General features: G+C 39.7%; 42 protein-coding genes and 3 pseudogenes. 27 read left to right on the top strand and 18 right to left on the bottom strand.

Features of this window, described 5'->3' with window-relative positions; translation table 11 throughout:
• The 3 genes and pseudogenes from DSM106972_RS05735 to DSM106972_RS51215 form a co-directional block, all read left to right on the top strand.
• Positions 1–472: pseudogene (locus DSM106972_RS05735) on the top strand (hypothetical protein); the annotation flags it as partial.
• Positions 473–529: 57 nt separating this feature from the next.
• On the top strand, positions 530–1,051 hold the full coding sequence (locus DSM106972_RS05730) for a XisI protein (RefSeq protein ID WP_127079658.1): 522 nt from the start codon (positions 530–532) through the stop codon (positions 1,049–1,051).
• Between the two features lie 69 nt (positions 1,052–1,120).
• Positions 1,121–1,267 (top strand): hypothetical protein, encoded by a 147-nt coding sequence (locus tag DSM106972_RS51215; RefSeq protein ID WP_158632772.1) that lies wholly within the window; start codon positions 1,121–1,123, stop codon positions 1,265–1,267.
• A gap of 96 nt (positions 1,268–1,363) precedes the next feature.
• On the opposite strand, the gene DSM106972_RS05725 is transcribed toward DSM106972_RS51215, so the two are convergent.
• Entirely contained in the window at positions 1,364–1,984 is a 621-nt protein-coding gene (locus tag DSM106972_RS05725) for a Uma2 family endonuclease (RefSeq protein WP_127079656.1), read from the bottom strand.
• A gap of 38 nt (positions 1,985–2,022) precedes the next feature.
• Complete coding sequence (locus DSM106972_RS51210; RefSeq protein ID WP_158632771.1) at positions 2,023–2,199, bottom strand: hypothetical protein; 177 nt, start codon at positions 2,197–2,199, stop codon at positions 2,023–2,025.
• A 218-nt stretch (positions 2,200–2,417) separates the two neighbouring features.
• Here DSM106972_RS51210 and DSM106972_RS05720 point away from each other — a divergent pair, with 218 nt between their 5' ends.
• The 11 genes from DSM106972_RS05720 (at position 2,418) to DSM106972_RS05670 (ending at position 13,347) form a co-directional block, all read left to right on the top strand.
• Positions 2,418–2,798 carry a hypothetical protein gene (locus DSM106972_RS05720; RefSeq protein ID WP_201800684.1) on the top strand — a complete coding sequence of 127 codons (381 nt, stop codon included), beginning with the start codon at positions 2,418–2,420 and terminating at the stop codon, positions 2,796–2,798.
• Positions 2,776–2,961, top strand: coding sequence for a DUF433 domain-containing protein (locus DSM106972_RS52480; RefSeq protein WP_201800683.1), 186 nt, complete (start codon positions 2,776–2,778; stop codon positions 2,959–2,961). The genes DSM106972_RS05720 and DSM106972_RS52480 overlap by 23 nt, the downstream gene beginning before the upstream one ends.
• A 617-nt stretch (positions 2,962–3,578) precedes the next feature.
• Positions 3,579–4,109, top strand: a complete 531-nt coding sequence (locus DSM106972_RS05710; RefSeq protein WP_127079654.1) for a pilus assembly FimT family protein — start codon at positions 3,579–3,581, stop codon at positions 4,107–4,109.
• 79 nt (positions 4,110–4,188) lie between these two features.
• The gene (locus DSM106972_RS05705) at positions 4,189–4,788 is read left to right on the top strand and encodes a TIGR04282 family arsenosugar biosynthesis glycosyltransferase (protein WP_127079652.1); all 600 of its coding nucleotides are present in this window, start codon (positions 4,189–4,191) and stop codon (positions 4,786–4,788) included.
• A gap of 299 nt (positions 4,789–5,087) precedes the next feature.
• Entirely contained in the window at positions 5,088–5,927 is an 840-nt protein-coding gene (hpsJ-B, locus tag DSM106972_RS05700) for a hormogonium polysaccharide biosynthesis protein HpsJ (protein WP_127079650.1), read from the top strand.
• Between the two features lie 410 nt (positions 5,928–6,337).
• Positions 6,338–7,201 carry a glycosyltransferase family 2 protein gene (locus tag DSM106972_RS05695; RefSeq protein WP_127079648.1) on the top strand — a complete coding sequence of 288 codons (864 nt, stop codon included), beginning with the start codon at positions 6,338–6,340 and terminating at the stop codon, positions 7,199–7,201.
• A 17-nt stretch (positions 7,202–7,218) separates the two neighbouring features.
• Positions 7,219–7,611: a hypothetical protein gene (locus DSM106972_RS05690; RefSeq protein WP_233787869.1), complete on the top strand. Its 393-nt coding sequence runs from the start codon at positions 7,219–7,221 to the stop codon at positions 7,609–7,611.
• Between the two features lie 367 nt (positions 7,612–7,978).
• Complete coding sequence (locus tag DSM106972_RS05685) at positions 7,979–8,734, top strand: DUF502 domain-containing protein (protein ID WP_127079646.1); 756 nt, start codon at positions 7,979–7,981, stop codon at positions 8,732–8,734.
• 43 nt (positions 8,735–8,777) lie between these two features.
• Positions 8,778–9,431 carry a transcription antitermination factor NusB gene (nusB, locus tag DSM106972_RS05680; protein ID WP_019492727.1) on the top strand — a complete coding sequence of 218 codons (654 nt, stop codon included), beginning with the start codon at positions 8,778–8,780 and terminating at the stop codon, positions 9,429–9,431.
• A 146-nt stretch (positions 9,432–9,577) separates the two neighbouring features.
• The gene (gene ftsY / locus DSM106972_RS05675; RefSeq protein ID WP_127079644.1) at positions 9,578–11,191 is read left to right on the top strand and encodes a signal recognition particle-docking protein FtsY; all 1,614 of its coding nucleotides are present in this window, start codon (positions 9,578–9,580) and stop codon (positions 11,189–11,191) included.
• Positions 11,192–11,853: 662 nt separating this feature from the next.
• Positions 11,854–13,347 (top strand): PP2C family protein-serine/threonine phosphatase, encoded by a 1,494-nt coding sequence (locus DSM106972_RS05670; protein WP_127079642.1) that lies wholly within the window; start codon positions 11,854–11,856, stop codon positions 13,345–13,347.
• 467 nt (positions 13,348–13,814) lie between these two features.
• Here the strand turns inward: DSM106972_RS05670 and DSM106972_RS05665 are convergent, their stop codons facing one another.
• Positions 13,815–14,804, bottom strand: coding sequence for a DUF2278 family protein (locus DSM106972_RS05665; protein ID WP_127079640.1), 990 nt, complete (start codon positions 14,802–14,804; stop codon positions 13,815–13,817).
• A 477-nt stretch (positions 14,805–15,281) separates the two neighbouring features.
• A complete protein-coding gene (locus DSM106972_RS05660) occupies positions 15,282–15,896 on the bottom strand; it encodes a hypothetical protein (RefSeq protein WP_127079638.1) in 615 nt (204 codons plus the stop codon).
• 104 nt (positions 15,897–16,000) lie between these two features.
• Between DSM106972_RS05660 and psbP the strand changes: the two genes are divergently transcribed.
• Positions 16,001–16,546 (top strand): photosystem II reaction center PsbP, encoded by a 546-nt coding sequence (gene psbP / locus DSM106972_RS05655; protein WP_127079636.1) that lies wholly within the window; start codon positions 16,001–16,003, stop codon positions 16,544–16,546.
• A 2-nt stretch (positions 16,547–16,548) separates the two neighbouring features.
• Positions 16,549–17,157, top strand: a complete 609-nt coding sequence (locus DSM106972_RS05650) for a Maf family protein (protein ID WP_127079965.1) — start codon at positions 16,549–16,551, stop codon at positions 17,155–17,157.
• Positions 17,158–17,234: 77 nt separating this feature from the next.
• On the opposite strand, the gene DSM106972_RS05645 is transcribed toward DSM106972_RS05650, so the two are convergent.
• Positions 17,235–17,540, bottom strand: a complete 306-nt coding sequence (locus tag DSM106972_RS05645) for a small RNA NsiR4-regulated ssr1528 family protein (RefSeq protein WP_127079634.1) — start codon at positions 17,538–17,540, stop codon at positions 17,235–17,237.
• Positions 17,541–17,711: 171 nt separating this feature from the next.
• On the opposite strand from DSM106972_RS05645, the gene DSM106972_RS05640 reads away from it, so the two are divergent.
• Entirely contained in the window at positions 17,712–18,083 is a 372-nt protein-coding gene (locus DSM106972_RS05640) for a transcription antitermination NusB family protein (protein WP_073622447.1), read from the top strand.
• Here the strand turns inward: DSM106972_RS05640 and DSM106972_RS05635 are convergent.
• From DSM106972_RS05635 to DSM106972_RS05625, 3 genes are all read right to left on the bottom strand, one after another.
• Entirely contained in the window at positions 18,070–18,318 is a 249-nt protein-coding gene (locus tag DSM106972_RS05635) for a hypothetical protein (RefSeq protein WP_127079632.1), read from the bottom strand. The genes DSM106972_RS05640 and DSM106972_RS05635 overlap by 14 nt on opposite strands.
• 68 nt (positions 18,319–18,386) lie before the next feature.
• Complete coding sequence (locus tag DSM106972_RS05630; RefSeq protein WP_127079630.1) at positions 18,387–21,476, bottom strand: phosphoenolpyruvate carboxylase; 3,090 nt, start codon at positions 21,474–21,476, stop codon at positions 18,387–18,389.
• Positions 21,477–21,603: 127 nt separating this feature from the next.
• Positions 21,604–21,831 carry a hypothetical protein gene (locus tag DSM106972_RS05625; RefSeq protein WP_127079628.1) on the bottom strand — a complete coding sequence of 76 codons (228 nt, stop codon included), beginning with the start codon at positions 21,829–21,831 and terminating at the stop codon, positions 21,604–21,606.
• Positions 21,832–21,994: 163 nt separating this feature from the next.
• Here DSM106972_RS05625 and DSM106972_RS05620 point away from each other — a divergent pair, with 163 nt between their 5' ends.
• The 3 genes from DSM106972_RS05620 to psbA all read left to right on the top strand — a co-directional run bounded on the left by DSM106972_RS05620 (position 21,995) and on the right by psbA (position 27,882).
• The gene (locus tag DSM106972_RS05620) at positions 21,995–24,910 is read left to right on the top strand and encodes a DUF1574 domain-containing protein (RefSeq protein ID WP_127079626.1); all 2,916 of its coding nucleotides are present in this window, start codon (positions 21,995–21,997) and stop codon (positions 24,908–24,910) included.
• A complete protein-coding gene (locus DSM106972_RS05615) occupies positions 24,907–26,409 on the top strand; it encodes an MBOAT family O-acyltransferase (protein ID WP_127079624.1) in 1,503 nt (500 codons plus the stop codon). Before DSM106972_RS05620 ends, DSM106972_RS05615 begins: the two co-directional genes overlap by 4 nt.
• A 390-nt stretch (positions 26,410–26,799) precedes the next feature.
• A complete protein-coding gene (psbA, locus tag DSM106972_RS05610) occupies positions 26,800–27,882 on the top strand; it encodes a photosystem II reaction center subunit D1 (RefSeq protein WP_127079622.1) in 1,083 nt (360 codons plus the stop codon).
• A 286-nt stretch (positions 27,883–28,168) separates the two neighbouring features.
• On the opposite strand, the gene DSM106972_RS05605 is transcribed toward psbA, so the two are convergent.
• Positions 28,169–28,522, bottom strand: a complete 354-nt coding sequence (locus DSM106972_RS05605) for a winged helix-turn-helix transcriptional regulator (protein WP_127079620.1) — start codon at positions 28,520–28,522, stop codon at positions 28,169–28,171.
• A gap of 285 nt (positions 28,523–28,807) precedes the next feature.
• Here DSM106972_RS05605 and scyF point away from each other — a divergent pair, with 285 nt between their 5' ends.
• A complete protein-coding gene (gene scyF / locus DSM106972_RS05600) occupies positions 28,808–29,986 on the top strand; it encodes a scytonemin biosynthesis PEP-CTERM protein ScyF (RefSeq protein ID WP_127079618.1) in 1,179 nt (392 codons plus the stop codon).
• A 204-nt stretch (positions 29,987–30,190) separates the two neighbouring features.
• Entirely contained in the window at positions 30,191–30,769 is a 579-nt protein-coding gene (locus DSM106972_RS05595; protein WP_127079616.1) for an REP-associated tyrosine transposase, read from the top strand.
• 10 nt (positions 30,770–30,779) lie between these two features.
• Here the strand turns inward: DSM106972_RS05595 and DSM106972_RS05590 are convergent, their stop codons facing one another.
• Complete coding sequence (locus DSM106972_RS05590; RefSeq protein ID WP_127079614.1) at positions 30,780–31,094, bottom strand: element excision factor XisI family protein; 315 nt, start codon at positions 31,092–31,094, stop codon at positions 30,780–30,782.
• Positions 31,095–31,787: 693 nt separating this feature from the next.
• Here DSM106972_RS05590 and DSM106972_RS05585 point away from each other — a divergent pair.
• Positions 31,788–34,916 (top strand): plasmid replication protein, CyRepA1 family, encoded by a 3,129-nt coding sequence (locus DSM106972_RS05585; RefSeq protein ID WP_127079612.1) that lies wholly within the window; start codon positions 31,788–31,790, stop codon positions 34,914–34,916.
• Between the two features lie 134 nt (positions 34,917–35,050).
• On the opposite strand, the gene DSM106972_RS05575 is transcribed toward DSM106972_RS05585, so the two are convergent.
• The 8 genes and pseudogenes from DSM106972_RS05575 to DSM106972_RS05545 all read right to left on the bottom strand — a co-directional run bounded on the left by DSM106972_RS05575 (position 35,051) and on the right by DSM106972_RS05545 (position 41,199).
• Positions 35,051–35,215 carry a hypothetical protein gene (locus tag DSM106972_RS05575; RefSeq protein WP_186538494.1) on the bottom strand — a complete coding sequence of 55 codons (165 nt, stop codon included), beginning with the start codon at positions 35,213–35,215 and terminating at the stop codon, positions 35,051–35,053.
• Positions 35,216–35,648: 433 nt separating this feature from the next.
• Positions 35,649–36,761: a threonine aldolase family protein gene (locus DSM106972_RS05570; protein ID WP_127079610.1), complete on the bottom strand. Its 1,113-nt coding sequence runs from the start codon at positions 36,759–36,761 to the stop codon at positions 35,649–35,651.
• A 76-nt stretch (positions 36,762–36,837) separates the two neighbouring features.
• Positions 36,838–37,410 (bottom strand): annotated as a pseudogene (gene cysE / locus DSM106972_RS05565) (serine O-acetyltransferase); the annotation flags it as partial.
• 111 nt (positions 37,411–37,521) lie between these two features.
• Positions 37,522–38,259 carry an AraC family ligand binding domain-containing protein gene (locus DSM106972_RS05560; RefSeq protein ID WP_127079606.1) on the bottom strand — a complete coding sequence of 246 codons (738 nt, stop codon included), beginning with the start codon at positions 38,257–38,259 and terminating at the stop codon, positions 37,522–37,524.
• A gap of 558 nt (positions 38,260–38,817) precedes the next feature.
• Entirely contained in the window at positions 38,818–39,114 is a 297-nt protein-coding gene (locus DSM106972_RS53135; RefSeq protein WP_233787228.1) for a hypothetical protein, read from the bottom strand.
• A pseudogene (locus DSM106972_RS05555) lies at positions 39,095–39,940 on the bottom strand (HsdM family class I SAM-dependent methyltransferase). Before DSM106972_RS05555 ends, DSM106972_RS53135 begins: the two are co-directional and overlap by 20 nt.
• A 61-nt stretch (positions 39,941–40,001) precedes the next feature.
• Positions 40,002–40,562, bottom strand: a complete 561-nt coding sequence (locus DSM106972_RS05550) for a DUF3854 domain-containing protein (protein ID WP_158632770.1) — start codon at positions 40,560–40,562, stop codon at positions 40,002–40,004.
• Complete coding sequence (locus DSM106972_RS05545) at positions 40,519–41,199, bottom strand: DUF3854 domain-containing protein (RefSeq protein ID WP_127079602.1); 681 nt, start codon at positions 41,197–41,199, stop codon at positions 40,519–40,521. The genes DSM106972_RS05550 and DSM106972_RS05545 overlap by 44 nt, the downstream gene beginning before the upstream one ends.
• Positions 41,200–41,575: 376 nt before the next feature.
• On the opposite strand from DSM106972_RS05545, the gene DSM106972_RS05540 reads away from it, so the two are divergent.
• From DSM106972_RS05540 to DSM106972_RS05525, 4 genes are read left to right on the top strand one after another with little or no spacing between them, the layout of a single operon-like run.
• A complete protein-coding gene (locus DSM106972_RS05540) occupies positions 41,576–41,809 on the top strand; it encodes a hypothetical protein (protein WP_127079600.1) in 234 nt (77 codons plus the stop codon).
• The gene (locus DSM106972_RS05535; RefSeq protein WP_127079598.1) at positions 41,806–42,261 is read left to right on the top strand and encodes an HNH endonuclease; all 456 of its coding nucleotides are present in this window, start codon (positions 41,806–41,808) and stop codon (positions 42,259–42,261) included. Before DSM106972_RS05540 ends, DSM106972_RS05535 begins: the two co-directional genes overlap by 4 nt.
• Positions 42,262–42,287: 26 nt before the next feature.
• Complete coding sequence (locus DSM106972_RS05530; protein WP_127079596.1) at positions 42,288–42,488, top strand: hypothetical protein; 201 nt, start codon at positions 42,288–42,290, stop codon at positions 42,486–42,488.
• Between the two features lie 18 nt (positions 42,489–42,506).
• On the top strand, positions 42,507–43,331 hold the full coding sequence (locus tag DSM106972_RS05525) for a HEAT repeat domain-containing protein (RefSeq protein WP_127079594.1): 825 nt from the start codon (positions 42,507–42,509) through the stop codon (positions 43,329–43,331).
• The last annotated feature ends 171 nt before the right edge of the window (positions 43,332–43,502 follow it).

Here is a 43,502-nt window from a genome sequence, read left to right as displayed (position 1 = left end):
ATCTAGGGTTTCAAACTATATACTGAGATGCTTCGTGCCTCAGCATGACATTCACAGATACTTTTCAAACATCCTCTTAGCGCCGAATCGCCGGGAGAAAAATGATATAATAAGTACATGTGTTAAATACTGTGTTTACCTACGAGACATACCTACCGATAACTTAACTCCAGAGGACGAAGATTTTATGAGAACGATGGCAGAAATCGATGCTTGGTATGAAGCTGAAATGAACAAGGCTGAGTTAAAAGGCGAACTAAAAGGCGAACTAAAAGGCAAACTAGAAGGCAAGATTGAGTCTGCAATGACTCTCATTAGAGTAAAATTTGGTTCAGATATTCTGACTCCACAGATAGTTAGTCAACTCCAAAAGTTAAACACCAAGCAACTTGATGATTTTCTAGTAGGAATAATTAATTGGCAACAACAAGAAGAGATGTCCGAATGGCTGTTTGGGAACGAAAAAGTTTAAACACTTACGTTGTCGTCCTTGCGCGCTTGTGAATGATACAACACAGGAGATAGAGCAATGGATACCGAATCTAGAACAGTAACAAATCAAACCGTTGAGGATTCTCGTAATCAAGTTGAGGCGCCTATAAAAGAAATATACCGTAAGCTAATTATGGAAGTTCTTTCCGCCCATGCTGATACCCCAGAAGATAATCAGCCAATTCCAATTGTAACTGTTTTTGATACTCATAACGACCGTTACCAACTATTGCGAACAGGCTGGAACGGGTCGGAACACATTTTTAATCCTCTTCTTCATCTTGATATTATTGAAGATAAAGTTTGGATTCAACAAAATAAAACAGATATTGAAATTGGTGAAGAGTTAGCAAAAGTAGGTATTCCAAAATCGAACATTGTTTTAGGACTAGTACCACCTCATCTTAGAAGCTCGCAACCCAGAATATTGTATTCTTTAATAAACACGCTTACACAGAATCAATCTGTAGGTGCCTCATTAAAGAGGCGCGTCACAACTACTAGCTCTAAGTTAGTTATTTCTGCTTTTCTTTCTCCAACAGCTATACCACGCAATTGATACATTACAGAAAGTGGTACACAAGTTCCTTTAGGTTGGTATTGGGAAAGGAAAGAAATAGAAAATTATTTGATTGACCCTAAAGTAGTTAAAAAATCACTCTTGTGTGATGCACCACCAATGGAGCAGTATCGCGCAGCACTAAAAGCTTCTGCTGAAAAAATAGGCGCCTATACCGCAGCTAGAATTACACTATGGACATGGCTAAGAGAGTAGCAACAATTACGAAATTTGATGGCACAGTAAAATTGCACACGAGATTTTTGATTAGTAAAGACGGGCAAGGATGCCCATTCCACAAGAATATATTATTTAGTCTTCTGTAAGAGCGGCATCAAAAACCTGTTGCGCGGTAAAGTTAAGGTTAGGAAAAGAAGGTGAGACAATTAAATCATTACCTTGAAACGCCCTCTTTACATATTCCCCATCGACTAAATCGCAAACAAAAATAGTAGGCTGTTTGGGGTTGCCTATAAATTCCCGTCCCCCTAACGCAGCATAATCAACAATCCAGTACTCAGGAATACCGATAATTTCATAGTCAGCAAACTTTTTATGGTAATCGTCTCGCCAGTTTGTGCTTACAATCTCAATCGCTAAGGGTACGGATGCACCATCCATAACCGTTGACTCTTTTTTCCATAGCGGTTCATTAACAAGGTTTTTACGATTTAGCAGCAAAATATCAGGCGAGTAACCTGATTCGTTTCCGGGTGGTTTGACTAATGCGGTTTTGGGCAGGAAGTACGGTAATTTTAACCGCTTATATTCAGGTACAATCTCTTCAACCAAAAAACCTACAACTCCCTCGTGACCACCTACAGGTTGTGCCATTTCAACAATCACTCCATCATGTAACTCGTAACGTCCTCCCTCTGGGCGCCATGCGGCAAATTCTTCAAAGGTTACTAGTTTGGGTAAAGCTTGGGTCATAAGGTTTTACCAATTAAAATTTATACATCAACACCAAGTTATTGACTTTTTCCTACAGTGTGTTGTAATTTACCAGCTTTAATCAATTTCTCTTCAATCATTTGTGCTACTTCTTTACTCATATCTGTACCTATCTCTGTACAGTATGCCTTAAAAAGTCTTCTGTAACTTTCAGGCAATATTAGTCTTACTTGAACCATATTTTTATCAGCCATTTAACATTACTCCTTAAATATAGCCACTATAGCCACTACATACAATAGTGGTTGTATAGTCATATTTTATTATACTGGCTATTTAAATAATAAATGGATATGCAGCCATTGTAGACACTATAGCCACTTAATGGTATAACAAGAGCGAAAGTTAATAGGTGAAAAAGCTATCCGGTTTCGGATAAATGCATTAAAATTATCGAAAAATAGGGAAACTTATGGCAACAAATCAACCAGAGTCTGTAAATGACCGCTTAGAGGGTTTAGAAAATCGTTTTACCAATACCGAGAAAGCGGTTGCTGCACAAAGCAATACGATTGATGTATTAGTAGCCAATATTATCCAGCTAACTGAAAACGTCAATAACCTAACTGTAAAAATGGATGACCTAACTGTAAAAATGAATGACCTAACTGTAAAGGTTGATAACGTAACTGAAAACGTCAATAACTTGGCTCTTCAAGCAGCACAAGATAGAGAACAAGCAGCGCAAGATAGGCAGCAAGCAGCTATCGACCGTCAAGAGTTCAGAACTCAAATACAGCATATCTGGGAGTATTTGCGAGACCGTAACGGTGGCAGCAGTCCACCAAATTAAGGTTGGTGATGCTTGTATTAAAGAAACTCGTATCCCTGTTTGGTTATTAGTAAGTTACCATAGCTCAGGTTTAAGTGAAGCCAAAATTTTAGATAATTATCCGACTTTATCAGATGTTGACGCACGCAAATGCTTGGTCTTACGCTCAAGCATATGCAAATGACATTGAAGCGGCAATTGTAAAATATAATTAAATATTGGGGCGGGCAAGGATGCCCGCTCCACAAGAGTATGCTCATCCCTACAAGATTTTAATTTGATTTGATTATCATTCTTAGCCCCCCTTATTAAGGGGGGTTGGGGGGATTAAATTCATATGAGTAATCATACTTAAAAAATATCTGATCCCCAGCAAATTCTGATTCTTAGCCTATAAAATGCAGTTTTAATTCCGTTTTTTTGCGGTTTCGGTTTAATTTGGTGCGTGATTAGAATAATTTTGTACAAGCCACAGTTATGACCTTTGCTTGTTTAGTTTGCATGACCCGTAATTTGCAGAAAAATTATCGGCTCATCTAATTACTTTTAACGAGCTTATACGGAATTAGTAGTAGCTTCTAAGATTTTACTGTTGTTAAGTTTTTGAGTTTATTTGGCTCGCGCGAGTTGGTGCGTCTACTTGTAAATTTTGTTATTCGGGTTTTTTCGCTGCGTTGAGAAACCCGGTTTCTTTTCGTTTACTTGAAGATTGTAATTTTTAGTGTCGAAGAAACCGGGTTTCTTGGGTTATAGGGTGCATTTACCGCTTGTAAATTCTCTGAATGCATTTACCACCCTATAATGCGGAATAAATATAGCTTTTCTACCAGTAGTGGTTTTACTTTACTGGAAACATTGGTTGTGGTTTTTATTATTGGTATATTAGCCGCAATTGCTGTTCCTAGTTGGCTGGGCTTTATTGAGGCTCGGCGCCTTGGTGCTGCTAGTGACCAAGTTTACCTAGCTTTACGTAATGCCCAAAGTCAAGCGATGAAGGATAAGGTTAAGTATCAGGCGAGTTTTAAGGTTGAGGATGAAGTTGTTAAATGGGCTGTTCATCCTGTTAGTGTTAGTCCTGCACTCGCTCAATGGTATGAACTGGAGCCTAATATTGTGCTAGACACGGAAACTACAATGCAACGCCATAATGGTGTTCGTAGAACTGTTTTTGATTTTCGAGGTACTGTAAATCCTCCACTTGGAAGGTTAACGCTATCAAGTAAATTTGGCGGTAAGATGAAACGTTGTGTTTTTGTGTCTACTATTTTGGGTGCCATGCGTTCGGGGACTGAACATGATGAACCTGATGAAAATGGTCGATATTGTTATTGATTGATGGCACGGGTTTTGGGGGCGGGTTTGGCTATATTTTAATGAATATTAAGGATTTGGGTTAACCCGCCCCTACGATATGCATCATTTAATACTCTTTACTCGTTACCCTGAACCGAACCGGACTAAAACTCGTTTAATTCCTAAACTTGGCGCCGATGGTGCGGCTAATCTTCATCGTGAAATGACTGAGCATACTTTGTCTCAAGTTTTACCATTGAATGTTTCTATGGAGGTGCGTTTTTCTGGTGGTAGTTTAGAGTTAATGCAGGCTTGGTTAGGTTCTGGTTTAGTATATCAGCCACAGGGTGAGGGTGATTTGGGTGAGCGTATGGCGAGCGCTTTTCATAATTCTTTTAAAGTAGGCGCCTGTAAAACTATTATTATTGGCAGTGATTGTCCTGGTATTGATGCACAAATCTTAACTACGGCGTTTGCACATCTCAATGACGTAGATTTGGTGCTGGGTCCAGCTTTGGATGGGGGCTATTATTTAATTGGGTTACGCCGTTTAATTCCTGAGTTATTCCAAAATATCAATTGGGGAACCTCTAAAGTGTTACAGCAGACTATAAATGTTGCACATAGTTTAGGGCTATGTTATCAATGCTTGGCGCCGCTTGCTGATGTTGACCGTCCCGAAGACTTGGAGGTGTGGCATAATTTGCAACAGAATTAACCATCTTGTGGGGTGGGCATCCTTGCCCGCCCGATATTTAGAATGGCTTGCCCGCCCGATATTTAGAACGGGCAGGGATGCCCATTCCACAATAATCAAGGTATATTTTAATACCGTAATTTTTCTGAAGACACTGTGAAAACTAGGTGCTAGCGTGGTGTAGTTCTGAAAAATGAAGTAAAAAATTATTACTATCTATAAATTGTTGTCGTAAACGTAAAGAACAGATAAGGTTATGGGAACCATATTCCAGTAACTTTAAGTAATAACAATCACTTGTACTACAAAAACTAGAACGTATGATTAACAGTTTTGCTGCCGCCACTGCTTCAAGAACCCTTAAGGTAGGGGGAATTATCCTACTTTTGTCTTTTCTTATTGACTTTATAATTTTGCTGTTTCCTTTTCAACCAACTGATAGAGGTTGGCAAATTGGTTTGGCTACTGCTTTGGTAGACCGGGGTATTGTGCCTATGGTCGGTTTAGGATTATTAATTGCGGGATATTGGGCAGATAGCTTTGAAGGTGATGAAAGATTTGGCGGTTTTGATTTAAGATTACCCGCATTCGTCCTATCTAGTATTTTAGGCTTGATGTTTTTGCTGATTTTTCCTTTGCACTTAAATAACGTTCGTCAAGCTAGCGCACAAACCGTTGAGCAAATTGGCAGACAAGCAGAACAGCAAGAAACCCGACTCAACAACCAATTAACTCAAGTTCAAGCTCAGTTAGGTAACGACCAAGTTAAAGCTGAACTTGAAAAACAAAAAGCTCAAACCAAAGCACAGTTAAACGACATTCTTAAAGACGAGCAGAAATTTAAGCAAGCACAAGAAAATCCAAATGTTCCTGCTGCTGTAAAAGATGTGCTTAAAAAAGCTAAGACAGACCCCAAAGTACTCGATGACTTTATTGCTTCACAAAGCGACCCTCAAAAGCTTGCAGACCAACAAAAGCGTCAGATTCGTGAGCAAAAAGAAAGTGCCGAAAAACAAGCTAAAGACCAAGCTTGGAAATCTGGTTTACGTATTGGTATGAGCAGCTTGTTACTTTCTATTGGTTACATCATTATCGGTTGGACTGGTATGAGAAGTATGGGTATGGGACAAAGTAGCACACGCAAAGCGACCGCAAGATAGTGCTGAGTAGAAAGTGCTGAGTGCTGAGAATAGTTAGGAGTTAGGAGTTAGGAGTTGGGAGTTGGGAGTTGGGAGTTAGAAAGGTGTAAATTGTCATTCTGAGCGTAGCGTAAACGAAGTTTTCCCGAAGGGTAGAATCTTTAAAGCTTCACTCAGTTAGGGACTTCCAAATAAAAAAATCTCCAATATCTTCTTGTGGAATGGGCAGGAAAGCCCGTTTATTTAAAGAAGGCGGGCAAGGATGCCCACCCCACAAGATGGAGAATTAAATTTTTGGAAGTCCCTTATAGAGATGCTTCACTACGTTCAGCATGACAAGGCACTCAGCACTCAGCACTCAGCACTCAGCACTTTTTACTTTTTAGTCCTATTTGATACAATAAATTAAATATTTCCACGACGTAAAAATAATGATATCTATTTATATATTGACTTATAACGAAGAATTAGATATTGCTGCTTGTATAGAGTCAGCAATGCTTTCGGATGACATTATCGTCGTGGATTCTTGTAGTAGTGACCGCACCGTCGAAATTGCTAATCGCTATAGAGTGCGTGTCGTTGAACACGCTTTTGAAAGCCACGGGCGCCAGCGAACTTGGATGCTCGAAAATATACAGCCCAAATACGACTGGGTATATATACTCGAAGCTGATGAGCGCATGACACCAGAATTATTTGCCGAATGTATAGCAGCAAGCAAGTCTAATTCACAATATATAGCTTACTATGTAGCGGAACGAGTCATGTTCATGAATTCATGGATTCGTCGCAGTACTCAATACCCACGCTATCAACTGCGATTATTCCGTCATGGTAAAGTTTGGTTTAGTGATTACGGTCATACCGAACGTGAAGTATGTGACGGCGCCACTAGTTTTTTGAAAGAAACCTATCCACATTATACTTCCGGTAAAGGATTAAGCCGTTGGATTGATAAACACAACCGCTATTCCACCGACGAAGCTAGAGAAACAGTAAATCAACTCCAACACGGCAGCGTCAAATGGCGAGACTTATTTCTCGGTAACTCCGAAGTCGAACGGCGCCGCGCACTTAAAGATTTATCATTACGCTTACCTGGGCGCCCTATTATTCGTTTTATCTATATGTACTTTTTACTCGGTGGCTGTCTAGATGGACGCGCCGGTTTCGCTTGGTGTACCCTACAAGCCTTCTACGAATACCTAATATTACTCAAAGTCTGGGAAATTAAAAACATGGCGCCGACCCACACCGAACCCAAAACTCTAGAAACACTTAACAAATCGTAGGTTGGGTTATCCTATCTTTGGATGACGAAGAACGGCGAATGCTAGAAAAAAATTTATCTACCCACAGTATTGAAACGGCGCCGAGTAGTCAAAATAAGCACGGTGTTGCATTAAAACAAGCAAGCACAGAAGCTACTTTTGAAAGACTTGTTAACCAATGGCGTGACGAAAATCATGGTGTATCATCTACTCACCAACTATCAATGCATCCCGCATATCAAGAAATTATTAGCATGGGTGAAGAAGTCGTGCCATTGTTACTAAAGGAATTAGAGAAAAAATCCGGACAATGGTTTGGGGCACTAAAATCTATTACAAAAGTAGACCCTGTGTCTCCAGAGCATAAAGGCAACACAAAAGAAATGACTAAAGCTTGGTTAGAGTGGGGCAAACAAAGAGCTTTGAATTAATAGTTCGCTTGCTAACTATTATGATATTAGGAACAGGCAGGGATGCCTGTTTCACAAGATGGGAGTGTAATATAAATTAATATTTAGATGAAATTTTCTTATCTTTATCAGAATTACGGCGCCTGTATTGCTTAAAGATACCTGTATAAGGCGGCTATTACCTTTATAAGTTCGGCATTCCGGCAGATTTCAATTTGGCACGGTAATATTAGAATAAATATTAAAACTTGCAACATTCAGTTACAAGGTTAAAAAATATTGGCATCTGGCAGATAACTGCTGTAACCTTCAGTGGTTAGCGAGAGTAACATCCTCATCATTTTGTCGAAGAGCGCGTAGATGGCTGAAATATGCGCGCACTGGTTGTATGAGTACCTATATAAAAAGTTCTACTAGCCTAAACAAGGAGAGTCGGGGATTGGTAATCGAACGCTTAAAGCAGGATTTAAAGAATGACTTGATTGCTGGGTTGCTGGTTGTTATACCTCTAGCAACTACAATCTGGCTGACGATTACCATTGCTAACTGGGTAATTGACTTTCTCACGCGGGTACCCAAGCAACTTAATCCTTTTGATGGGCTGCACCCTATTTTAGTTAATTTACTTAATATTTTGGTGGGCTTTGCGGTTCCATTATTAGGTATTCTTTTAATTGGGTTAATGGCTCGTAACATCGCTGGACGCTGGTTGCTTGATTTTGGTGAGCAAACAGTACAAGCGATTCCTTTAGCTGGACAGGTTTATAAAACTCTTAAGCAACTTCTTGAAACTTTATTCAAAGACTCTAATGGTAAGTTTCGCCGAGTGGTTTTGGTAGAATATCCCAGACGCGGTGTTTGGTCTGTCGGATTTGTAACAGGCGCCATTAGCAACGAAATCCAAGCGCAAATGCCGCAACCAGTATTAAGTGTTTTTGTGCCTACTACTCCAAACCCAACCACAGGATGGTATGCTGTAGTACCTGAGAACGAAGTTGTTAATCTATCAATATCAATCGAAGATGCCTTTAAAATTATAGTCTCAGGCGGTATAGTTGCCCCGAATACCCCTATACCATCACTTGTAATCGCGGAGCATAAAGTCGAAATTCCTTCTTCGGAGTCACGGCAGATAACACCGTAAGGGTTTCTATTATTAATCTATCTAAAATCCATTCATAAAAAGTATGCAAGAGCGTAAACCTCGTCAAATTGCGCGTGAACTGGCACTCCTATGTTTGAGTCAGTTACCCACCAATCCTAAAAAGCTCAACGAAGAACACTTACCAAAACTTGTACTTGCCGCTGTTCGTACCCTCCGCTCTGAAGTTCAAGATACCCTTGATAATGCCGCAGGTGAATTACAGCGTAGTAATGACAGGTTACTTACTAGCGAAACACGTGCTAGTGATTTAAACACCGCGCGCACTATGCTCAAAGAAGCTGTTACTTATGCCCAAAAGGCAATTAATCAGCTAGGTGCTGCTATTGAGTTTCCCGAATTAATTCAACTGGCTAATCAGGACAAAGATGTTGCACGCTATGCAATTGATATTGTTCGCACTGTAAATGAGAATCAAACTCTTATTGATGAAGAGATTTCTCAAGCATTAGTAGATTGGCAAGTTAATCGTCTCGCCCAAATTGACCGTGATATTTTACGTATTGCGGTGGCTGAAATGTTATTTTTACAGCTTGATGAGCGTATGGCTATTAATGAAGCTGTGGAGTTGGCAAAGCGGTATAGTGAAGCTGATGGGCATCGATTTATTAATGGAGTCCTACGTAGAGTTACTGAGAGTAAGAGTGAATTGAGTTTGCAAAAAATAAAGGGCAGGTAGAGTGCAACGGATGTAACGGATGTAACGGATGGGTTACTGGTTTGTTTTGGGATTATATGTTGGTGGGGCGGGTTGACGTATATCCTGTTCAATAATGGAAAATTTAGGTTAACCCGCCCTTACTAAACCATATTTTTTTTATCACAATGGCTTTTAATTGGTTCCGTCGTCAACATAACGAATCTTCTAATACTCCTGCTGAGGTAGAAAAAACTGAGCAGTCCCAAGACCAGGCGCCTTCTACACCAGATGCGGCGCCTACTACTACACCCGATGCTTCTGACCTGTTGGCATTTGCTAAGGCTGCTTACAAGAATATTCAGCAAAAACAACAAGATGCTCCTATAGAAACTGAGGCTGTGACTGAGGCTGTGACTGAAGCTGTGACTGAGGCGCCTGTCGTTGAAGAACAGAAAATTGAAGAAGTTACCTCTCTTGCGCCCGAAGTTGAGTCTGTTGAAGAATCTGTTGAAGAGCCTGTAGACGAAAATACAGTTGACACTGTTGATTCTACTGAATCTGTGGCGGAAGTCAGCGATGAAGTGGCGCCAACGGCATCCACCAATTTATCTAATTTATCTTTTATCGAACGTGCAGCAGCAGAAAGAGAAGCTAGACAACAACGGTTAATGCAAAGCGCCATTGATGTTCCGGCGCCACAAGCAGAAAAAATAGATGTAAATGTAGTATCTGATACAAGTGATATTGAAACAGAGGAAACAGAGGAAACATCTGATTTCGATTCAGATTTAGAGTTTGATGACGGGTTTGTGTGGTCGGCAGAAGTTCTTGCGGCACAAGGTCGGCGCCCAGAAGACATATCTATAGAAGAAATAAATTGGCTTAAAAAGCTGCGACGGGGTTTGAGTAAAACTCGTCGTAATATAGTCAACCAATTAAAGGCGATTGTTGGCAAGGGTCCACTAAACTCTGCTGCGGTTACAGAAATTGAAGCCCTGCTTTTACAAGCTGATGTTGGTGTCGAAGCGACTGATTATATTATTGAGGCTTTACAAACTAAGTTACGCTCCGAAGCGCTTCCTGCTGATGCTGCGATTGCATATCTCAAGACTATCCTTAAGGATATGCTCGAAGCTCCTATTCAAAAATCTCAAAAAAATGTCTTCGCTCCAGAAAAAGACACTCTCAATATTTGGCTCATGACTGGTGTTAATGGCGCCGGGAAAACTACAACTATTGGTAAACTTGCTCATTTATCCCAAAAGTCAGGCTACCGCACTTTGATTGGCGCCGCTGATACTTTCCGTGCTGCTGCTGTTGAACAAGTCAAAGTTTGGGGTACACGTAGTAATGTTGAAGTCATTTCAAATCCGGGTAAAAATACAGACCCAGCAGCTGTGGTGTTCGACGCAATAACGGCTGCAAACGCTCGTAATACAGAATTACTGTTAGTAGATACCGCAGGACGCTTGCAAAATAAGAAAAATTTGATGGATGAACTTAGTAAAGTCCGTCGCATAATCGATAAAAAAGCCCCCACAGCTAAAGTAGAATCACTGTTGGTGCTTGATGCAACGCTAGGTCAAAATGGGTTGCGGCAAGCTGAGGTTTTTTCCCAAGCTGCACAGTTAAGTGGTGTAGTTTTAACTAAACTTGATGGTACTGCTAAAGGTGGTGTTGCACTTGCTGTTGTAAAGCAGTTGGGTCTACCAATTCGATTTATTGGTGCCGGTGAAGGTATAGAAGACCTACGTCCTTTCTCTAGCTACGAATTTGTCGAAGCTTTACTTAGTAACTGAGATGTAACAGTATACCAAACAGCCATTCTATTAGTTGAGAGAGAGCTATGATTTATTAAAAATTCAAAACTTCCTAAAACTAATTTTTAAAAATGCGCTTGAGCTGCTATCATCAGTTGCATCCTGAAAATCTACCATGAATAGGCGCCATATCTCACTCAATGAGAGATAGCGTCTTAAGTCCTACTACGCCTAGATTCTTCATTTATTAATATTCTCTAGTTAAGAAATTAAGGGTTGTAATTTATGTTCAAATAAAACTGTTCAAATAAAACTAAGGCGCCGGAAATCAAATGTATTTGACAAATCCTCTTACCCCCTATACCTCTAACCCCTTTGTCAAAAATAGTTAACATACCGAATAACTAATGAAGGTTCTATAAATTGTCTACCTTTTGATACATGATGTATATATCAAGTTATGAGATTATTAATAACCTTCAGTACGTAGTAGAAAATACTGCTTTTGCAATCAAGCTAATTAAGTAAGAACTACTAAAAATATGTTGAAATCAAATTCCATATATTAAGAAATTTAATTATACAATGAAAGACTTATAAAGTTTTTATCCTACGTCATAATACGCTTGCTAAAATTACAAGCTTTGCCCCAATATGGTGTAGCAATACCAAGCTAAAAGTTTAAACGATAATAAACACCTGTGCCTCAACCACCTTCTCAACCAACTAACAGCAATACCAGCACTACGACCGATGTCACTCCAGTGGTAGCGCTGAAAGAACTTGTGGCAAGGCTACATCGCGAGCAAAATAAAATTCAAGACTTGCTTAGTTCGTTGGGATTTGCCCTTAGAAGCTTTAACAATTTAAATCAGTTTTTAGAGTTAATTCCACTGATGGCAACGCGAGTCACTGACGCTGATGGTAGTGCCTTATTTCTCTACAAACCAAATGGGCAAGTGCGGTTAGAGCAACTGCATTGGCAAGATAGTCTTCAGCGTAAAAATATTCGTAAAGCGCTCGAAACAGCCAGTAGCCAAATTACTTTATTAGCAAATGCTGTACCCCTAACAGCTACAACAGGGATGTTAGACGACCAAATGCATCGCTGTTTGGGCCCTGGTGTACAAATATTTGGTACTGCTATCCTCGTCAAACATAATGAACGTGGGTGGTTATATGTATTAAGTCGGGACCCAGATTACACTTGGACAGAAACACGTCAAAAGCTAGTTCGTTTAGTCGCTGACCAAACCGCAGTTGCCATTGAAAACGATGAATTAGGTGTTGAATTACGTAAAAAAGAACGTTTAGACCAAGAACTTGAAATTGGTGCCGAAATTCAAAGGCGCCTGCTACCCCGTCAATGTCCTACAATACCAGGGTTAGCTTTAGCAGCACGCTGTAAACCCGCGAACCGTGTAGGTGGAGATTACTACGACTTTATTCCAACCAACCACAACCAAATTCAACCAAGCAGCAAAAACCCCGTAATAAGTACTTCAGTACTTAACACCCCAGTACTTAACACCCCAGTACTTAACACCCCAGTACTTAACACCCCAGTACTTAACACCCCAGTACTTAACGACGAATACAAAAATGGACGTTGGGGGGTAGTAGTTGGTGACGTAATGGGTAAAGGAGTTCCCGCAGGGTTAATTATGACAATGATGCGGGGGATGTTACGCGGTGAAGTATTACACGGTCATCCACCCAAACGAATATTACAAAACTTAAATCGCGTCATGTACGCCGACTTAGAAAACTCCAATAGATTTGTCACACTTTTTTATTCAGAATTTGAACCAGAAACGCGAACTTTATATTTTAGTAACGCTGCTCACAACCCCCCATTATGGTGGCACGCTGCAACCAGAACAATAACGCGCTTAGACACTTTGGGAATGTTAATTGGTTTAGATGCCAATAGCCAATACGAAGACGGTCAAGCACAGCTAGAACCGGGAGACGTTGTAATTTATTATACTGATGGTTTAACAGATGCCGCCTCAGCCAGTGGCGATAGATTCGACGAAGACAACCTAATTAAAGCACTTAATACAGCCTGCCGCATTTATAGCGAACCCCAAGAAATACTAGATTATATGTTTGATACAGTACATGAATTTATTGGCGCCGATAAACAAAACATCGACGACATGACACTAGTAGTTCTACAAATTAGAGAGTAAAAAGTGCGCTGAGTAGGTTAAATAGTTAGGAGGAGAGAAGGGGCGGGGCGGGTTTACTATACTGTTATAAATAACGGAGTATTTGGTTAACCCGCCCGTACAGGAGTTAGGAGTGCCGTCGGTTGGGTTCTGTTTCAGTGAAAGTAAAATATAATAATGTATAAAAAATATGCTTATCACACAATTTTATTCTATAAAACACCGCTTTTTTTGCGAATAATACTTAGTTAGTAATAAATGTAGTGATAATATTTACTCTATACAAGTTTTCCTAGAGGATAAATTTAATATACAGATATATCCTCTAGGAATTTAGCGCGCAACTCAACATATTTAAGAACACTATTTTTAGCGACTTTCACTCAATATCATTACTGAATTTGTAAGGTGGCTGAAGCCACCCTACTCCTAACTCCTACTCAGCACTCAGCACTCATTACTCAGCACTCATTACTCAGCACTCAACACTAAAAAGTGATTGTCCAACCTTCTTTGGTTACTTTGTCTTTGGTATAAGAAACACCGTCTATTTTTAGACCACCGTTATCGAGAAGGGTAATAATACCACCCTCGTTGTCTAGGTTGATTTTGTTACTTAAAGTCACTTTTAAAACTTCACCTGGATTGATGGTACCAGTGAGTGGGAATTTAGACTTCAATTTGTCAGCTATTGCCCATCCCGTTAAATCAACTGGTTCAGGTGAAGTATTAAGTAAAGTAACAGTTTCTTTATTTGCGTCCTTATCTACAGGGTTTACCATTGCTGCAACAATACGAATCGCTGCGGTTTTTTCTGGTATAATTGTATCGATACGGTTTCCGGTTGTATCGTCGGTATGGAAAGATTGTGATTGGAAAGCGAGAAAAATTCCTACCCATGTCGAACGTGATGGATAGTGTATTAGTAGTCCTCCGTCTTGCCAAACTCCATTGTCTCGTTGGAATCTGCCATCATTACCCTGGTTCATATGGATATCGTGGATACCGTTACCAGGTAAGAAACCAAAATATTTGTCTTTAACGTCGGTTTCTGGACCCCATCTTTCTCCAAAAGCGTATATTGCAGTGTCTTCACTTTCTACTGCACGGTTGATATATAGTTCGATTAATTCGTTTAAGTCATTATCTGGACCTGGGACGTTGTGTGGTAAAGGTTTCATTTGCGTTGTGTCAAACAAGTTTCCCCGAATAAAATCCAACGCTAGTCCACCTGGTTTTCTTGAAAGTTCATGAAAACCATTATCTAGTTCAACCAGTCCTTTAATAATGGGATGGTTGAAGTTTTCTTCTACGTAATAAAATAATTCTGATGGCGCCAGTTTTGATTTAACGTTGATTGCAATACGATATTTGGTGTCTCCATCACTTAGAAGCACTTGGTAATGCGGTGTTTGTCCTTCACCTAACTTACGGTCAACAACACGACCTTTCAGTACACCATAATTCTTTAAAGGCATTTAAGTCTCCTACACAATATTTTACTTGTATTTAATTTTACTTATTACTCATCCGTAATTATAAGGAAATTTATTAATCACCTTATAACTAGTTGTGTAAATTACATCTACGCCTAACAAGCCTACAAAACAAGCATACACAAATGTGTTTGCTATCCTACCAAACGGTTTTATGTTTAACCTTAGCCATGATGGCACATGTTTTTTAATTTGACCAAAATTAAATTCTATTTTTCAGATAACGACGAAAAAATATGCAGTGATTATCCTGGTATATAGGGGCTTAATTTTACTCAGTATCTGCTGGCTAGCACGTTTCCATAAAGAAATTTATCTATTAGGGAAGTAAAAAATATACTATGCAGCAGGATGAAACGTGTAAAGAATAAGTAAATTACTCCATTCTTTTGGGATGGCATTTGGCAGGGGCGGGCAGGGATGCCCGCTCCACAAGAGTAAAGAATAATATATATAAGTTTAAATAAAACTGTCTATCCAACAAGGATAAGCATATGAATCTTTTCTTTCTAGTTCAATACCTTGATAATCAGTAAATAAATAATTAGCTGTGGCATGTAGGTTATCGATTAAATTAGCTTCTTCTCCACTAGCTTCAAGTGCTATACTCCACCAAGTTTTATTATATATTTCTAATAATGTTAGTTCGACGTTGCACAAATTTTTAATATTATCTAAATTTATATTATCACTTAGCAATTCTGGAACGGCGCCAGGTAAAATTTGATATGACTGCAAATAACGACTTTTTTTCACACTTACCCATGTAGGGTTATTTTCTACTTGAATTGGTAGAAAAGCTTCTTTTGTAGAGTCGTTACACATCCATTTACGCCATTTCTCTACTTTACCTGTAACTGAGTTGGTAAATTGCACTCTTCCTAGCTCTGATATTCGCCATTTTATTTCTAGGCGCCCTGAACGTAACTTAATACCAACAAAATCATTTCCTGGTGCGTATAAATAAATATCAGTACGCTGTTCTGGTTGTTGTGATGGTTCAAACCAGGTTTTAAAGCTAGTAGGGATGGCGCCGGGAATAAACCAGCGTACTTCACATGTTGTATATGACATGGTTCCTTAATGGTCACGCTTGATGAGACAATGTTAACGAAATATTACAAAAATATTTTTTTGAAATATATTATTGCTTGGCGCCCCTAAAGGATTGAAAAGAAATGTGGAAACGTATTGGATTGATTGTACTATTGGTTTTTAGCTTAAGTTTCAGCTATTCGGATATTGCTGCTGCGGCTGGGCTGAAGAATTTTACAGATACTGATAATGGCTATGAGTTCTCATATCCTAATGGCTGGGTGCAAGTTAAAGTGGCGAATGGTCCGGTTGTGGTGTTCCATGATATTATCGAGCCTTCTGAGAATATCTCTGTCGTTATTAGTCCTGTTCCTGATAGTAAGACACTAACGGAACTGGGAACACCTGGAGAAGTTGGATATAAACTTGGTAAAAGCGCTCTGGCACCTGAAGGGTCTGGTCGTGAAGCTGAATTAATTAACGATGCTCAAAGAGAAGTTGACGGCAAGGTTTATTATAAGTTGGAATATTTAATTAAACTCCCTAATAATAAAAAACGTCATAATCTTGCCAATGTAACTGTTAGTCGTGGTAAGTTGTTTACTTTCAACGCCTCAGTTACAGAAAAACGTTGGCCAAGAGTCAAGCGTTTCATTCAAGATTCGATAGATTCGTTCAAAGTATATTAATGATGGGCGTTCCACAATTTGTTCCACAATTTGTACTTGCTTCTGCTTCCCCTGCGCGTCGTCGCTTGTTACAAACTATTGGTATTGAACCAGTAGTTTCTGTAAGTCATTTTGATGAATCACAAGTGCAGTCACGCGACCCTGTATTATTGGTGCAGATACTTGCCCAGCGTAAAGCTGAGAGAATTGCACCAAAATTTGAATCTGCTGTTGTTATGGGTTGTGATTCGGTATTGGCTGTCAACGGTGAAATTCACGGTAAACCAGCTAGTCCCGAAGAAGCTATTTCTCGTTGGCACGAAATGCGCGGTCAAATTGGTGACTTGCTAACTGGTCACGTTTTGATAGACACTTCACAAAATCGAATGATTGTCAAGTGTCAAATTACAAAAGTTTACTTTGCGAATGCAAGTGATTCGGAGATAAGAACTTATGTGGCAACAGGTGAACCTTTAAACTGTGCAGGCGCCTTTGCTTTAGAAGGTAAAGGAAGTGTGTTTGTTGAGAAAATTGAAGGTTGTCACAGTAATGTGATTGGGTTAAGTTTACCTTTGCTACGACACATGTTAGCTGATTTGGGTTATTCAGTCAGCGATTTTTGGAAACCATAAAATGTAGAGACGCGATAAATCGCGTCTTTATTGCGGATTGTATGGATACGCGATAAATCGCGTCTCTACAACATTAATTATTTACCGCCGTAGTAAAAAGCGACTTCTTTTTCTTTTAATTCAGCAAAGCCGGCGCCATTAAGCATTTGGTTAAGTTCTTCTTGGGGAATATGTTTGGCGCCTATGCGGACTATACGCGAACGCATGGTATTAGATACACCACTACGTTGACGGTTTGCTTCGAGTCCCATGACTTTGTTATACAATTCTAGTTTTGCTTCTGGAATGGAAGTTCCATCAAAATCAATTCCACGTGCGATTGCTTCATCAATGGCATCAGCACCTTTGGTATCTTGGTTTGCTTGGCTGGTTTCGGCAGACATGACTTTTTTCTTTCTGGCATTGCATTGTAAATTTTACCAACTCTCGGCGCCTCCTTAACGATTCGCTTCAAAATGCAGTCTAGTAGATGATTTTGATGAAGAGACTTGCCAGTAAGGGGTTTTATGGTTTAACCTAAGCACCAGTCATGTGTTGCGATAGGTGGTAATGCTATGTCGGACCTGGATGTTCCAGATATAAGGAATCGTTCGCTGGAGCAAGCTCTGACCAATAAAATTATTGATAGCTATTTCGATAGTTCCGAAAGTTGGTTGCGTGCGATTTTACGGATGTGTTTTTTTTCACTAACACATCTTGATGATTTGCCTGTGTTTGTTGTGGAATGTCCCAATCAAGCGGTTGCTAAACGGCTGAGTCGCAAGACTTTTCCGTTTCGCGGTGTTTTATACTACTTAACTGATGATTTTAGTGCTGGTAGTCGTTCGCTTTTTTGTTATCGCGGCAAAGACGGGCAATGGTATTGTTACGACACCAGTACCAGCGAATGGACGAGTTTGGCTGAGTTGGAGTTTACTTCTTTTTAGTCACTAAGCTACCTACAAAGGCGCCTAAAATTGTGCCTGTCCATAAACCAGTAGTGCTTCCTGACCACATGGCGCCAGGAGCTACTGATGCTGTGCATAATTCTCTTACTCCCCAAACTTGATTTTGACACTTTTGGCTCTTCAAGTTCATCGAGATTTGCCAACCTGTGAAGCCGGCAAAAAATCCTGATGTTAGAGCTATAAAAGTGCAAATTAATACGCGCTTTTTAGTCATATTACAAATTTAAAAAGATTCTATAATTTGAAACGGGCAGGATGCCCGTTCCACAAGAGCAAGAGGGTTCAGCCTGTATTTCTCATTCCTGCGGCAATACCATTGATGGTAAGCAAGGCGCCTCGTAACAGTTCACCTTTACTGTAGCGGGAATGGATTACACCCGATGTTGTAATGTTTTTGGCTTGACGTAAACGCTTGAGCAAGGAGACTTGTATGAATCCTAACGGTACAATTGTTCCATTACGCAATTGAACGGAGCGTTGTAAAACTGGGTCGCCATCAAGAAGATTTTTGTGTCCGGTGATTTGCAGTACAATGTTGCGGGTGAGATAGAATTCTTTGGCTATTTGCTCGAACACAACAGCGAATCTGGCACGGTCGTCTGGATGTGATAATTCTTGGACGTAATGGTGTGCCATTAGCAGGTCAACTTTTGCTAGCGTCATTTCCGCTTTAGAAACAACCATTTTGAAGAATGGCCATTTCATGTAGAAATATCGCAGCAGTGTCATGTGTTCTTTTGGTTCTTCATCCAAAAATTCCTGGAGTGCTGTTCCAACTCCATACCATGATGGCAATAAGAACCTAGTTTGTGTCCAACTAAATACCCACGGAATAGCGCGTAACCCTGTTAAGTCTTTTTTACCAGATGGGCGCCTTGCTGGACGCGAACTAATTTGTAATTGGCTAATTTCTTCGATGGGTGTGCATGAATGGAAGAAGTCGATAAAGTCGGGTTGTTCGTATATCAATGCACGGTAATGACTACGCGAACGAGTCGCTAATTCCTCCATTATCTCGTTCCAAGGTTCGATATCATCAAACCCTGTTCGCAGTAAACTAGCTTGAATTACAGCACTGGTTATTGTTTCTAAGTTATATAATGCTAAATCACGCAACGAGTATTTCGATGCTAGCACTTCACCTTGTTCTGTAATTTTGATGCGTCCGTTTATACTGTGCCCTGGTTGCGCCAAAATGGCTTCATATGCTGGCCCACCACCGCGACCTACTGAACCACCACGTCCATGAAATATGCGTAAGTTTATACCGTATTTCTCAGCAATTTCTTGTAAGCTTTTTTGGGCTTTGTGAATTTCCCAGTTACTACTCAAGAAGCCAGAGTCTTTATTACTATCTGAATATCCCAACATTACTTCTTGAAGGTTAGGAGTCAAAGGTGGTGGAGACTCAGGAGAACGAGGTAATGGCGGTGTTGGAGGAGATAGTAAAGATGGCGCCAATGATTCTTTATGCTCGATTACGGCATACCCACCTGCTAGCATTGCACGGTATAAAGGCAACTCGAATAATTGCTGCATTACTGCGCGCGACCGCAGTAAATCTTCGACGGTTTCAAATAATGGAACTACTTGTATTGTTCCTACTGCCGTTCCTGGGTCATAAAGTCCTGCTTCTTTGGCAAACAGTAATACTTCTAACACGTCGCTAACTTCGCGACACATACTAATAATGTAGGTTTGACAAATGTTATAACCAAACTCTTGTTGTAATGACCTAACAATACGCATCGTTTCGATAACGTCGTTAGTTTTTTCAGAGAATGGTAACTCCGCAGAAGTTAAGGGGCGCCGAGTTTTGAGTTCACTAATTAACCATTCGACACGTTCAGCCTCAGAAAGCTCATTGTAGGGTTTTGAATGAATACCCATGTATTCGAGAATTTCGTTGAGCGCATCACTGTGGCGCGATGATTCTTGGCGAATATCTATTTTTGTTAAATTAAAGCCGAAAATTTCAACTTGACAAATCAGATTTTCGAGAAGCTGCGAAGTTAAACCTGTTTCCTTGAGGTTTCGCTGAATTAATCGCAGTTCCGCTAAGAAATCTTCTCCCGACCCATAAGCAGGAGTAGAGATTTCTTTAATACTCTCACCTTTTTGCAGCGCTGAGTTACGTGAGAGTGTATTTTCTAATCGCTTGAGAATATACGATAACTTCAAACGATATGGCTCTTGACGATATCGCAGTGCCAGTTCATCGTAAACTTTGCTCATTTGCGATTGTTCAAGTTCTAACGATTCGAGTAAATCAGGTAGTACATCACTCCACTGCATCGAAACGCTTAATAATTCACGCAGTTCTTTTACTGAGTCAATATATTTTTGTAGAACTATATTGCGCTGGTAGCAAGCTGTTTCCCAAGTAATAGCGGGTGTTACAGAAGGATTTCCGTCTCTGTCACCACCAACCCACGAACCAAATTTACAAAAGTTTTTGCTTGGTGGTTCTAGCCAAGGATACGTCGCGTTTAGGGTTTGTTTAAAGCGTCGGTATAGCTGGGGAATACCATCGAATAATACTTCTTGGAAGTAGTGCAGCGCATAATCAACTTCATCTAACACCGATGGTTTAAACTGATGTAGTTCATCAGTACGCCACCATAAACGTATTTCTTCGATAAGCTGTAATCGTAACTCAAGAGCTTCCCAACGTTGAGGAAGTGCGGCGCCTCCTAAACGCTTTTCTAAAGCATCGAGTTCTTGCAATAACTGTACAACTCGACGCTGTTTACCACGAATTGTATGGCGAACAATTTCTGTAGGGTGCGCTGTGAACACTAACTGTACATCGAGTTGTGTTATTAATCGTTGAATCAACTGTGGCGGCACGTTGAGGTTAAATAAATCAGGGAAGAGTGCAGCAAATGTACCCCTCTGTTTATTTGACGCTGAGTTACGCCAGCTTTTTGTTAGTAAATCCGCACCAAGTCCACTATTAACAGGAAGTCCCTCGACATTATCGCCTTGGACGATAGTAGGCAAGGTATCCTCAACTTCGGCAGTTGGCTCCACCTCATACCTCGTCATCTGCTGCCTTTGCTCATAGTCCTGCTCAATGATATTAATCAATTGAAAGTACAGGGCAAATGCCCGTGCTGCGCGGATTGCTTCGTTAATACTAAGTTGTTCAATCAACTTAAAAACTTCGGTTGCTTGGTCTTGAGTTGCTTGTCCTTCTGGCGAACATAAATCGCGTAACTGCCGCAGTAAGTCCACCATCTCCTGACCACACTCTTGACGCAGCACGGTTTCCCATAACTCCTCCATGACCTGGAGACGATGGCGCAAAAATAAATCAGATGCAGGGTAGTTATTAGCAGCTTCGGTGGAAGAGTATAAAAGGGAACTCATATCCTGTTGTAGTAGAGCTATCGGACTTTTTAATTATTGGGCATTGAGAGAAATATGGGTAGGGAAAGTACCGCAAACTTTTATAGCAAAAATGTATGATTTGTTACAGAAAAAAGTTTGATTATCTTTACCTTGATTCGGTTGATTTATTCGTTGAATTGGGGAACTCTAGGATAGGTAAACGTTCACCTCGAAGTAACTCTTCGCTAGCTTGTCCTAATGCAGTTAAAGCGTCAGTTGCACTTTTTTGTGCTAAAACCAGCGTGAACACCGAAACTGTACCAATTTGGAGGAGGATAGATTGAGGAATCAACGACAATGGGTTCGACCCGTGATTATCGGAATTAGTACGCATTATGTTTTTTGAGTTGTTGTAGGATAAGTGGGAAAAAAATGTTAAAAAAATTTCATGATGTAATGATTCTATCGTTCTAGTTTACAAACAATCTGTTGTTGTTAATAGCCCCCAACCAATTAGCCCCCAAAATACCACTATCTACTACCCCTAAGCCATTTCCATGAAAACAGTACTACCTGACCGTCAAAAAACAATAGTGCAGTGGGTGAGTCAAGCAACTGGTATAAACACTCTAGGGGTGAAAATCCGGTTGCAGGGAAATGACCTACATATTTTATGTGAAGCTATTGAGTGTCCACAGCGGTGGCAAACATTGTCCGATTTACTTAAAGCTTTACAGCAAACAGACTTAGAAGCGTTAAAAAATAGCGATGGTAGCGAACAGCCATCTATATATCAAGTATTTGTCTACGGTAGAAAAAAAGCCGTCAAGCGTCCCGAATGGTGTCACCGAGTTTATCTTAATCAACTTGACCGTCATCTCGAACAAGTCAACGTGGCCCTGCTTCTAGATGCGAAACGTACCCAACATACAACAGGCGCCATAATTGTCTCGAACGAGAGTTTAGCCAAAAAAGGTGACCCCGAAGCAATTGCTAGGTATTTAAGCGAAACTCTGAGTTCTTTGGGTATTGGTGTTCGCGTTAAAGTCAAAAACCAAGATAATAACAATAATAAGAATCGTCTATGGATACTATGTAAATCGAGCTATAGTCCAGACCCCTCAATAATTGCTGAACCTGTTGCCCAAAAACTACGTCACCTTAAACTAGCAGGTTATCAAGATGCTGTTATTGTTTGCCACGTCCAAGGAGAGCCAAAACCTGACTGGATGTTGCGAATTGATTTAACCCCAACCGAGGTTATGCTCAAAGACTGGGCACGTTGGGGAGATGTGCAAGCAATAGCTTCTTATTTGAATGAAAAATTAGCTGACAAAATTAAAGTTACTACTTCACTCAACGAATCAACGCTTCACGTATTTTGTACGAACGTTCGGTCAAATGGAGAAACGGCGCCAAGACGCGGGTTATGCATAAAAGAAGTAGGTGCTTGCTTAAATGATATTGCACCCCAAGGAATAACAGCGGCGACTATATACGGGCAAGTCAGCACAGATGCAGAACCAGCTTGGATAGATTGGTTAACGCTTCCTGCTTCATATCACCCTGCTTTATCAATACCAACAATTGAACTTGCTTCAAATGGAGATGAACCAGCACTTGTATTTTTACTAGAGCGTTTATTAAATTCTGACTTATATTGGCGCCTCAAAACAGGTGGTATGCGGGTATTGTTATTGCGAAAGGGAGATTTAATGCATGTGATGTGCGATGCGGCCGTATCTCCAGACCGTAAACAAGTAACAACTCAAGTAGTTAAGTTACTGCGACAACTCAAAATGCCAGGGATATTAGGAGTGCGCGTTTATGGGCGCCGTGCAGGTAATAAAGAAGCATCATGGCATTATGGTGTAGACTTTGCAGCAAGACAACGATATGTTCCCGAACCGGCGCCAGAATTTGCAGCAACATCAAGTTATGTTCGCGAACTCTTACCACCAACCGATGAACCAGTACTGCGTCAAGACTTAACATCAGATGAAGTTCAAACTTTTGTTAAGCAAGCAGTGCAAAATTGGGGTATAAGCGCAAGAAAACTTTTACTTGCCACACAGCTATTCAAAGACAAAGAGGATGCGAATAGCGCACCTAATGGACGCGCGAAATCAAATGCTTCGGCATTAGTATGGGCAACAGTCGGGTTATTGTTAACATTACAAACCGATTGGGTATTAAATAAATTTTCACAGCAACCCGTACCAACATTAACTACTAGTCAAGTTCCGCAAACCCCCAATCCGAATGATGTTAATGCGTCCTTCACAGCAGACACCGCACCAAAAGAGAATCAAGCCTTCAACGCATCGGCATTTACGCAAACAACAGGTAGTGAAATTAGCCGTAGTCCATCAGGAACTGCAACGGCAATATTATTAGCAGCGCGTACTCAGTCGCCAACTTTTAATGCGCGTCAACTCGATGAGCAACTAGCATTATATCGGCAAAGATTACAGAAAAACGGCGGGCAGCCACCAGATATATTAATTATTGGTTCTTCGCGCGCTCTACGAGGTGTTGACCCAGTAGCCTTATCTAAAGCTCTAGCAACTCAAGGCTACCGCAATTTAGATGTCTTTAACTTTGGTATAAACGGCGCCACTGCCCAAGTCGTTAACTTTATATTGCGTAAAGTCTTAGAACCATCTGAACTACCCAAATTAATTATCTGGGCAGACGGCGCCCGTGCCTTCAACAGTGGACGCGAGGACACTACATTCCGGTCAATAGCAGCATCTCCAGGTTATAAACAAGCCATTGAAAAATCAATAGCTCGTGGAGATACAGATACAGCACAAGAAACTAAATCTAAAACCAAATCAAACGACCAGCGAAAAAACAGCTATCAAGCAGCTAACGATTGGTTGAACGAGAAATTAGGTTCATTATCAGGAGCTTACCAAAATCGTAACCAACTCAAAGCAGTACTAGGCGCCAAATTAGATGCTCTAACAGGTGTAGATAAAAATAAAGCGTCATCAAATCAAATAAATGGCAAAGACGCAGAAGAACCAGTACAATCAGTTGATTTTGATGGCTTTTTACCACTATCAATACGTTTTGACCCTAGTGTTTATTACCAAAAACATTCAAAAGTGAGTGGTAGCTATGACAACGACTATAAAGGATTTTTACTTGGAGGAGACCAAGACTTAGCACTGCAAGAAATATTAAAGTTCACCCAGTCGCAAAAAATATCCTTAGTATTCGCCAACATGCCATTAACAAGTGAATACTTAGACCCAGTTCGTACACAGTTCGAGCAACTATTCCAGCAGTACATGATACAAACGGCATCCGAACGTTCGCACTTTGTGTTCCGCGACTTAGGATTACTTTTCCCACAAAAAAATGACTTTTTCTCAGACCCTAGTCATCTTAACCGCTACGGTGCCTACGAAGTGTCAAACAAGCTTGCCAAAGACCCAATGATTCCCTGGATAAATAAAAAATGAATTTCATTTCAATATTATACGGATTATTTTTACTGAGTGTTCTCGGTATTTATTGGTCTGTCGGCGATGAGAAACTGCGTTTGTTCATATTATTGTTAGCAAGCGTAGTATTTTATATATCGTATCAGCCTCAGTATTTACCATTATTACTAGTACTCGTTTATATAAACTATCGTCTAGGACTTGAAATAGGACAAAACACCTCACCCGGAGAACATAATCAAAATGCGGGTATATCTAACGAAGATTGGGAATACGCTCAAGCTGACTGGAATCGGCGCCGTTTAACTTTAGTATGTATAGGTATAGTCTTAAATATATTTTTACTATTTGGTTTTAAATACCTAGTACCCTTTTTAAAATTTGCCTTACCCGAAGCTACAATTAAAGGCTTGGGATTAGATACATTCAAACTACTGGCGCCGCTTGGAATATCTTACTTTGTATTTGAGTGCATCGCGTATCTAGTAGACGTTTATCGTGGCGCCCCTGCGACAAACAATTTAATCAAATTCGCGACTTACAAGTTACTATTTTTCAAAGTCACTTCAGGCCCAATAACACGCTTTCATCAACTTACAAATCAATTCAAAGCAGCATTGCCAAGTGCGAATGTAATATCTGACGCATTATGGCTGATAGCGAAGGGCGCCGTCAAAAAAGGATTATTCGCCGATAATATCGGTGTTTTTGTCGATATTTGTTTCGGTAACTTACAACGCGCAGGTAGTACAGATATATGGTTAGCAACGTTTGCATATGGTTTGCAGTTGTATTTGGATTTTAGTGGATATGTAGATATAGCTCGTGGCAGTGCGATGTTATTTGGGTTAGTGTTGCCAGAAAACTTTGATTCACCTTACTTCAGTACGAGTATTGCTGATTTTTGGCGCCGTTGGCATATGACTTTAGGGGACTGGTTGCGAAATTACCTATACTTTCCACTTGGTGGTTCACGTGCTGGGTTGGAACGTACATGTGTCAACCTGGTAATTGTGATGGTTGTGTGTGGTGTTTGGCATGGCGCCGCATTAGGGTTTATTGTATGGGGGTTCTGGCATGGTTTAGCTTTAGTCGTGCATCGACTAGTTGATAAAGTTAGTGACCGTATAGAATTTCTCGAATATTTTTGGCAGTCACCAATTGGTGTTATTGTGGCGTGGTTGGTAACACAGCTAATGGTGTTTACATCGTGGATATGGTTCCGCTTACCTGACCTACGCGACTCAATGCAAGCTACAAAAAAACTTTGGGGACATAGTGCTGACGCTCAGTTTTCACAACTTGTGTATGTCGAAGCTTTGAAAATAAGTCAGTCTCAAGTTGCGCTGTTACTAGGTGCTGTATTTTTAGGTATGGCGATATCTTATCTATTTAAGCGTCATCTCAAACTTGAATTCAATTGGCACCTCAAAGTTCTGTTCGTGCCGTTATGCTTTTATCTCGTTTGGATACTGGCGCCGCAAGGTAGTTTACCATTCATCTACTTTGAATACTAATTTCTCTTGTGGATTTATCTTGTGGAACAGGCATCCTGCCTGTTATTTAATTTATATTGACAAAAATGAGATAAGTTATGTAAACTGATGTTTAGATATATTGAGAATGCATCAAAAGGTGCTTAATATATTCTTTACATAACTTCATATTATAGCGAAGTAAAATCCTTGAAAACGTTGTCCAGGAAACATTTCAGGTAAATTGCAACCGTTAAGAATTTAGACCTATCGAACGTTAGGTTAGATTTTGTATAAATAAACCTAATAGAAAGTATTAGTAAATTAAATACTGAGTAGATACTCTTATTAAGTGAATGCGTGTAAAGTTGAAATTACAGGTAAATTAAATTTACTTGATCAAACTTCACATTATTTCGCATTAATAAGAACATGACTGCAACCTTACAACGTCGCGATAGCGGAAACGTATGGGAACGGTTCTGCAACTGGGTTACCAGCACCGAAAACCGCATTTATGTAGGTTGGTTCGGCGTGTTGATGATTCCTACCTTGTTGTCAGCAACCATCTGCTTCATTATTGCATTTGTAGCAGCACCCCCCGTTGATATCGATGGTATCCGCGAGCCAGTAGCTGGTTCTTTGATTTACGGAAACAACATCATTTCTGGTGCAGTTGTTCCTTCTTCTAACGCTATCGGTTTACATTTCTACCCAATCTGGGAAGCAGCTTCTTTAGATGAGTGGTTGTATAACGGTGGTCCTTACCAGTTGGTAATTTTCCACTTCTTAATTGGTTGCTTCGGCTACCTAGGTCGTCAGTGGGAATTATCTTACCGCTTGGGAATGCGTCCTTGGATTTGCGTTGCTTACTCTGCTCCTTTGGCATCAGCAGCCGCAGTATTCTTGATTTACCCAATTGGTCAAGGTTCGTTCTCTGATGGTATGCCTTTAGGTATCTCTGGTACCTTCAACTTCATGTTGGTATTCCAAGCAGAACACAATATTTTGATGCATCCCTTCCACCAATTAGGTGTAGCGGGTGTATTCGGTGGTAGCTTATTCTCTGCAATGCACGGTTCATTGGTGACATCTTCCTTGGTTCGTGAAACCAGCGAAACTGAAAGCCAAAACTATGGTTACAAGTTCGGTCAAGAAGAAGAAACCTACAACATCGTTGCAGCACACGGTTACTTCGGTCGTTTAATTTTCCAATACGCTTCATTCAACAACAGCCGTTCTTTGCACTTCTTCTTAGGTGCTTGGCCTGTTGTATGTATCTGGTTGACAGCATTGGGTATTTCCACAATGGCTTTCAACTTAAACGGTTTCAACTTCAACCAATCAGTACTTGATAGCGAAGGTCGTGTTATCAATACCTGGGCTGACGTTATCAACCGTGCTAACCTCGGTATGGAAGTAATGCACGAGCGCAATGCTCACAACTTCCCTCTTGACCTTGCTAGCGGTGAACCGACTCCTGTAGCTATTGCGGCGCCTGCTATTAACGGTTAAATATAGTAGAGACGTGATTTCTCACGCCTCTAAACCCTGGACATACAACGCCTTCAGTGAACCACCACTGAGGGCGCTTTTTTATTTACGTATATTCTTTACGTTTCTTAACATTAAAGCATTATTACTTTACAAAAGCAATAGCAAACTCTAAATAATCGCTACAGTATTAATATTTTTGACATATTTTTATATATTTGAATTTTTTATTGCTGACTTAATATCCGCCGTTATTTAGTTGGTTGGCGCCTATTTTTTCAGCTTTAATTTGCGAACAATGCAGTTATTAGGCTTTAGTTAACGGTTCTATTTTTTGCTCTTTTGCATACCATTTATGAGCAACCGTTTCAAGTTGGTCTAAGACTACGATTAAGTCTTGCGCGCGTTCTGTTAAACCATAGGTAACTTGAGGTGGAATGGTTGGTTCATAAAGACGATAAATAACCTCTGCTTCCTCAAGCATTCGTAGTCTTTCAGTAAGAATTTTTGAAGATATTCCTTCAAGCTGACGTTTTAAAGCACCAAAACGAGTAGGTCCTTTTGAGCGCAAAATCCAAAGAATGTATAGTGTCCAAGGACCAATTAGCAGGTTTGTCAGTGCAGTTATGGGACAACTTGTAGATTTGTTAGATAGAGACATAAGTAGTTAATTGAAGGTGACTTGGTTACTTTAAAGTACCTACTTTACATTATTAGCAGATAACTTATAGTAACTATTAGAGTGACTAAGAACAACGTCTTATATAGAGGGCGAGTGTCTTATATAGAGGGCGGGCAAGGATGCCCACCCCACAAGATGGATTAATTTATTTTTTGGAAGCTAAAATATGCGCGCTATGGGTGTAAGTAAGGTGCAATTGCACTGTTATTTTCATGCGCGTTTGAGGAGTCCCTATCAGAATTATAGAATCAGGAGTTCAACCGAATGAAAGCATTAAAAAATTTATCAATAGCTATTGCTAGTACTGGATGCTTTGTTTTGGCAACAGCAACCCAAGCAGGAGCAGTAAGCTTGACATACAACACAAGTATTGGTAGACCTGCTGACTTAACTTTAGGTGAAATTCCAGGAATGCCTGGAACCCTTGCAGTTCCTCAAGGCATAACCAAGCAATCAGAAACTGGGAATATTTTTATTAGTGCTGGTCGCGGAGCTGATAGGGTGGATGTATTCGATAGTTATGGTAACTATATCAAAGGAATTGGTAGTACAGGCAGTGGCGCCGGACAGTTCAAAGAACCATCAACGCTGGAATTCTCTCCAAAAACTGGAAATCTATATGTAGGTGATGTTAATAACAACCGCGTGAATGTGTTCGATAGCCAAGGTAATTACCTCAATTCAATTGGTCAAGGTCAATTTGGCGGTCTTAAAGAGGGTAGGTTATTTTTTGGCCCATCTGGTGTGACATTTGATAAAGATAATAATCTCTATGTGGGCGATTTCAGCAATGACCGAATTATTAAATTTAATCCCAATGGCGATATTATCGGCAGCATCGGTAGTTCAGGGACTGGGGCAGGGCAACTTCAAGGCCCAGCAGGCGTAAGAATATCTTCTAATACAGGAAACATTTATGTTGCTGACCAGTTTAATAACCGCGTTCAAGTTCTTGACCCAGAAGGAAAGCCTTTATTGACCTTTGGTAAACTTGGCGCCGAGCCTGGGGAGTTTAATCAGCCAATTGGTATTGAAGTAGACGAGAATGATAATATCTATGTCGCTGACTCAATAAATAGCCGCGTTCAAGTATTTGACAAAAACGGTAATTTCCTCACTGCATACGGTCAACCTGCCGTTAATGCATCAGGTCAAATTGTACCACCTCCAGCCTTAGACGGCCCTCCCTACGGCAACCCACTCGACCTTGAACCAGGTAAGTTTAACTGGACGGGTGGTACAAGTCTCAAAGATGGCAAGCTTTATGTAGGCGATTTTTTCCAAGGTCGCGTCCAAGTATTAGATATAAATAACACTCATAGCACTCGAATTCCAGAAGCTGGCTCAGTATTAGGTTTAGCAGTACTAGGAGCCTTCGCTGCGGCTAGCAAACTAAAAAGAAACCTGGTTTCCCCAGCACTGAACAAAACAATCCTCAAATAAACCCAAAGGAAACCAGGTTTCTAAATTTTATTAAGGTCTGCCAAAAAAGGGCAAACTAAAAAGAAACCGAAACCTGGTTTCCCCAGCACTGAACAAAACAATCCTCAAATGAACCCAAAGGAAACCAGGTTTCTAAGATTTATTAAACAATTGGCATAAAAAAACAAAAAAAGCTATAAAAGAAAAACTATAAAATACAACTTTATGCCAATTCGCAAAACAGAATTTAAATCAGGAAACTATTATCACATATACAACCGAGGAAACAATCGTCAAAAAATATTCTTTCAAAATCAAAACTACTCATACTTCCAACGGCTCATCAAAAAACACCTAATAGACAATCAAGTCGAAATAATAGCATATTGCTTAATGCCCAACCACTACCACCTATTAATTCACCTTAACAACGATAATCTATCAGAATTAATGCAAGCATTCGCCTTATCATACACAAAAGCCATTAACAACCGCTTCAACAGAGTAGGTTCACTCTTCCAAGGGCCATTTCAATCCATCCACGTAGATACAGACGAATACTTATTACACCTATCACGCTACATTCATTTAAACCCAGTCGGCGCCAACTTAGTCAAAAAACCTCAAGATTGGATATACTCAAGTTACCTAGACTACATAATTCCAAAAAAAGATAGTTTTGTTAAAAAAGATAAGATACTGGAATATTTTGATTTAGAATATCTAGCAACTGAAGATTCTTACCGCTCTTTCGTTGAGTCTCAGCAGGACGAAGAAAGCTTTAAACATTTGATTTTAGAATAGACGCCTATTATTACTCACTAGCATAAGTTGAATTTAGCTCTCTAATAGAAGGTCGATGTAACCCCAAAACTATTTGCGATTTTGGAATACCATTATTTGATAACTCTTCTCCAATATCTACATCTCTTTCATTGTGTTGAATCCAAACTCGTTCTTCATCTACCCAACCGTGACAAAGCAATTGAAAACGATTTGATTGTCGGTCGAATATTTGTACAATTTGTAATGTCTCTGGAAATACGTTTGTAGAAATAGCTTCCGATAAAGTTTTAATGATAGCTTGCTGATAAATTTTTATTATTGGTGCAGAATCGCGAGGTTCCATAAACCGGGTTTCTTTTACACTAAGTATAACAATCTCGAAGTTAAACTAAAAGAAACCCGGTTTATCAACTTCTATTGCCGCCTTAAAACCCAGTTTTTTTTACACTAAGTATAACAAGAAACCCGGTTTATTAATTTTAGATGGCGCCTTTAAACCTGAATGGTTGTTTTTCGATATGCGTTGACTTTTCGTTGGTACTGAGAAACCCGGTTTCTTTTCGTTTATTTTGAGGATTGTTATGTTTAGTGTGGAAGAAACCGGGTTTCTGTAGTTTTGCAGGCGCCTTTAAACCTTAATGACGCTGAGAAACCCGGTTTCTTTTCGTTTATTTTGAGGATTGTTATGTTCAGTGTGGAAGAAACCCGGTTTCTGTAGTTTTGCAGGCGCCTTTAAACCTTAATGACGCTGAGAAACCGGGTTTCTTTTCGTTTATTTTGAGGATTGTTATGTTCAGTGTGGAAGAAACCCGGTTTCTTACTGATTTACAAAATTTATGAGATGTAAAATATCACAATACATACTTATTGATTGAACGGTAAGGTTGGGGGGAGCAAAGTGAGAAATGGGAAGCGAGGTATTTTAGGTTACAATATAATATAGATTACCCTAGAGTCTTTACTTAGTACCTATATCGAAAAAAGTGGATGCGTGTTAAGTTGTTTGCATCGTATGAAGCATTGAAGCTCAGGTAACATGTATCGATACTATCTGCATCCACAGCATTTTGACGAGTTAGTTCGAGGTAGTGGTATTGATTCGGACATCGCGAGCTTAAATTTCAGTTCACTTCAAGATAATGGCGCCTATGATTACTTGTTGATTTCTGAGCAGGTTCCACGTACTAATACGGGAATGGTCAGAAATAGCTGGTTGCAGCGTTATGCACACGTGAGTTCTGGGGGTTGGTGGTGTTCGGGACTTGACCCGTTGAATAATTGGGAGGGGATGGAGTGGGGTTGTTTTAAGCCAAATCAACCTCGACTTAATCAAAAGGGTAAAAATATTAAGTATGAGCATCCACCAGGAACAGCTACGCGCGTATTTTGTTTACGTGTGACATTGCCTGTGTGGGAGAAAGTTTGTCAACGTTATGGTATAGATTTACCTGCGAATATATATATTAATGAAAGTGGTGAAGCTGAGGGTTTTTGGCAGTGGGTAATTGAGCGTTCTATACCAGTTATTATTTGTGAGGGTGTTAAAAAAGCTGCTGCGTTATTATCGTTAGGTTATGTTGCAATTGCCATACCTGGAATTACTAGTGGTTATCGTGTTAATAAGAATGAATTTGGTAAAGTTATTAGTCGGCAGCTTATACCAGATTTAGCAGCTTTTACAGTTATAGTCAGGCGCCAATTTTATATTTGTTTCGATTTTGAGACAGAACCAAGAAAGATTGCTGCTGTTGATAATGCTATTTCTCAGCTTGGTTTACTGTTTCAATCTCAGAATTGTGCTGTTCAGGTGATGAAGTTACCTGGAAAAGAAAAAGGTGTTGATGAATTTATTGTTGAGCAAGGCGCCGATGCCGTCGATAATATATATAGTCACAGTTTAGATTTAGAGGCATATTTAGCTCTTTGTAAACCTCATGCTCAATTAACTGTAAATGCTGCACTGACAGTAAATCGTCGTTATTTAGGTGAAATACCTCTGCCAAATTCTGGTTTAGTTGGTGTAAAGTCAGCGAAAGGAACGGGAAAAACAACTGCACTACAAAAAGTAATCGAATCAGCAAAAGCAAATAACCGTCCCATTTTATTAATCACCCATAGAATCCAACTGGGAAAATTCCTCTGCGACAAAATCGGTATCGACTGGGGATTTGGAGAACATACAACCACATATTCAGCACACCCAGCACTTAAAACTCAGCACTCAGCACTCAACACTCAGAACTCTCTAGGTTTGTGTGTAGATTCAATTTGGAAACTTAATGCGAATGATTGGGCAGGTGGGATAATAATTTTAGACGAAGTTGAACAGTCTTTATCACACTTGCTTCATAGTACTACTTGTAAAGATAAGCGCGTCAAGCTTCTCAAAGCATTCCAGCAACTTATTAATACTGTGTTAACAACAGGTGGTTTAGTAATTGCCCAAGATGCTGACTTATCAGATATTTCCCTGGAGTACATACAGCAGTTAGCAGGAAGAGAAATAACTCCTTGGGTGCTAGAAAATGAATGGCAACCTGAGAAAGGTTGGGATATCTCGTTTTATGATTCTCCTAACCCTACTCCGTTAATTCAACAGCTTGAACTTGACTTAATAGCTGGACGTAAATGTTATGTTACTACCGATAGTCGTGTAGGAAGATATAGCTGTGAAACGATTGAGCGTTATTTAAGAGAACGTCTAGAGCGTTTATATAGAATATCTCCTAAATCATTGGTGATAAGCAGCAGCACAACTAATACTCCTGGACATGCAGCAGTAGACTTTGCTGCTGAAATCAATCAGAAAGTTACAGATTACGATTTAGTATTAGTGACACCTAGTTTAGGAACAGGTGTTAGTATCGACGTTCAGCACTTTGACCGTGTTTACGGTATTTTTCAAGGTGTAATTCCTGACTCAGAAGCAAGACAAGCATTATCGCGTGTTCGTGACTCTGTACCACGTGCAGTATGGTGTGCAAAACGAGGAATTGGAATAATTGGCAGTGGTAGCACTAACTATCGATTACTATCACAGTGGTATCAGGAAAACCAAAAGGAAAATTTAGCCTTACTAAGTCCTTTACACCATGTGGATGTAGATTTACCATTGGTATATGACCCTATACATTTACGAACTTGGGCAAAACTATCAGCACGTATAAATGCTTCAATTTGTATGTACCGTCAGTCGATGAAAGATGGTTTAATCGCAGATGGTCATCAAATATGGTTACGCAGCAACGCTGTACATCAAAATATTATCCGCGATTTACGCCATGCTTTTTTGGCAACAGACCCTGAAGACTTGCCAACTCGTCGCAGATTAATGTTAGAAATTGTTAAAGTTCAAAAAGACTGGCGCCATTCTCGGCAAAAATCTAAAGAAATTAGCTGTAGTATTAAGAAAATTAAACGTCAAAATCAAATAGCTGGCGCCAATGCTGTTGCAAACGCCAAAGATATAGATAAAGTAGAGTATGAGAAAATATCAGCCAAACATTCACATAGCGAACAAGAACGTCACCAAATAGATAAATATACACTTCGACAACGCTATGGTGTCTCCGTAACCCCAGAATTAAAGATGCGTGATGACCAAGGGTATTATGCTCAGTTATTAATACACTATCATCTCACGCACGAAAGCGAATATTTTAGACTTAAAGACAAACAAGAATGGTATCAACAGCTATTATCAGGTGATGGAAAAGTGTTTTTACCCGACTTAAAAACTTACACATTAAAAGTTGAAGCATTACGTGCGTTAGGAATGCAGCAGTTTTTAGAGTCAGGACGAACCTTTACAGAACATGAAACAGATTTAAATCGACTTAAAAACACAGTGTTGCAGTGTAGTCAACATATAAAGCGAGTTTTAGGTATTAACTTAATCAAAGACACCGACCAAGTTCCAACCATAAAAATTCTCAGTCGATTGTTAAATTTGTTAGGTTTAAAATTAAAGCGAGCAAACGGAATTTATCAAGTTGATTCGGTAACACTCAACGATGGTAGGGAGGAGATATTTACTATTTGGCAACAGCGTGACGAGTTAATGTTAGTACACACAAAGGTTAATCTTGATACAGATAAAAATCAACTTAATTCCTTTCCAACTCGCTCAGAAAGTAGTTTACCAATGGATAAAGTACCATTTTGAGTTTAATATGGTCATACGTCATAGGTATACCACTATTCGCCTCTGTGGTTAAACAATAACAACACCGTGAAGAGTCTTTCGATGCAATTTGATTTCTTAAACTTTCAGAAATATATGTAGACACTATTATAAACCTACGTTTGTATATTATGTCCTCTCCACCGGAGTAATACTGCTACAGTAGCTTTACATAGCATAAAAGCGTCCATTTCATGCCGCAGTGCCATTAACTCTAAACGTTCCTCCTCACTAAGAGTACCGTTAGAGTTACCCTCAAGCAATATGTTGTATCGTTCCATATCTTGGGTTGTTTTGCTCGCGCGCGCAACTTGCCACAAACTATCATCATCTAATTTATCTAATGCTGCTACAACTGAAGTGAAATTCTGATGGTATATTGTTTCGTTATGTCCCTATAGTAATAAAGGTTGAAATGGTTGGAAATACGGCTTATATCACTTTTATGTTAATGAAAACCGAACAGATATGCGCGAGGTGATGTTAATATGAATAATCTGGGTACGGTAAACCCGATATTAATTGTGTAGGCGCCGTTGTGTAATATTATTCATACCCGTAGTGCGTAATAAAATTTTTAAGAAGAATAGCCGAAGTCCATTTTAATGGATTGAAGATAATGAGATTTTATTCAAAATAAATATGTGATTAATGTTACTTGTTTACGCAGTCCATTTTAATGGACTTTTTCTATTAGCAAACGGACTAAAAGTCCTAGGCGGGTATGAACTGAATGACGTTTTCTAATTGGAGTATATCTTTACGTTCGGCTTTAATAGCTGCACTACCAAGGAATTTTACTAATGAAGCAACAGTATCAACTACAAAATCGATATCAGCGCGCGAGACATCCAAATGAGTAACAGCGCGAATTGATTGGCCAACTCTTCCCATTTTTACACCGTGTTGTTGTAGCAAATTTAGAAACATGCCTTTGTCTATTCCTAGTTGAGAAACATCAAAGAAAACAATGTTTGTATCGGGGTTTGTGTCGCGAACTTTAACTCCTTCGATGGTACTCAGGGAACGAGCTAGGTAAGTTGCATTGTCGTGGTCTTCAATTAAACGTTCAACATGATAGTCAAGTGCATGAAGACAACCAGCAGCAATAATCCCTGCTTGACGCATGGCGCCACCAAAAATGTGTTTATATCGACGTGCTTCTGATATGAACTCTCGCGAACCGGCAAGCACAGCACCCATTGGGGCGCCTAGCCCTTTGGTAAAATCAATCCAGACAGAATCAACGCATGACGAAAAATTCTTTGCCGAAGTGCCCGATGCAACAACTGCATTTAAAAGTCTTGCTCCGTCCATGTGGGTAGCTAAACCTTTTTGACGGGAGAACTCGCAAACAGACTGTAACTCAGAAAGCTGCCAAACATTACCCCCTGAAAAATTATGAGTTTGCTCAACACACAATAAGCGTGGCATTGCACAATAAAGATAAGGGGCTGTTGTAACTCTTGCAAGTGCTTGCTCAATTGCGTTGACTGTAAAAATTCCTCGCTCGCTGGCTATTGGTTCCATTAATACACCAGAACTCAGTGCCGCACCCCCTGATTCCGCTCGAATAATGTGTGACATGTGTTCTGCTAACACCACATCAGCAGGGCGAGTATGGGTTTTGATTGCTACAAAGTTGCAAATCGTTCCACATGCAAAGAAAAGAGCAGCTTCTTTGCCTAGTAAATCTGCAACACGTTCTAGTAACTTGTTAACGGTTGGGTCTTCTCCTTTTTGCTCGTCTCCAACTTCTGCATTGGCAATTGCCTGTCGCATTGCGCGTGTCGGCTTTGTTTCTGTATCACTTCCTAACAAAATCATAAATATTCCTAAAATGGTGTTAAGTATTTAATCGAACATTAGTTTATTTATCTACTTAGCATAAAGCTGGTTTAGAAACAATTTGACCAGGTATGCCAACGACTGTAGAGTTTGACGGTATATTTTTTAGAACTACACTGGCAGCACCAACACTGGTGTGACTACCGATATTAATATTGCCGAGAATTTTTGCTCCGGCGCCAACAGTAACATTACAACCCAAGGTAGGATGACGTTTACCAATTTCTTTACCTGTGCCGCCGAGGGTTACACCCTGATAAAGTAAACAATAATCTCCTACCACTGCGGTTTCGCCAATAACTACTCCCATACCGTGGTCGATAAATACACCTTTGCCAATAACCGCACCTGGGTGAATTTCAATTCCTGTTAGTTGCCGCGCGAGATGAGAAATAAAGCGAGGCAGAAAGAAAACGCGGTTTTTGTGGAGCAAATGAGCTATACGATATAAGATTATTGCTTGAGGACCGGGGTAAAGCAGTAATACTTCTAACCAATGAGAGGCAGCCGGGTCACGTCTCATTACAATCGCATAATCTTCGACTAAAATTTCCTTCAGGTTCTTAAGAACAGCCCAGCTAAATTTATAAGGATAAACACTGTTTGCTAATTTGTTGTAGGCAGTCATGGTTACAAAAGCTCTTGTTTACAGTTTTTCGGGCAGTTTTTTGGGATTTGAACGTTGCTTCAACTTTCGTCACTTTGTCTTCGACAATCATTGTCGAAGACAAACCGACTTCTATTTTGTTTTAATTGCATCCAGAACTTTAGCAGATTTTTTACCAACAAAAGTATTATTCAACATAGTGTGGGAATCATCAGTTGGACCGACATCAGAATCTGGATGATATATAATAATGCTTAGAGAGTTATCAATTGCCGAGAAGCTATGTAACTTGTTTTCTGGAAGACAGAAGACTGTTCCAGGCTCCATCTTGAAGGTTCCTTCATTTACTGTACAAGTTCCGCTACCTTCAGCAACAAGCCCAATTCGCAATGAGGGATGGGTATGAGGAGTTTGTGATATACCTTGAGGAACATAGAGGAAATTTAAGCAGGGTTCTCCACGTTTTAAAGGATTAATCAAAACTGTTGAAGAACAACCATCAATATAATTAAGGCGCCCTCTAGGTTCAATTGGACCTCCAATTGTAAAAAGTCCAGTGTAGTTTATAAGGGTTGCGACTAAAACTTGCCCAGAACCATCTAAAGAAAAGTTACCTGGTACTGCAGCAAAGCAGTTTTCTTGCAATAAAAACTCTCCGTTACAGCTTTTGAGAGTAACTGAGCCGGATGAAACAAATAGAAAGTGGGTGTCGCCTTCACTGTCATCAATATGAATAGAATTTACTACCCAACGAGCAATTGATGGGTGACCTGCCATTGTGTAGTCTAGTAGAGTGGTTTTGAAGAAAGGCTGACAGTAAAATTGTTGTATTGCTTCGCTTGCAGGGATTTCTAAAGTCGAGAAATTCATGTTTTTAATCTCCGTTTATTTCAAAGTAATTAAAGGTCAAAAATACAGTCGAGATAAATTATTGGTTGCTTCTGTTTTTACATACAGTTGAAAATTTTTCTTTATGCAATCACAGTCGAGCGATAATGTTTAAGCAATTGTTTGGTTGCTTCTGTTTTTACATACAGTTGAAAAATTTTCTTTATGCATTTACTAAAAAAATCTTTTATTACCCCATACCACAAGAAGAGATTTTTGATGATTAGTTTTTCTTATGCAATTAATTATTCATATCAATATCACATTTAACCTTACGCCAATAGCAGGCGCGCTATCCCACGCGGAGCAAGTCAAATAAAAAACCCAGCCGAATAGTGAGAGACCGGGCGCCATATTCTGTAATATTACTCGTACCCGCATGGGAATGAGATTTTATATGTTTGAATAATTAGTACGTTTAAGCGTACTTGGACTATTAGACGAGCGAATTTCATTCCGAGGCGGTCTAAATACGTTTTACAATTTCAACAGACCAAACCAATTTAAATACATTCGACAATTTCAACACACCAAACGATTTTATTCCAACAAAGCTTCCGTTTCCGCTTCGGTCTCTGGGTCTCCTTCCAACAGCAGCATCAACGCTTCCATCTCATCCATCGCGGTTTGCAGCTTGGTCATTATCTCAGCTGCAATAATTTCTGGTTCCGGTAAGTTATCCCCTGACTGTAAACTTTCATCCCGTAACCAGGTAATATCTAGGTTTTCTCCACGTTTAGATATTTCCTCTCTGGTAAAACGGCGCCATCTCCCACTTTCCCCTTCATCGACCCGCTGACTGTTACCATTAGGGTCATCACCATAAGCGCTCTTCAAACGGTTTAAAATGCTCCTTGGTTAAAGGTGTGCGTTTACCAAAAGCTGGCATATTAGTACGCATGTCATAAAACCATACCGCTTTTGTATTACCCTTATCACTGGCGCCACGTTGGAAGAACAACACATTAGTCTTGACACCTTGGGCGTAAAATATCCCTGTAGGCAACCTTAATATTGTGTGCAGGTTGCATTTATCCATCAAGTCAGCGCGGATGTTACGACCCTGCCCATCTTCAAATAAAACGTTGTCAGGTAATACAACTGCCGCGCGTCCTCCAGGTTTTAACCCTCTATATATATGTTGTAGGAACGCTAACTGTTTATTACTTGTAGGAAATGTAAAATCTTCGCGCGTTGGTAGTCCACCACCCTTTTTAGTACCAAAGGGGGGGTTAGTTAAAATAACATCAGCTTTGGGTAGTTGTTGCCCGTCACTAGATAAAGTGTCACCCAAAGAAACTTCGCTTTCAATGCCATGTAATAACATGTTCATCAGTAACAACCGATGAGCATCCTGTACTAATTCAATCCCGTAGAATGCTTGATAGCGTTGAAAAGATTGTTCTGCTTCGCTAAGATTAAATAAGTCATCCGTGTGTCGTTTTATATATCTATCTACGGCAATTACGAATCACCCAGTTCCTGCGACCGGGTCTTGAGTGAGTTCTCCTGCCTGGGGTTTGATTAATTCCACCATGCAATCAATTAAAGGACGCGGTGTAAAATATTGTCCGGCGCCGGACTTTTTCTCGGATGCGTTTCTTTCTAATAAGTCTTCGTATAAATCACCTAAACCCTCATATGACGCTGAGTACCAGTCCAACTCATCAATACTTGTTACCAACTTTTTTAGTATACGCGGTTGTTTAAGCGCAGTTTGGGAGTTAACAAATATGCTTTCGACTTAAAAACTTACGTATGTTGGTAATATACGAGTCAGTACCGTAACCTTTAATACCTCTTGATTCAAGAGTAGTTTGAATTAACGTTTCAATAAAATGGTCGGTGACAGGCGCCCAAATACCATCATTTTTATGGGAAAAAACCATCCAAGTCTTATGCTCATCATTCCATAGCAACTTGAGAAGGTAGTGGGATGCAATGTCAGCCGCTAGTATATCAGCTTCGGGAATTTTGTTAGGTTTACTACGTAAATGTGTACTATTAAATTGCTTCTCTAATTTTGCAATTGCTATTGCATAAGCAGAATTGAACGCGCCGCTACCTTCTCGCATAACCAAGTCATCCAATCCTTTACCATCACTTTCCTTCCAGATGATATCTATATAATGGCAGTTAGCGGCATCGAGTGCAGCACGCAATTTCTTCTTACCCGATGATACAGCAATTTTGGCTGTTTGTTTTTCATCGCGGTCAAATGCAAACAACCATTTGGTATCTTCACTCGCTTTCGCGTTGCAAGTCGGGTGTAAGTAATGGTTCAACTTTATTACCATCCTCATCTTTAGTAATGGCGCCACATGTGCATCCATATAATGCAATCGTGATATAGCCAAGCGATAATCCACACAGTCCCTTCTTACCACCCTCAGTTACAATACGTGGCACATCAATTGATGTACACCATTCCCAAAAACTACCAGTTTCCGGTACATCAATACCATAGTTTGAAGCAATGCGTTTTCTAATTACAGGTGGGATAGGTGGAAGGAATGCTCTATCTCCATTATTGGTAGGCGCCAAATATCGGTAAGGTCGCTCGCGTTCCGAGTCCCACAGTGAAACAACCGCTTGCCACAAACTACCATCCTCATTCCGCAAGAATGCTGCATACAACGGTTCTGAGGCTTTGTGACTAAACCGAGTAAACTTCCATCCCAACTCTTCATGGATAGGCGCCTCCACATCCCCACCATCAAAACACTCAATGTCAGTATGAAACTCTACACAAACATCGAATAATTCAGAATCAATACCGCTACCCGAAATAAAGGCGCCACGGATAAATGCTTTAAAATCATCAAAACTGCTGAACCGATTACGTTGTGATGAATCAGGCGCATGTATATCATCAAATGTACTACTAGTATTTGGAACACTTTGCGCCGTATACTTGGACATAATATTAAGAATTTTCAATTTAATTTCCAACCCACTGTTTGCCTTTCTCGGGTTTCTTTTATCTACATGTTCCGTTGCACATGCGTACAACTACAATATTTAAGAATACGGCAAAGATGCACACACATAGCATTTAGATATATGTAAAGAATAATTAATTTAAAAACTGACAACCAATTTGAAACCTGACAAGCTTAACTGACAACCTGAAAGTACTGCTATACAAGCATTCTGACAACCCTGACAACCAATTTATTAAACTACTTACTTGTGATAAACGTTATTATTATTTACAGCAGTTACCATCTATGCTTCTAGCTTTCTTTATAGGCTATAATCAATACACATACTTTAAGCAAGCCATATTACATTATGTATGACGACAGTAATAGTTAGACCTTCATCTTTGCTTAGTAATATCCAAATTGAAAAATTGGATAATTTGAATCTGTTTAAGTTTAACGACAAACTACAAACACGAATGGAAGAACTTTTGTCGCGAAGAAAAACAGATTTACTAACTACTGAAGAAGCTATAGAGCTTGAGGAGATTGGCGAATTAGACCGAATTTTCACTCATATAAATGCAATGCTGGTAGCTCAAAAATGACGATTGATAATGCGACTAAGGAGTTGGTGCGTTCAAGAGCTAATTATCTTTGTGAATATTGTCATTCTTGGGAACGTATTTCTGCAAGTAGGTTTACAGTAGACCATGTAAGACCAAAATCCCTTGCTGGTTCGGATGATGGTAATAATTTGGCTTTGGCATGTCGTCGCTGTAATGAACGTCGTTACAATTTTGTTACAGCCATTGACCCTCAAACCCAATCTGAAGTACCAATTTTTAATCCTCGCGAACAAATTTGGTCTGAGCATTTTACTTGGTCACAAGACGGTAAAACAATTATAGGAACTACACAAGAAGGTAGAGCTACATGTGAGCGACTAGACTTGAATGATGAAAGATATCCAGTAGATGACTCAATACGTAGCGCGCGAGGTTTTTGGGTAATAGCTGGTTTGCATCCTCCTGCTACTGACCCACGTGAATCTCCTTGATAAATATTTATTCATTACAAAAATGCATGATTGTTTTGAGTCACTTGCAAGGGATGCTATTACAAGAGGCGCCTAAGTTCCTCAAAGCTAGTAAGTTTAGGAAAGCAGAAGCTCTCTCACTGCGTAAAAGGGAAGCGGCGCCGCACTCTGAAACGACGAAAGAAAATACACAAGAAGGTACTAAGTTTAGTATGCCTGTTAAACGCAACAAAGCGGATTTTAATTGAAGAATGAGCTAAATGGAAATGATAAAAAGCAAAATTTTGCATTACCTTAATCACTTACAAGATGTAGATTATTTAGCTGAAATTGTTAACTCGATATCTGACACAGAACTATGCAACATCATCAATGAACTTTTGCAATCAGGGAATGATGAAATTTTTGGCTCAACTTGTCTCTTCATTCGAGATTTGCTGGTTTTAGGTTCTCGACCTCATAATCGTGAGAAGTTTGTAAAAGGTTATCCAGAGTCTTTAATTGTCAAAAATCTTGAACAACTCCTTTTTTCTCCAAACCATTTTACTCGTAAGCAAGTAGTGTATACGTTGGGTAAAGCTTGTAGCTATAGCAGTACGACAGTATTAAATCAAGCCTTTAATACATATCGAGACACTGACCCAATCTTATTACCTAGACTAATCGGTGAGATGGCTTGGCTCGGCGCCGAAAATTTTTGGGAACTTCTTGACTCAATTATGAGTAGCCAAGTTTACATGACTCGATGGGCGGTTATCGGTGTGCTATCTGAATTTGTTGGTGATGATGCACAGGTAAAAGATGAATTATTTCAAAGCAAATTAAGGTGTACTGAGCAATTGCGACAAGATTCAAATATTCTCATTCAGTCAGAGGCAGAGTACGAGTATCAATTATTACAACTTCGTAGTTTGACATATAATTTACCGAGAGCAGAGCGCAAAAAGAAACGGAAAGACCTAGAACGGCAGTATAAACCAGCATTTTGTTTTACTCGTATGTCGAGCGCGTTTACAAATCACTTGTATACCAACGGGTTAGCGCAATATTCTGTAGCTGAACTTGAAGCGTTTATTTTGGATATGACCTAAGCATCGCTGTTTTACAATTAATAAAAAACTTTATGTCAAGTGTGATAAAAAATTAAAACTACAAATTTCTTGTATAGACGTTTCCAAAAATAATATTATTGTAGTATGGAGCAACTTCATCATTAACGACATCAGCTATTATATTAATAACAGCTTGATAAACTAATAAAT

Origin of the sequence: Dulcicalothrix desertica PCC 7102 (genome assembly GCF_003991905.1) — a bacterium.
In the GTDB taxonomy this organism is placed as follows: Bacteria; Cyanobacteriota; Cyanobacteriia; order Cyanobacteriales; family Nostocaceae; genus Dulcicalothrix; species Dulcicalothrix desertica.
The sequence above is the reverse complement of the archived record's forward strand: the minus strand, read 5'-3'. Positions and strand labels throughout refer to the sequence as shown.

Coding starts and splice junctions, on each gene's coding strand:
- DSM106972_RS05730 (WP_127079658.1), top strand. CDS start 530: ATGGATACCGAATCTAGAACAGTAACAAATCAAACCGTTGAGGATTCT.
- DSM106972_RS05725 (WP_127079656.1), bottom strand. CDS start 1,984: ATGACCCAAGCTTTACCCAAACTAGTAACCTTTGAAGAATTTGCCGCA.
- DSM106972_RS51210 (WP_158632771.1), bottom strand. CDS start 2,199: ATGGCTGATAAAAATATGGTTCAAGTAAGACTAATATTGCCTGAAAGT.
- DSM106972_RS05720 (WP_201800684.1), top strand. CDS start 2,418: ATGGCAACAAATCAACCAGAGTCTGTAAATGACCGCTTAGAGGGTTTA.
- DSM106972_RS05710 (WP_127079654.1), top strand. CDS start 3,579: ATGCGGAATAAATATAGCTTTTCTACCAGTAGTGGTTTTACTTTACTG.
- DSM106972_RS05705 (WP_127079652.1), top strand. CDS start 4,189: ATGCATCATTTAATACTCTTTACTCGTTACCCTGAACCGAACCGGACT.
- hpsJ-B (WP_127079650.1), top strand. CDS start 5,088: ATGATTAACAGTTTTGCTGCCGCCACTGCTTCAAGAACCCTTAAGGTA.
- DSM106972_RS05695 (WP_127079648.1), top strand. CDS start 6,338: ATGATATCTATTTATATATTGACTTATAACGAAGAATTAGATATTGCT.
- DSM106972_RS05685 (WP_127079646.1), top strand. CDS start 7,979: ATGAGTACCTATATAAAAAGTTCTACTAGCCTAAACAAGGAGAGTCGG.
- nusB (WP_019492727.1), top strand. CDS start 8,778: ATGCAAGAGCGTAAACCTCGTCAAATTGCGCGTGAACTGGCACTCCTA.
- ftsY (WP_127079644.1), top strand. CDS start 9,578: ATGGCTTTTAATTGGTTCCGTCGTCAACATAACGAATCTTCTAATACT.
- DSM106972_RS05665 (WP_127079640.1), bottom strand. CDS start 14,804: ATGCCTTTAAAGAATTATGGTGTACTGAAAGGTCGTGTTGTTGACCGT.
- DSM106972_RS05660 (WP_127079638.1), bottom strand. CDS start 15,896: ATGTCATATACAACATGTGAAGTACGCTGGTTTATTCCCGGCGCCATC.
- psbP (WP_127079636.1), top strand. CDS start 16,001: ATGTGGAAACGTATTGGATTGATTGTACTATTGGTTTTTAGCTTAAGT.
- DSM106972_RS05650 (WP_127079965.1), top strand. CDS start 16,549: ATGGGCGTTCCACAATTTGTTCCACAATTTGTACTTGCTTCTGCTTCC.
- DSM106972_RS05645 (WP_127079634.1), bottom strand. CDS start 17,540: ATGTCTGCCGAAACCAGCCAAGCAAACCAAGATACCAAAGGTGCTGAT.
- DSM106972_RS05640 (WP_073622447.1), top strand. CDS start 17,712: ATGTCGGACCTGGATGTTCCAGATATAAGGAATCGTTCGCTGGAGCAA.
- DSM106972_RS05635 (WP_127079632.1), bottom strand. CDS start 18,318: ATGACTAAAAAGCGCGTATTAATTTGCACTTTTATAGCTCTAACATCA.
- DSM106972_RS05630 (WP_127079630.1), bottom strand. CDS start 21,476: ATGAGTTCCCTTTTATACTCTTCCACCGAAGCTGCTAATAACTACCCT.
- DSM106972_RS05625 (WP_127079628.1), bottom strand. CDS start 21,831: ATGCGTACTAATTCCGATAATCACGGGTCGAACCCATTGTCGTTGATT.
- DSM106972_RS05620 (WP_127079626.1), top strand. CDS start 21,995: ATGAAAACAGTACTACCTGACCGTCAAAAAACAATAGTGCAGTGGGTG.
- DSM106972_RS05615 (WP_127079624.1), top strand. CDS start 24,907: ATGAATTTCATTTCAATATTATACGGATTATTTTTACTGAGTGTTCTC.
- psbA (WP_127079622.1), top strand. CDS start 26,800: ATGACTGCAACCTTACAACGTCGCGATAGCGGAAACGTATGGGAACGG.
- DSM106972_RS05605 (WP_127079620.1), bottom strand. CDS start 28,522: ATGTCTCTATCTAACAAATCTACAAGTTGTCCCATAACTGCACTGACA.
- scyF (WP_127079618.1), top strand. CDS start 28,808: ATGAAAGCATTAAAAAATTTATCAATAGCTATTGCTAGTACTGGATGC.
- DSM106972_RS05595 (WP_127079616.1), top strand. CDS start 30,191: ATGCCAATTCGCAAAACAGAATTTAAATCAGGAAACTATTATCACATA.
- DSM106972_RS05590 (WP_127079614.1), bottom strand. CDS start 31,094: ATGGAACCTCGCGATTCTGCACCAATAATAAAAATTTATCAGCAAGCT.
- DSM106972_RS05585 (WP_127079612.1), top strand. CDS start 31,788: ATGTATCGATACTATCTGCATCCACAGCATTTTGACGAGTTAGTTCGA.
- DSM106972_RS05575 (WP_186538494.1), bottom strand. CDS start 35,215: ATGGAACGATACAACATATTGCTTGAGGGTAACTCTAACGGTACTCTT.
- DSM106972_RS05570 (WP_127079610.1), bottom strand. CDS start 36,761: ATGATTTTGTTAGGAAGTGATACAGAAACAAAGCCGACACGCGCAATG.
- DSM106972_RS05560 (WP_127079606.1), bottom strand. CDS start 38,259: ATGAATTTCTCGACTTTAGAAATCCCTGCAAGCGAAGCAATACAACAA.
- DSM106972_RS05545 (WP_127079602.1), bottom strand. CDS start 41,199: ATGTCCAAGTATACGGCGCAAAGTGTTCCAAATACTAGTAGTACATTT.
- DSM106972_RS05540 (WP_127079600.1), top strand. CDS start 41,576: ATGACGACAGTAATAGTTAGACCTTCATCTTTGCTTAGTAATATCCAA.
- DSM106972_RS05535 (WP_127079598.1), top strand. CDS start 41,806: ATGACGATTGATAATGCGACTAAGGAGTTGGTGCGTTCAAGAGCTAAT.
- DSM106972_RS05530 (WP_127079596.1), top strand. CDS start 42,288: ATGATTGTTTTGAGTCACTTGCAAGGGATGCTATTACAAGAGGCGCCT.
- DSM106972_RS05525 (WP_127079594.1), top strand. CDS start 42,507: ATGATAAAAAGCAAAATTTTGCATTACCTTAATCACTTACAAGATGTA.